The organism is Prevotella amnii CRIS 21A-A, from assembly GCF_000177355.1.
GTDB lineage: Bacteria > Bacteroidota > Bacteroidia > Bacteroidales > Bacteroidaceae > Prevotella > Prevotella amnii.
Map to the genome: position 1 here is coordinate 57,672 of NZ_ADFQ01000003.1, position 57,671 is coordinate 115,342.

General features: G+C 38.8%; 49 protein-coding genes (2 of these 49 cut by a window edge). 15 read left to right on the forward strand and 34 right to left on the reverse strand.

Features of this window, described 5'->3' with window-relative positions:
* The 8 genes from HMPREF9018_RS00275 to HMPREF9018_RS00310 all read left to right on the forward strand — a co-directional run.
* Positions 1–2,507, forward strand: the 3' portion of a protein-coding gene (locus HMPREF9018_RS00275; RefSeq protein WP_039863817.1) for a SusC/RagA family TonB-linked outer membrane protein. The gene continues 748 nt to the left of window position 1, outside the view; the window shows 2,507 of its 3,255 coding nt (coding positions 749–3,255); its start codon lies beyond the left edge, outside the window; it ends in the stop codon at positions 2,505–2,507.
* Between the two features lie 18 nt (positions 2,508–2,525).
* A complete protein-coding gene (locus HMPREF9018_RS00280; protein WP_008446718.1) occupies positions 2,526–3,968 on the forward strand; it encodes a RagB/SusD family nutrient uptake outer membrane protein in 1,443 nt (480 codons plus the stop codon).
* A 13-nt stretch (positions 3,969–3,981) separates the two neighbouring features.
* Positions 3,982–4,701: a DUF4843 domain-containing protein gene (locus tag HMPREF9018_RS00285; RefSeq protein ID WP_008446536.1), complete on the forward strand. Its 720-nt coding sequence runs from the start codon at positions 3,982–3,984 to the stop codon at positions 4,699–4,701.
* 13 nt (positions 4,702–4,714) lie between these two features.
* Positions 4,715–6,157, forward strand: a complete 1,443-nt coding sequence (locus HMPREF9018_RS00290) for a hypothetical protein (RefSeq protein ID WP_008446735.1) — start codon at positions 4,715–4,717, stop codon at positions 6,155–6,157.
* Positions 6,158–6,162: 5 nt separating this feature from the next.
* Complete coding sequence (locus HMPREF9018_RS00295; protein WP_008446457.1) at positions 6,163–8,703, forward strand: zinc-dependent metalloprotease; 2,541 nt, start codon at positions 6,163–6,165, stop codon at positions 8,701–8,703.
* A complete protein-coding gene (locus HMPREF9018_RS11070) occupies positions 8,703–11,240 on the forward strand; it encodes a zinc-dependent metalloprotease (RefSeq protein WP_008446688.1) in 2,538 nt (845 codons plus the stop codon). Before HMPREF9018_RS00295 ends, HMPREF9018_RS11070 begins: the two co-directional genes overlap by 1 nt.
* A 78-nt stretch (positions 11,241–11,318) precedes the next feature.
* Entirely contained in the window at positions 11,319–12,260 is a 942-nt protein-coding gene (gene trxB, locus HMPREF9018_RS00305) for a thioredoxin-disulfide reductase (protein WP_008446479.1), read from the forward strand.
* A 109-nt stretch (positions 12,261–12,369) separates the two neighbouring features.
* Positions 12,370–13,353, forward strand: a complete 984-nt coding sequence (locus HMPREF9018_RS00310) for a bifunctional methionine sulfoxide reductase B/A protein (RefSeq protein ID WP_008446662.1) — start codon at positions 12,370–12,372, stop codon at positions 13,351–13,353.
* A gap of 134 nt (positions 13,354–13,487) precedes the next feature.
* Here HMPREF9018_RS00310 and HMPREF9018_RS11365 read toward each other — a convergent pair whose 3' ends face one another.
* Positions 13,488–13,616, reverse strand: coding sequence for a hypothetical protein (locus HMPREF9018_RS11365; RefSeq protein ID WP_262498003.1), 129 nt, complete (start codon positions 13,614–13,616; stop codon positions 13,488–13,490).
* Positions 13,617–14,420: 804 nt separating this feature from the next.
* Here HMPREF9018_RS11365 and HMPREF9018_RS00315 point away from each other — a divergent pair.
* Entirely contained in the window at positions 14,421–15,455 is a 1,035-nt protein-coding gene (locus tag HMPREF9018_RS00315) for a YeiH family protein (protein ID WP_008446432.1), read from the forward strand.
* Between the two features lie 274 nt (positions 15,456–15,729).
* Here the strand turns inward: HMPREF9018_RS00315 and rodA are convergent, their stop codons facing one another.
* The 16 genes from rodA to HMPREF9018_RS00395 form a co-directional block, all read right to left on the reverse strand.
* Positions 15,730–17,205: a rod shape-determining protein RodA gene (rodA, locus tag HMPREF9018_RS00320; RefSeq protein ID WP_036854286.1), complete on the reverse strand. Its 1,476-nt coding sequence runs from the start codon at positions 17,203–17,205 to the stop codon at positions 15,730–15,732.
* 7 nt (positions 17,206–17,212) lie between these two features.
* Entirely contained in the window at positions 17,213–19,348 is a 2,136-nt protein-coding gene (locus HMPREF9018_RS00325; protein ID WP_008446441.1) for a penicillin-binding transpeptidase domain-containing protein, read from the reverse strand.
* Positions 19,349–19,849 (reverse strand): rod shape-determining protein MreD, encoded by a 501-nt coding sequence (gene mreD, locus HMPREF9018_RS00330; RefSeq protein ID WP_008446710.1) that lies wholly within the window; start codon positions 19,847–19,849, stop codon positions 19,349–19,351.
* 5 nt (positions 19,850–19,854) lie between these two features.
* Positions 19,855–20,742, reverse strand: coding sequence for a rod shape-determining protein MreC (gene mreC / locus HMPREF9018_RS00335; protein ID WP_008446521.1), 888 nt, complete (start codon positions 20,740–20,742; stop codon positions 19,855–19,857).
* A gap of 15 nt (positions 20,743–20,757) precedes the next feature.
* The gene (locus tag HMPREF9018_RS00340) at positions 20,758–21,780 is read right to left on the reverse strand and encodes a rod shape-determining protein (RefSeq protein WP_008446511.1); all 1,023 of its coding nucleotides are present in this window, start codon (positions 21,778–21,780) and stop codon (positions 20,758–20,760) included.
* 40 nt (positions 21,781–21,820) lie between these two features.
* Positions 21,821–22,414: an MGS-like domain protein gene (locus HMPREF9018_RS00345; RefSeq protein WP_008446693.1), complete on the reverse strand. Its 594-nt coding sequence runs from the start codon at positions 22,412–22,414 to the stop codon at positions 21,821–21,823.
* A gap of 96 nt (positions 22,415–22,510) precedes the next feature.
* Positions 22,511–23,761, reverse strand: coding sequence for an MFS transporter (locus HMPREF9018_RS00350; RefSeq protein WP_008446644.1), 1,251 nt, complete (start codon positions 23,759–23,761; stop codon positions 22,511–22,513).
* A 107-nt stretch (positions 23,762–23,868) separates the two neighbouring features.
* A complete protein-coding gene (locus tag HMPREF9018_RS00355; RefSeq protein ID WP_008446560.1) occupies positions 23,869–24,885 on the reverse strand; it encodes a branched-chain amino acid aminotransferase in 1,017 nt (338 codons plus the stop codon).
* 378 nt (positions 24,886–25,263) lie between these two features.
* Complete coding sequence (locus HMPREF9018_RS00360; protein ID WP_008446728.1) at positions 25,264–26,037, reverse strand: hypothetical protein; 774 nt, start codon at positions 26,035–26,037, stop codon at positions 25,264–25,266.
* A gap of 158 nt (positions 26,038–26,195) precedes the next feature.
* Positions 26,196–28,211 carry a fructose-bisphosphatase class III gene (locus tag HMPREF9018_RS00365; protein WP_008446666.1) on the reverse strand — a complete coding sequence of 672 codons (2,016 nt, stop codon included), beginning with the start codon at positions 28,209–28,211 and terminating at the stop codon, positions 26,196–26,198.
* A gap of 25 nt (positions 28,212–28,236) precedes the next feature.
* Positions 28,237–29,394, reverse strand: coding sequence for a glycosyltransferase family protein (locus HMPREF9018_RS00370; protein ID WP_232724619.1), 1,158 nt, complete (start codon positions 29,392–29,394; stop codon positions 28,237–28,239).
* A complete protein-coding gene (locus HMPREF9018_RS00375) occupies positions 29,391–30,563 on the reverse strand; it encodes a glycosyltransferase (protein WP_039863822.1) in 1,173 nt (390 codons plus the stop codon). Before HMPREF9018_RS00375 ends, HMPREF9018_RS00370 begins: the two co-directional genes overlap by 4 nt.
* Before the next feature lie 150 nt (positions 30,564–30,713).
* Positions 30,714–32,045, reverse strand: coding sequence for an aspartate kinase (locus HMPREF9018_RS00380; RefSeq protein WP_008446419.1), 1,332 nt, complete (start codon positions 32,043–32,045; stop codon positions 30,714–30,716).
* A gap of 27 nt (positions 32,046–32,072) precedes the next feature.
* Positions 32,073–32,798, reverse strand: a complete 726-nt coding sequence (locus HMPREF9018_RS00385; protein ID WP_008446474.1) for a cell division ATP-binding protein FtsE — start codon at positions 32,796–32,798, stop codon at positions 32,073–32,075.
* 326 nt (positions 32,799–33,124) lie between these two features.
* Positions 33,125–33,664, reverse strand: a complete 540-nt coding sequence (locus HMPREF9018_RS00390; RefSeq protein WP_008446523.1) for an FHA domain-containing protein — start codon at positions 33,662–33,664, stop codon at positions 33,125–33,127.
* A gap of 30 nt (positions 33,665–33,694) precedes the next feature.
* A complete protein-coding gene (locus tag HMPREF9018_RS00395; protein ID WP_008446615.1) occupies positions 33,695–34,666 on the reverse strand; it encodes an HU domain-containing protein in 972 nt (323 codons plus the stop codon).
* 145 nt (positions 34,667–34,811) lie between these two features.
* Between HMPREF9018_RS00395 and rfbC the strand changes: the two genes are divergently transcribed.
* Together rfbC and HMPREF9018_RS00405 are read left to right on the forward strand one after the other, a co-directional pair.
* The gene (gene rfbC, locus HMPREF9018_RS00400; RefSeq protein ID WP_008446585.1) at positions 34,812–35,366 is read left to right on the forward strand and encodes a dTDP-4-dehydrorhamnose 3,5-epimerase; all 555 of its coding nucleotides are present in this window, start codon (positions 34,812–34,814) and stop codon (positions 35,364–35,366) included.
* 44 nt (positions 35,367–35,410) lie between these two features.
* Positions 35,411–36,196: a DUF4738 domain-containing protein gene (locus HMPREF9018_RS00405; RefSeq protein WP_008446607.1), complete on the forward strand. Its 786-nt coding sequence runs from the start codon at positions 35,411–35,413 to the stop codon at positions 36,194–36,196.
* A gap of 28 nt (positions 36,197–36,224) precedes the next feature.
* Here the strand turns inward: HMPREF9018_RS00405 and mgtE are convergent, their stop codons facing one another.
* Positions 36,225–37,607 (reverse strand): magnesium transporter, encoded by a 1,383-nt coding sequence (gene mgtE, locus HMPREF9018_RS00410; protein WP_008446462.1) that lies wholly within the window; start codon positions 37,605–37,607, stop codon positions 36,225–36,227.
* Positions 37,608–37,929: 322 nt separating this feature from the next.
* Here mgtE and HMPREF9018_RS00415 point away from each other — a divergent pair, with 322 nt between their 5' ends.
* Positions 37,930–39,120 (forward strand): GTP-binding protein, encoded by a 1,191-nt coding sequence (locus tag HMPREF9018_RS00415; protein WP_008446477.1) that lies wholly within the window; start codon positions 37,930–37,932, stop codon positions 39,118–39,120.
* Between the two features lie 109 nt (positions 39,121–39,229).
* Here HMPREF9018_RS00415 and HMPREF9018_RS00420 read toward each other — a convergent pair whose 3' ends face one another.
* A complete protein-coding gene (locus HMPREF9018_RS00420; protein WP_039863825.1) occupies positions 39,230–40,189 on the reverse strand; it encodes a glucosaminidase domain-containing protein in 960 nt (319 codons plus the stop codon).
* 113 nt (positions 40,190–40,302) lie between these two features.
* Here HMPREF9018_RS00420 and HMPREF9018_RS00425 point away from each other — a divergent pair, with 113 nt between their 5' ends.
* Positions 40,303–40,647, forward strand: a complete 345-nt coding sequence (locus HMPREF9018_RS00425; protein WP_008446434.1) for a 2-amino-4-hydroxy-6-hydroxymethyldihydropteridine diphosphokinase — start codon at positions 40,303–40,305, stop codon at positions 40,645–40,647.
* Between the two features lie 69 nt (positions 40,648–40,716).
* Here the strand turns inward: HMPREF9018_RS00425 and rplT are convergent, their stop codons facing one another.
* From rplT to HMPREF9018_RS00490, 14 genes are all read right to left on the reverse strand, one after another.
* Positions 40,717–41,061, reverse strand: a complete 345-nt coding sequence (gene rplT, locus HMPREF9018_RS00430) for a 50S ribosomal protein L20 (protein ID WP_008446596.1) — start codon at positions 41,059–41,061, stop codon at positions 40,717–40,719.
* A gap of 39 nt (positions 41,062–41,100) precedes the next feature.
* Positions 41,101–41,298: a 50S ribosomal protein L35 gene (rpmI, locus tag HMPREF9018_RS00435; RefSeq protein WP_008446461.1), complete on the reverse strand. Its 198-nt coding sequence runs from the start codon at positions 41,296–41,298 to the stop codon at positions 41,101–41,103.
* 117 nt (positions 41,299–41,415) lie between these two features.
* The gene (gene infC / locus HMPREF9018_RS00440) at positions 41,416–42,099 is read right to left on the reverse strand and encodes a translation initiation factor IF-3 (protein WP_008446629.1); all 684 of its coding nucleotides are present in this window, start codon (positions 42,097–42,099) and stop codon (positions 41,416–41,418) included.
* Between the two features lie 284 nt (positions 42,100–42,383).
* Positions 42,384–44,336, reverse strand: a complete 1,953-nt coding sequence (thrS, locus tag HMPREF9018_RS00445) for a threonine--tRNA ligase (RefSeq protein ID WP_008446486.1) — start codon at positions 44,334–44,336, stop codon at positions 42,384–42,386.
* A gap of 150 nt (positions 44,337–44,486) precedes the next feature.
* Positions 44,487–46,736 (reverse strand): hypothetical protein, encoded by a 2,250-nt coding sequence (locus HMPREF9018_RS00450; protein ID WP_008446622.1) that lies wholly within the window; start codon positions 46,734–46,736, stop codon positions 44,487–44,489.
* Positions 46,737–46,793: 57 nt separating this feature from the next.
* The gene (locus tag HMPREF9018_RS10945; protein ID WP_019035765.1) at positions 46,794–46,967 is read right to left on the reverse strand and encodes a hypothetical protein; all 174 of its coding nucleotides are present in this window, start codon (positions 46,965–46,967) and stop codon (positions 46,794–46,796) included.
* A gap of 272 nt (positions 46,968–47,239) precedes the next feature.
* Positions 47,240–48,934, reverse strand: coding sequence for a putative transporter (locus tag HMPREF9018_RS00455; RefSeq protein ID WP_036854190.1), 1,695 nt, complete (start codon positions 48,932–48,934; stop codon positions 47,240–47,242).
* Between the two features lie 81 nt (positions 48,935–49,015).
* Positions 49,016–50,179, reverse strand: a complete 1,164-nt coding sequence (gene mnmA / locus HMPREF9018_RS00460) for a tRNA 2-thiouridine(34) synthase MnmA (RefSeq protein ID WP_008446696.1) — start codon at positions 50,177–50,179, stop codon at positions 49,016–49,018.
* Between the two features lies 1 nt (position 50,180).
* Positions 50,181–51,110, reverse strand: coding sequence for a YitT family protein (locus tag HMPREF9018_RS00465; RefSeq protein ID WP_008446493.1), 930 nt, complete (start codon positions 51,108–51,110; stop codon positions 50,181–50,183).
* A 512-nt stretch (positions 51,111–51,622) separates the two neighbouring features.
* Positions 51,623–52,066 carry a hypothetical protein gene (locus HMPREF9018_RS00470; RefSeq protein WP_039863828.1) on the reverse strand — a complete coding sequence of 148 codons (444 nt, stop codon included), beginning with the start codon at positions 52,064–52,066 and terminating at the stop codon, positions 51,623–51,625.
* Complete coding sequence (locus HMPREF9018_RS00475) at positions 52,041–52,436, reverse strand: hypothetical protein (protein WP_008446459.1); 396 nt, start codon at positions 52,434–52,436, stop codon at positions 52,041–52,043. The genes HMPREF9018_RS00470 and HMPREF9018_RS00475 overlap by 26 nt, the downstream gene beginning before the upstream one ends.
* A 371-nt stretch (positions 52,437–52,807) precedes the next feature.
* Positions 52,808–53,101, reverse strand: a complete 294-nt coding sequence (locus HMPREF9018_RS00480; RefSeq protein WP_008446670.1) for a helix-turn-helix domain-containing protein — start codon at positions 53,099–53,101, stop codon at positions 52,808–52,810.
* A 1-nt stretch (position 53,102) separates the two neighbouring features.
* Positions 53,103–53,447: a type II toxin-antitoxin system RelE/ParE family toxin gene (locus HMPREF9018_RS00485; RefSeq protein ID WP_008446528.1), complete on the reverse strand. Its 345-nt coding sequence runs from the start codon at positions 53,445–53,447 to the stop codon at positions 53,103–53,105.
* 38 nt (positions 53,448–53,485) lie between these two features.
* On the reverse strand, positions 53,486–54,235 hold the full coding sequence (locus tag HMPREF9018_RS00490; RefSeq protein ID WP_316908799.1) for a phosphatase PAP2 family protein: 750 nt from the start codon (positions 54,233–54,235) through the stop codon (positions 53,486–53,488).
* Positions 54,236–54,496: 261 nt separating this feature from the next.
* Between HMPREF9018_RS00490 and HMPREF9018_RS00500 the strand changes: the two genes are divergently transcribed.
* Together HMPREF9018_RS00500 and HMPREF9018_RS00505 are read left to right on the forward strand one after the other, a co-directional pair.
* Positions 54,497–54,688, forward strand: coding sequence for a hypothetical protein (locus tag HMPREF9018_RS00500; protein WP_008446680.1), 192 nt, complete (start codon positions 54,497–54,499; stop codon positions 54,686–54,688).
* A gap of 61 nt (positions 54,689–54,749) precedes the next feature.
* Positions 54,750–57,401 (forward strand): hypothetical protein, encoded by a 2,652-nt coding sequence (locus HMPREF9018_RS00505; protein WP_008446507.1) that lies wholly within the window; start codon positions 54,750–54,752, stop codon positions 57,399–57,401.
* A 132-nt stretch (positions 57,402–57,533) separates the two neighbouring features.
* Here HMPREF9018_RS00505 and HMPREF9018_RS00510 read toward each other — a convergent pair whose 3' ends face one another.
* Positions 57,534–57,671 carry the 3' portion of a class I adenylate-forming enzyme family protein gene (locus HMPREF9018_RS00510; RefSeq protein WP_008446672.1) on the reverse strand. It continues 1,164 nt past the right edge of the window, so 138 of the gene's 1,302 nt are visible here — the last part of the coding sequence; its start codon lies beyond the right edge, outside the window; its stop codon occupies positions 57,534–57,536.

A 57,671-nucleotide genomic window follows, 5' to 3' on the forward strand; every position in this document is an offset into this window, starting at 1 on the left:
CTGCAGGCTCTGACCCTAACAAGCTCGCCGATATTAACATTCGTGGTAGAGCTACCTTCGACGGAACAGCAAACATGCCAGTATTTGTTGTTGATGGGTCGCAGGTTAATGTGCAATATGTTTATGATATGGACGTTAACGATATAGAGAGCGTTACCGTGCTAAAAGATGCTTCTGCATCTGCTCTATATGGTGCTAAAGCCTCTGCAGGAGTTATAGTAATAAAGACTAAAGCTATGACGGGTGGCAGACTAAAGCTAAACTATAATGGTACAGTGCGCCTTTCTACCCCTGACCTTAGCGACTACAACCTTCTTGGGGCAGCCGAAAAGCTTGAGTATGAACGCTTGGCTGGGCTATATAGCAGCACTAACCCTCAGGAGCAATATGCCCTTGAGCAGCAATATGCCGACATCTATCGTAAGGTAAAAGACGGCGTGTACACTAACTGGATAGCTAAGCCTCTACGCAACGCCATAAGTCATCAACATAGCCTAAGCATAGACGGTGGTGATGAGCGCGCCCGTTATAGTTTAGGCGTAAGATACGGCAACGATGCTGGTGTTATGAAGGGTTCTAACCGTGAGCGTTTGTCTACAAATTTCCGCTTATCTTATGGTATAGATGGTAAGTTTTTTATTTCAAACACCTCTACCCTAAGCTCTATAAAGACAAACAATTCTCCTTACGGCGACTTCTCTTACTGGGTAAAACAAAATCCATACGAAAACCCATACGATGAGAATGGCGAATACAGACAGTTGTTACATTATAACCTTGCAAACCCTCTTTATCAAGCATCTTTGGGGAGCTATAGCAAGTCTGACAATCTCGACTTTCTTAACACTACCTCTTTGCAGGTATGGATAAACAAGGTGTTCCGTATAGATGGCGACTTCTCTATACAAACCTCAAAACTTAACTCTCGTAACTTTACATCACCTTTCTCAGCTCTTGAAATAAAAAACAAAGCTGATGTTTCTCGACGTGGTACGTTAAGAGATGGCAACAGCAAGACTGCTAACTATCAAGGTAAGATAATGTTATCTTATAATGCTTACGTTCTGCCTAAGCTCTTCTTAACAGCAATGGGAGGTAGCAGCATAGAGTCGTCTACAGTAGACGGTGCCGATTACACCACTATAGGTTTTTACACCGACAAGCTGGGACACCCCTCTTTTGCTACATCTTACGCTAATAATAAGCCTTCAGGCACAGATATACGATATAATGGTGTAGGCTTCTTCGTAAATGCCAACACGATATACGACAACAGATATTTCCTCGACCTTATATATCGTTATGAAGGGTCATCAAAGTTTGGTAAAAACTCTCGCTTCGCTCCTTTCTGGAGTATTGGTACGGGGTGGAACATTCACAACGAGAAGTTTATGAAAGGCTCTCCTTTCCAGCTATTAAAGCTACGCGCCAGCATGGGATATTTAGGTAACATCTCCTTTGAGCCTTATCAGGCTTTGACTACTTATACCTATGCTAATGGGTATAACTATGTTAAAGGTATAGGTGCGGTGCCTCTTACAATAGGAAACACAAACCTAAAGTGGGAACGTACACTAAGCAATAACATAGGTTTAGACATTACCATGTTTAAAGGACGCTTCGATTTTTCTGCCGACTATTATATAAAAAACACTGACAACCTACTGCTCGACATCACCAAAGCTCCCTCTATAGGTGTTGCTACCTCTCGCGAAAATGTTGGTGAGGTACAAAATACAGGTTTCGAGCTACAGGCTCGCGTCTTACCTATAAAGACAAAAGACTGGCAATGGTCGGTAGGCGTAAACTACTCATACAACAAAAACAAGATAAAAAAGATAAGTAATGCCCTAAAGGCACAAAACGAAAAGAACCAAAAGCAAGGAGGCGTTACCCCTCTTCCTATATATGAAGAAGGACAATCGCTCACAGCTCTAAAGGTAGTACCATCGGCAGGTATCGATCCTTCCACAGGTAACGAGATATACATCAAACGCGATGGCTCTTACACCATGACTTACGACCCCAATGATAAGGTTATTTTTGGCGACACAACACCATTTGGTATAGGTGCTATGACATCGTATCTTACATATAAATCGTTGTCTTTTGGTGCTTCTTTCAGATATTCTTTCGGTGGAGCGGTGTATAACCAAACTCTCGCAAGCAAAGTGGAAGGTGCCGATCCACGTTATAATGCCGATGCACGTGTGTTTAACAGTCGCTGGAAACAGACAGGCGACAATGCTAAATATAAGCGCATCGATGATACCTCTGTACCTATGCAAACATCACGCTTTGTAGAGGTAAACAATTTTCTCACTCTTAGCAGCCTATCCTTAGGTTATGACGTACCTACAACGGTAAGTAAGCGTTTAGGACTTAACCGCCTACGCTTCGAGCTTATTGCCAACGACCTGTTCTATTGGTCTACCGTAAAACGCGAGCGAGGCTTGTCTTACCCTTATGATAGAAGTATAGAATTGTCAGTAAGATTGTCATTGTAAAAACACAAAAAAATAGTTATGAATAAAATATATTTATATATCACCCTACTTATAGCCCTCGTAGGATTATCTTCTTGTAGCGATTTCTTAGATGTTCAGCCCGCAGGACAGTTAGAACAAGAAAAACAGTTTAGCGATATGCGTGGCTTCAGAGACGCTATGTATGGAGCTTATGGCAAATTGGCTACAACAGATTTATATGGAGGCAATCTCTCTTATGCCTTTGTAGACCAAATAGGACAGATGTCGGGCTATGCTGCTTCTTCCGTGCCTGCTTATTTTGCTGGAGCATACGACTATAAAAAGAAAGAAGTAAGAAGTATTATTAATAGTATATGGTTCGGTCAATATCAGGCTATATCATATATAAACAACATCTTAAAACATATTAATACTACTGAGATTACCCACCCCGAGCTATCTATAATGCGCGGAGAATGCTTAGGGCTTAGAGCTTTCTTACACTTCGACCTTGCCCGATTATTTGCCGAAGACTATCTGCAAAGCACTAAGACTTCGCGAGGGCTACCTTACTCTACGTCCTTCGACCTAAATAACCGCAAGCTATATTCGTTACACGACACCTATCAGCTCATACTTAACGACCTTGATGAGGCTGAAAAGCTGCTTGCTAACGACAATGTTGTAAACGTAGAAAAGAATCCTACTAATGATTATATGAAGGGCAGAGCAGTATTCTTTAACAAATATGCCGTAGCTGCTACTAAAGCACGAGTATATTACAGTATGGGAAAATACGACTTAGCTGCTAAATATGCCAAGATAGTAGTAGATAGTAAAGACAATTTTAGCTTAAAAAAACTTACATCTATGGACGGAGTGAAAAGATTTCCTGCTACTAACGAACTTATCTTTGGGCTCTACAACACAAGCCTTTCTAAAGAGATTGCACAAATGTTCCTATCACAAACAGCAAGAGGAACATTCTACGAAGGACGACGCGACCTCGAAAAGCTTTACGAAACCTCGTCCTTTACCGCAACAAGCTCGGATATAAGATACCCCTCTTTCTACAAGCTCAACACTCCCGGAAGCACACAGACATTCTCTTTTATACGATTATTAGAGAGCGAAGCACAAATAGCTACACTTCCTCTTCAGGGATTTACACTTATCCGCCTACCTGAAATGTATTATATACTCAGCGAAAGCCTCTTCGATACTAATAAAGAAGAAGCTATCAGCTATCTTAATAAGGTAAGAGCAAGCAGAGGATTAGACCCTGTAAGTAGCGATAAGACCGTTAATCGTGAGGCTTTTGAAAAAGAAATGCTACATGAACGTATGAGAGAAATGCCCGGAGAAGGACAAATATTCTATGCTTTAAAACATTATAATAAAAGCTTTACTGACTTTACTGGTACCAAGACCATTACACCTTCTACCGAAATTTTTGTATTACCTTGGCCAGAGAATGAAACAGAATTTGGTAACAAATAAAAAAATATAGAATATGAAAATGAAAAAAACATATATTTTTGCTCTTGTTGCAACAGCACTCATCACTGCTTTGAGTGCATGCAGCAATATAGACTATAATGGAGAATACAGCAAAGACGGATATTATAACACAAATAACCAAGTATATTTCTATTATAAAACTGCTGCCGACTCTATTATAAACTATTCCTTTAGTGGTAAACCTGACGACACATTAACACACACCGTTTATGTGCCGGTGAGGTTAGCAGGAAAACTTATAGACAAAGCGCAAACATTCAAGGTTGCTGTTAATGACGCAAGTACGGCTAAAAGCGGAGAACACTATAGCGCATTAGCTCCTGAATATAGTATCCCTGCAGGTGCTATGCAAGCCTATTTACCCATTAAGCTCATAAGAAAAAACCTCTCTGAAGAGAAGAACGACTCTATAAAGCTAATACTAAACCTTATACCTACCAACGACTTAGGTACAAGATTTAGCAAAAGCAACAAGGTTACCATTACCTTCGATAACGTGCTTATGAGACCCGACTATTGGGACGTTTTAGAGCTTTGGGGTATTGGAACATATAGCCGGGCAAAGCATAAAATGCTATTGGGCTTTTATAACGGCGATGTAAAAGGTATATACGATGGGGTTACCAATAACCCACCTGAAGCTCTTTACAAGCTATATGGTTATGTAGTAAAAATAAAAGAATACTTTGACGCGCATCCAGAAAAACAATAAAAACAAAAAACTTATGAAGAAAGCATACTTACTATTGATATTCGCTATAAGTTTGTCGTTATGCTCTTGCATAAACGACAACTCTACCGAAGCCGCTAACTCATCTTCGCTGTTAAGTCTTACTAAACCTTTAGATAAAACTTACAGCCTCAACAGGTGGGAAACACTTACCATAACACCACAAGTAGCACAAACTAATAAGCAAAAAGATATAAGCTATGAGTGGGAAATAAACTATAAGGTGGTATCTAAAGAGAAAGATCTCAAATATGTATGTGCTGACTTTGGAAAATTTCCAGCACGATTAAAAATAACAAACGGTGATGATATACGCTACTACGAATTTAATATCGACGTACAATACTCATACGGACAAGGCGTTTACGCACTGGCACAACACGAAGGAAAAGCCATACTTTCATATATACCAGATGGAGCAGAAGGGAAAACTTTTGCATTAGATGTGCTTAAAAAGAACAATCCTAACACAGACTTTACAGGGACAGCAAATGCTATCGACTACACTGTAGCCTCTGGAGGAAAGCCTCTAATGTACATAGCCGTAGGCAATCCCTCTAAAATATACGAGCTAAACCCTAACCTTATGACAATAGGGTTCTCGATAGCTGCCACTGGCAACGTGTCATGGCTAAAGCGAGACCCACGCGGATACCCTGCCTTAATGTTAGTAAAAGAAGACGATAAGCTAAAAACACTACGCATGCTAAGTCCGTCGGCTACACTCGTACCTTACTCAAGCTACTGGGAAAAGAAAGTTAATGACAACACTCTCAATTTTGCTAATGCTGCAACACTATGGAAGAGTGAAGACCTACGTTACACACATGCCATAGCCTATTATGACAACACTGCAGGACATCTTTTCGTACAGGCATCTCAATATCCTAAATCGCCTGATGAAATACTTAAAGACAAGTTCTCTAAGCAGACGTTAATAGGCATAGGAGGGATTAATCAAGAACGAAAAATAGCCTTAATAACATATAATAAGGATACTCATAAATATGTTTTCTATCATATTTTCCCAGGATTCTTCTCTTCAAAGAAAGAAAAGCAGCAAGAGCCTAATATAATATATCAAAAGGAAATGCCTGCTAACACTGGAATAAACGAAAACTCTATAGTATGCACTACACCTACCAAGAACCTCGTTTACTACTCTTCAGCAAACAAGATATATGGGTACAACGTGCTATCAAATGGGTCTTTCCCTACAGAGCCTCTTTTCTCTGTTGGCGAAGAGTCTGAAAACATCGTAGACCTATACATATCTCCTGATGACAGCAAGCTATATATAGCTACCAACAACACTAAAGGGAGCCTTGTAGGAAGCATTTACTGCTATAACTTAGTAGACAACAAAATGATATGGCAGAAACGAAACATTACAGGGAAAATAGTAAAAATAACCTATCGTAATCCAGAAACGAAATAAAAGAAATGAAACTAACATCATTAAGAACATACACTACAGCAATAATCTTATTGCTGTCGTGTTTATTTATTACCACCGCTAATGCAGATGATAATAAAAAGAAAGAAGAGAAAAAAGAAAAGAAAGAGAAAAAAGAGACAAAATACGATAAACTCTTCAAAAACAAACTGGTAGACAAAGCTACCAGCAAATTTATCACAATATATAAAACAGACGGTAAACTTTACTTTGAACTGCCTCTTAAATATCTGAAAAAAGAGATGCTACTCGGAGGAACCATTTCTTCTGTTACTGACCCTACATACATCACTGTAGGCATGAAAAATTTCAATCCCATTGACTTCTACTTTGAGAAGCAAGACAGTAGCATAGTAATGAAAACTCCTAACACCATAGTATACCAAGATAAAAACACTTCATTACAAATGAAAGAGGCTCTCGCACTAAGCTACCGAGATCCTATTTTTACAGGTTTTAAAATAGAAGCCTACAACAATGACAGCACGGCAGTAGTTTTTGACGTAACTTCGCTATTAGGCAAACCAAATACATTGCTACCTATAATACCTAAGAAAAATGGCGATTTTACTATTAATGGAACGCCTAAATCGGAAATGTCGTACACAAAAGCTATTAAAAGTTTCGACGACAACCTTACCATTACTAATGATTTCAATTATAATATCACTGCCTCCATATTGTCAATACCTCTATCAAGCGATATTCCAAACACTATTGGGGTAACTTACAGCTTAATGCTATTACCAAAAAGCAATATGCGCCCTCGAATAATAGACTCACGCATAGGTGTTGCATCGACAAGGAAAATATTTTTCAAAAATGATATGTCAAAGAGCGATGTCGTCTTTTTAGCACATCGTTGGAAGCTCATACCAAGAAACAAACACGCCTATGCCAAAGGGAAACTATCACTGCCCGAAAAGCCTATACGATTCTATATTGATGATACCTTTCCACAAGCATGGAAAGAACCTATAAAGAAAGGAGTCTTAGCATGGAACAAAGCCTTTGAAAAAGCAGGATTTAAAAATGCTATTGAAGTAGCTGATTTCCCACAAAACGATAAAAATTTTGACCCTGACGACCTCGCTTTCTCATGCATAAGATATGTGCCTAACAAAGCCGAAAACCCCTTTAGTGCCTCATGGGTAAATCCTGCCACAGGAGAAATAATAAATGCATCTGTGTTCATCAATAGCAACATCAAATACTTACTACACAAATGGCGCTTCGTAGAAACAGCCGCCACCGACCCTGAAGCACGCTCAGGAAAACTCTCTGACAAGCTATTCGCTGAAGGGCTCACCATGGTTGTAGCACAAGAAATAGGTAAAACGCTCGGGCTACTTCCTAACCCTGGAGCCTCATCTACTTATTCTGTAGAAAACTTACGCCGAGCTCAATTCACTAAAGTTAATGGGCTTACACCCTCTATCATGGACGACGTACATTACAACTACATCGCACAGCCTACCGACCACAATGCTACATTATGCAGCTACTCACCTGGCATGTACGATTGTCATACCATAGAGTGGGATTATAGATACTTCGACACAGAAAAAATCTCTGCGTCTAAAGAAGCAAAAATATTAGAAGACCTTACAGATAAACGAGTAAAAGACCCAAGATATCGCTATTATCGCGAAAAAACAATATTATGGGACCCTCGTGTACAACCGGGCGCACTTGGAGACGACCCTATAAAAAGAGTAAAACTTGGCATACAAAACCTAAATACCATTCAGAAAAATATACTCTCATGGGTGAAAAACGATGAAGATAGCCGTATAAAAGAAAAATTATACCTAAGCATAGCACAGCAATATTATGCTTTCTTTAAACAAGTAATGAGCTTAGTAGGAGGAATATATCTCAATGATATGAAAGAGTCGTCAGGGGTTCCACGCTACCAAGTAGTACCTAAAAACAAACAAAGAGAAGCTTTGCTTTGGGCTTTAGCAGAAGCATGCCACTTTAAGCACCATGCTAACACTACTTTAGAGAAACGTGGCTTTATAGCCATTAGCTACTACGACCAGCTACTTGAGTTTATTGGTTACGAACTAATGGGAGCTCGTACACGCGTAGCTGTGGCATCTCACATCGATAACAAAGCATATACACAGAAAGAGTTTTTCGATGATCTCTTTAATGGCATCTTTAAAAGCGTATACGTAGGTAAAGCACCATCACAAGAAGAACGTATCTTGCAACAAACCTTCCTTACCTACTCACGATCGGTTATAGCTAAATCTTCTGGAAAAAGCTCTATAGGAAGCAAATCGCTTAAAGACAGCAACGACATTATACCCACAACAGTAGGGTATGGTAACCCAACATCGTCTTTAGCTCCAACTATAACTCCTGCTATGGTAGATAGATCGGACATATACTTTTATAGTAGTCTTCTCAAACTAAAACCTATGTTAGAAAAATGCTTGAAAAAGAACTTACCTAACGATGCTAAAGCACATTATCAAATGCTACTTTTTAAGGTAAATAAAGAATTGGAGGATAAATAATGAGAAAACTTTTTTCATTTACAAATAATATCAAAACATTCTTCTTCTTTCTTATTTTCACTATAGGAACTAATGCTGTTGCAGGAAATTTCAACTTCCTCAAAAAGAAGAAAAAAGATGAAAACAAAACCGTAGAAGTAAAGAAAACACCATACGAACACGCACTAACCGATAAGCTTATAATGGGTAGTAAAGGGACTTTCATATCGCTTTACAAAACTGATGGCAAGCTGCTTATAGACCTACCACGCACATCTATAGGGAAAGATATGCTCATCGGGGCCACGATAACGTCAGTATCTAATCCAAAGTTAGGAGAACTGGGATTTAAAAATTCTAACCTTGTACATATACGCTTCATAGAAAAAGACAGTGCTGTTGTAATGCAAATAGTCAATACTGACCTCTTCTACGACCATAACAATGCACAAGCAGCTAAAAGCTCTACTAAAAATTATAATAATCTCGACTTCTGTACTTTCCCAGTTAAAGGACGTAGCAAAGATAATAAATCGGTACTTTTCGATGCGTCCTCGTTCTTTTTAAAAGAAAATCGTTTCTTCCCAATTATAGAAACATCAACGGGGTCGCTAAAGGTAAGCTCCTCTCTAAAAGAAAATCTATCACGTATAACTGCGCTTAAAACTTTCGATACCAACGCATGTATAAAGATGGAACGTAGCTACCTTGCCACTATCTCTGGATCAAGTAAGGCAAACACCATTTACAACTATCCTGTAAGCATTGGGGTAAACTTTACCATAGCATTACTTCCTGAAACACCTATGACACCACGGCTTGCTGATACAAGGATAGGAGTATTCCAAATAGAAAAAGACGTAGAAGACAATGGAGCCATAGAAAAAGCTTATTTCGTAAAAAGATGGAGAATAGAGCCTAAAGATACTGCGGCTTATTTTGCAGGGAAGCTATCTGAAGCTGTAAAACCTATAGTGTTCTATATAGAAAACACCTTCCCTGATGGTTGGAAAGATGCTATAAAAGCAGGTATATTAAGGTGGAACAAGGCATTTGAAAAGATAGGTTTTAAGAACGTAATGCAAGTGCGCGACTTCCCTAAAGACGACCCAAACTTCGATCCCGACAACTTTAAATACTCATGCATACGCTATCTACCTACAACAGTAGAAAACGCCATGGGGCCTTCTTGGGTAGACCCTCGCACAGGCGAGATAATAAATGCTACAGTATTAGTGTACAACGATGTTATAAACACTATAGACAACTGGCGCTTCGTACAAACAGCACAATGCGATCCGCAAGCTCGAGTAGCACACATGCCTAAGCATATCTTACAAGAATCACTCGAATATGTCATAGCACACGAGATAGGACATACCTTAGGTTTTATGCATAACATGGCTGCATCTAATGCTTTTCCTACCGACTCTCTACGATCGGCAACCTTCACAAATACCTATGGTACTACACCTTCGATAATGGATTACGCCAGATTTAATTACATAGCACAGCCTGAAGATAAAGGAGTAAAGATGACACCACCTAACTTAGGAGTGTACGACTATTATATTGTAGACTGGACTTATAGACTCTTTCCTCACTCTAAGGGATATAAAGACGATGAAAGCAAGCTAAACGCTTTAATAGAGAAACACGCTAAAGACCCTATGTACCGCTACGGACTACAACAGGGAAGCACACGCTACGACCCATCTTCAATTGAAGAAGACCTCAGTAACGATCCTGTTAAAGCTGGCACTTACGGACTGAAAAACCTTAAATTCATCATTGATAATATGGACAAATGGCTTAATAATGATGATGACGGCACACGACGTAACGAGCTTTATCACGAAATACTTAATCAGGCTTACGGCTATATATATAACGTATATGCATATATTCCTGGCATTAAGCTATATCAAACGAGCGAATCGTCTAAACTTCCACGATACACTGTTATACCTAAAGCCAAGCAACGTGCTGCTGCACTCTGGCTTTTAAAGCAAGGTAAAGTGTTCGCTGATATGGGAAATGACAACTTAGAAAAAAAGCTACCATACGCCGGAAACAGACCTTTCAAACTTATGGCACATGATGTACAAGCTCTATCTATGATGGCTGCTTCAAAGCTAAACTTGTCTTTCTATCTCGATTCCACATCATATTCACCTTTAGAATATTTAGAAGATGTATACCAATATGTATTTCAGAAAACTATAAAAGCATCTGAAAAACTCGATCAATACGATATTGATATGCAAAGCATGTTCGTCCGATTACTCAAATCGGGCATAGAACAAGTAAAACAGGTAGCTAATGTTTACAACATACATACAGAAGACTATGCCACTACATCACTAAACTTTGGTAAAGGAAATGGAGAGCCTGAACCTTTATGGGGAGTTACAGTAGGAAGAAACAGCGAGTTTATGCTCTTCTATGCACAAAAGCTGAGAAAACTACTGCAAGAACGAATAAAAACAACCTCTAACACATATATAAAAGCTCACTATATGATGCTACTTCGTAACATCAATTCCTATCTAAAATAAAAAGTAAAATATAAAATAACTTTGATTATTTAATTAATAACCGTACCTTAGTGGGCAAACAAAATAAAAACAAACAATATGGAAAAGATACAAACTTTAATCCTTGGCAGTGGACCTGCAGGATATACAGCAGCAATTTATGCTAGTAGAGCTAATCATAAGCCTGTCCTTTATGAAGGATTACAGCCAGGAGGACAGCTCACCACTACCACAGTGATAGAAAACTTTCCTGGTTTTCATGAAGGCATTGACGCTAATAAGCTAATGGCTGAAATGAAACAACAAGCACAATATTTTGGCACAGAGGTGCGTTCGGGGTCTATAGTAGAAGTAGACCTCAGTAAACGCCCGTTTATAGCTAAAGATGAACGAGGTAAAGAAATAGAAGCACAAACAATAATTATTGCCACTGGTGCATCTGCTAAATATCTTGGTCTACCTGATGAAGAGAAATATCGCGGACAAGGCGTAAGTGCTTGTGCTACTTGCGATGGCTTTTTCTATCGTAAACGCACCGTAGCTGTTGTAGGTGGAGGAGACACCGCTTGCGAAGAAGCCATGTACTTATCTGGATTAGCTAAAAAAGTATACATGATTGTACGCAAAGACTATCTTCGTGCCTCAAACATTATGCGTCGCCGCGTGGAAGAACAAGATAACATAGAGATACTTTATAACACCAACACCGTAGGACTATTTGGACAAGACGGTGTAGAAGGAGCACATCTCGTTCGCTTCAAAGGGCAGACAAATGAAGAAAAATTCGATTTGCCTATAGACGGCTTCTTCCTCGCCATTGGGCATAGCCCTAACACAAGCCTCTTCAAAGGTCAAATAGATATGGACGAACATGGATTTATCCTAACAAAAGGCTTCTCTGCAGCTACATCTATAGATGGAGTATATGCTGCAGGAGATGTAGCCGATCCTATTTATAGGCAGGGGGTTATAGCTGCAGCCACAGGAGCTATGGCAGCTATTGAGGCTGATAAATTTTTACAATCGCTTAAAAACAAATAACCTCTTATTGCTTGTTATGAAATTTTCATTACTCCTTTTCTTAATAAGTTTCACCTTATCAAGTGCATGTCAAAGCACTACTAAGAAAGGTAAAAATATTAATACCGTTATGACTACTGGCACTATTAAGCCTCAGAAGACTACTTTTAGAAAAGCCACCAATGCCGAGCTCAAGGCTCGCCTTACTGCAGAGCAGTATGCTGTTACGCAGAAAGCTGCTACCGAAAAGCCCTTTACCAACAAATACGATAAAGAGTTTCGACCAGGTATCTATGTCGATATTACTACAGGAGAACCTTTATTTCTATCTACAGACAAATATGATTCAGGCTGCGGATGGCCAGCCTTTAGCAAGCCTATAGATAAGAAACTCCTCGTAGAAAATACCGATAAATCGTTTGGAATGACAAGAACTGAGGTGAAAAGCCGAACAGGCAATGCCCACCTTGGGCATGTCTTCGATGATGGACCTATAGAAAAAGGAGGCTTAAGATATTGTATTAACAGTGCATCACTTCGCTTCATACCCATTAAGGATATGAAACGCGAAGGATATGGTGCATACATAAAATTATTAAAACCTATGAAAGAAATATATGTAGCAGGTGGATGCTTCTGGGGAACAGAACATTACTTACAGCTTATAGACGGAGTAGTGGCTACAGAAGTGGGCTATGCCAATGGTAACACTCCTAACCCTACTTACGAAGACGTATGTACCGACCGCTCTGGCTATGCTGAAGCAGTACATATAACATACGACCCTAAGAAAATAAGTTTGGAATTTTTAATAAAACTATTCTTTAAAGCCATAGATCCTACAAGCATCAATAAGCAAGGAAACGACCATGGCACACAATATCGCACAGGAGTATATTATACCGACAATGCGGATAAAGCCATAATAGACAAGGTCTTTAGCTTTGAGGAAAAAGCCATTGGTAAGCCTCTTGCCGTAGAACGATTACCTTTAAAAAACTTCTACAAAGCTGAAGAATATCATCAGGACTATCTTTTGAAAAACCCTAATGGATATTGTCATCTGCCACAAACCTTATTTGAATATGCCAAAAAGGCAAAAGAAAAGAAATAAGAAATAACAAAACTAAAAGAAGAAAAGCACCTATACCCTACTATGTAATATAGGAGCTATATAAAAACGAAATAAAAAAAAGAGGGATCATCATAAGGAATAATAGCCTTTGAGATGATCCCTCTATAATTAAATCAATATGCTGTTATTAACTTGCTTTGCCGCTTTTTATCTATCATCTCACGGCGAGCCTGCCTCATCATCTCTATACGAGCACTAACATTACTTTCACTTTCCTTGTTTGCTGAAATCAACTTACTCATTTCTATTGTCTTTATTATTAAACTTAAAAACATAGTTTTGCTTTCATTGCAAAACTGTTTCCTTTCGGAAATGCTGCAAAGTTACATTTAAAGGATATTATAACTCAAAGTTTGCTCCATAATATTATAGCTGCACACTGTTTTCTTGACTTACGGCAATATCATTGATATGTATCAACAAAGGCATATTTATCTTCTTTTACTTACTATAAACAAGCGGCATTAGAGCTTTTTTTCGTACCTTTGTAGACGTAATATTATCGAGTAATTAATAACCCGTAAGACCAAAGGGGTCTTACACAAAAGAAGAAAGGAAAATTATGATGACTATTTTTGGTATTTTCACCATTGTTGCAGCAACAGTTGCTGAAATTTTAATTGTTTCGAGAAAGATTAATCTCGACTAACAATCCCCCCTATTGATATTTATTTCCAATAGCACATTCACCTCTTTGGCGAATGAATACAAGTTAAGGCGATGCTTATTTAAACAATAAGTATCGTTTTTTTTTGTATAAATAAGCCCTTAAAATGCTATTTAGCTTAAAAACATACCACAGTAACACATATTATATACATATAAAACTGCTATACATAATATTAATGTTAATATGATATGTTAAAACATTTCCATTTTCTAAATAGGCTTTTCTCCATCTTTTCCACCTAAGTTTAGCAATATGGTATTCGTTGTTTATACTTTATCTTAGTACCTTTGCAGGCGACAATTTTTAATTTATGCTGCCTCTCATAGATAGAGATTATATCCGCTCTGATAGTGCAGTTAACGTATAAAAGAAGAAAATGAAAAGATTATCAAAAGAACGGAGCAGCATGCTTCAAGGTGTACTATTTATGGCACTCTTTGCTTGTGCATCATTTTATTTTGGCGATATGAGCTGGGCAAAAGCTATATCCTTCTCACCTATGATCATAGGTATTATCCTTGGTATGATCTATGCTAACACCTTACATTGTAACTTACCTTCTACATGGATACCTGGTATAGTATTCACCTCTAAACGCATACTTCGTTTCGGCATTATACTATATGGCTTTAAGCTTACCTTTCAGGACATCACTGCGGTAGGGTTACCTGCCATAATCATAGATGCCATCATAGTAGTAGTAACCATTTGTGGTGGTATGTTTATAGGTAAATTGCTAAAAATGGATAAGGACATTGCTCTTCTCACCTCTGTAGGCTCTGGTATCTGTGGAGCTGCAGCAGTGTTAGGAGCTGAGTCGGCTATACGCACAAAGCCTTACAAGACTGCAGTAGCTGTGGCAACCGTAGTTATCTTCGGTACGCTATCTATGTTTTTATATCCTATCCTTTATCGTGCTGGAATATGTAATCTGCCTGCTGGCGAAATGGGTATCTTTACAGGTAGCACGGTACACGAAGTAGCTCATGTGGTAGGTGCTGGTAATGCCATGGGTGCAGATGTAGCAAGTAGTGCTATCATAGTAAAGATGATCCGTGTTATGATGCTTGTTCCTGTAGTGCTTGTATTAAGCTGGATGGCAGCAAGAACAAATAAAACAAACAGTGAAGGTGGTAAAGGTAAGGTAAACATTCCTTGGTTTGCAATATTGTTTTTATTAGTAATCTGCTTTAATAGTCTTAACTTATTACCCAAAGGCTTAGTAGAATTTATACAGACCATTGATGTCTTCCTTCTTACCATGGCAATGACGGCTCTTGGTGCCGAGACAAGTATTGACAAATTTAAAAAAGCAGGATTTAAGCCTTTCCTTTTAGCAGCTATCCTTTACTGCTGGCTATTGGTGGGTGGATACTTTTTAGTAAAGTTCATAGTACCCACGCTTATATAATGACATTATAATATAGAGTAATATTTTTTCAAACGGGGCATAATATTTATTTCTATTGAAAAATATCTTTTCCCCTTTTAGATATTAGGCAGACTTTCTCTTAGCTACGCCTTTGCGTGCTTTCATAAAGTCTGCCTTTACTATGTTATTAACACTGTTTTTAGAATATACTAAAAACTATGACTTATATACCACTAAAACATATCAACCCAAGCTCATAAAGATAAGGCGTATAAGGTTATATATCTATAAAAGTTCCTGCGCTTTATATGTGCTATTGTCTTATAAGGTTTCGCCCTGCATCTATACGTAAAAATATAAATAAAAGTATGGTAAAGCCCCATAACGAAGACCCGCCATAGCTAAAGAAAGGCAGAGGAATGCCTATAACGGGAGTTAGTCCGAGTACCATTCCTACATTTATAAATAGGTGAAAAAAGAATATTCCTGCCACACAATATCCATAAATACGCCCAAACTTAAATGTTTGCCGCTCCGCAACATGCATTATACGCAATATAAGGCAGCAAAACAATACCAATACAGATGCCGAACCAAGGAAGCCTTCTTCTTCTCCTACTGTACAAAAGATAAAGTCGGTATCTTGTTCGGGTACAAATTTAAGCTTTGTTTGTGTGCCATTCAGAAATCCTTTACCTCGCAAACCTCCTGACCCTATAGCTATCTCACTTTGATGCACATTATATCCTGCCCCCGCCAAGTCTTCATCTAAGCCCAAAAGCACATTTATACGAACACGCTGATGAGGCTGCATAACATTGTTAAGAACATAATCAGCCGAATAAAAAAACACTATTGACCCTATGGCAAAAAGCGATATATAAAAATAATGTGGGAAACGGGAATTAAGACCATTATAAATAAAATATCCTATAATAAAGGCTGAAAAGATAAGTTGCACCCAAACAACATCGAATGGTATGACGAACTCTGAGAACAACACCGCTATTAAGGTAATAGAAAACATATATATCAACAAACGTTTCGTCTTCTTTTTATCGCCTAAATACACCCATATCATAGAAATAGAAAAGAGTTGTACAAGTAACAACACTACAAACTTACCCACCGAAGTAGGCATATCCCATAACATCACGTTTTCATATTTTATACCTACCACAAAATATATTATCATAGATAGACCTGTGAAGAGAAAAGCACCGGGCATACCTTCACGATAAAACATAAAAAAGAAAGAGAGATACACTAAGGCAGAGCCTGTCTCACGCTGTCCTATGATGCAAAGCATTGGAAGGAAAACAAGTCCGCAAGCTATCATAAGATGTTTCCTGTTACTCATAGTAAAGCCATAGACAGACATAAATTTTGCTATTGCTAATGCCGTAGCAAACTTAGCAAACTCAGCTGGCTGCAGTCGTAATGGTCCTAAGACAAGCCACGATCGTGAGCCTTTTATGCTATGAGGATTAAAGATAGTGGCAAAAAGCAATAACACTAATAGCCCATAGACAATATAAGCAAAGGTGTCAAAGAAGCGATCGTTCATCATAAGAAGAACAAAACCAAGACAAATGGAAGTACCTATCCAAATAACCTGCATTCCAGAACGCGTAGAAAGCGAAAATATTTCGGTATCACCATAAGTGTAGCTCGCACCACACACACTTATCCAGCCAAATATAAGGAGGGCAATATATATACATATTGTCCACCAATCTAAGGAGCGAAGTACTCCGGGCTGTTTGTCGGCAGAATAATTACTTGGCACGATATATTTATTTTTTATATTTTTCTTCATCAGAAGGATTCTTATCCTTCTTGTCGTTATCATTATCTTTTTCGCTCTTTCCTCTACCTATATTATCATCTGTCTCTGGACGAATAATAGGATCGTTAGGGAGCTGTGGCTTATTCTTTTCTTTTTTCTGAGCATCAAGGCGAGCCTTTTCAGCTTTTGCCTGCTGTATCTCTTCTATCATTTTCATTTCATTAATATGTCTGATAGAATCTTTTATTTGTGTAACCCGCTTAATAGAGTCTATACGAAGCGAATCTGCCTTTGTAAGCGGTCGTTTAAAGGAATAAGATATATGTCTCTTTTGTATCTGGTATGCCTTAGCCATATCGCCAGGAGTAAGTTTCCCGTTAAGATATTGCTCTATCATTAATGACCCTATAGGCACACCATAGACAGCTCCAAAACCACCATTTTCCACATATACCGCAATAGCTATTTTAGGTTTCTCCACAGGAGCAAAACCCATAAAGACAGAATGGTCCTTACCACGGTTCTGGGCAGTACCCGTTTTTCCTGCTAAGGAATAACCCGGATGGGGGGCTCCTGCACAAGTACCATCATACACCGAGCGCACCATACCAGCTACTACCCTCTCATAAGCCCTCACACTGCCCATTGTGCGATGATGCTTAATATATTTTTTATCTATCTTCCTACCCTGTATCTTTCTAACTACATGCGGCGTAATAAAGTAACCACGATTAGCTATCGTCGCACCAAGGTTAGCTATCTGAAGAGGGGTAAGATTAACCTCGCCCTGACCGATAGATATTGATATTACCGATAAGGGGTTCCACCTGCCTAAAGCATGGTCGTAAAACTGTGCATTTGGTATCATTCCACGCTTTTCGCCCGGTAAGTCTATTCCCAGCTTATACCCAAAGCCCATTGACACCATATAGTTTCGCCATACCGTCATAGCCTCGTCAAGACTTTTATATCGCCTACGGTTAGAGAGCATGTGATATAAGCCCCAACAAAAATAAGCATTACATGATGTTCCTATTGCTGGTACTAAAGATAAAGGTGAGGCATGAGCATGACAGCCAAGATGAAGACCTTTAAAATAAAAGCCATGATGGCACGCATAACGTGTAGAATCGGAAATGATACCTTCGGTATAAAAGGTTACTGCTTGCCCTGTCTTAAAGGTAGACCCTGGAGGATACTGCCCCATAATGGCACGATTGAGCAAAGGCTTTGCAGGGTCAAGCATTAGCTCATGCTGTGTTTTACCACGCATCTTTCCTATCATCTGGCGCGGATCAAAGGTTGGCGATGACACCATAGCAAGCACCTGTCCCGTCTTAGGCTCTATAGCTACAATAGCTCCTAACTTGCCTTCCATCAAACGTTCTCCAAGCTGCTGAAGAGAAGCATCTAAACCTAACTGTATATCTCTACCGGGCTTAGGCTTTTGATCGAATTTGCCATTCTGATAACGACCTTGTATCTGGCCGTGAGCATCGCGCAATAGTATCTGCACACCCTTCTGACCACGCAAATCTTTTTCATATTCACGCTCTACACCCATCTTTCCTATATAGTCGCCGGGCTGATAATAACTATCTTTCTCTATATCTGCCTGACTTACCTCTGCTACATCGCCCAGCAAATGTGCTCCTATAGGCTGTTGATACTCACGCACACTACGCTTCTGGACATAAAAACCTGGGAAACGATATAAACGCTCTTGAAAAGCACTAAACTCTTTATCTTTTAATTGACCCATAAAGAGCTGTTGAGTAAAGCGCGAATAGCCCGGATTTTTGCTGCGATCCTTAATATCTTTCATACGCTGAATGAAAAAATCCTTTGTGATATTAAGCGATTTACAAAAGTCGAGAGTGTCTATATGTCCTTTCTCTTCGTTCATCACCACCATAACATCGTAAGCAGGCTGATTATAAACGAGCAGCTTACCATTACGGTCTGTTATAATGCCTCGTGAGGGATATTCTATCTTTTTTAGAAAGGCATTAGAGTCGGCACTCTTCCTATAGTCATCACTGGCTATCTGAAGAGTAAAAAGGCGCATTATGAAAGCTACCACAATACCTATAGCTACCGCGCTTAATACTAATCTGCGCTTTTCAAAATCATAATTTTTCATCTACTGCCTTCTTACATTCTCTATTACAAGAATTAACACCGTAGTAAGCAGCGTGCTACTTAATATATATGCTCCCCACGCTAAAAAATTAAAGAAAGAAAACATATCAAGCGAAAAGAATACTACGTTATAAACAAGACTCATAAAGAAAGCAAACAAAGCATAGTTGCCCAGTCCTAACGTATCCATGCCGGGTAGCAACGCTTCAGAGCTTTCACGAGGAAGAAAAGGCATCAAGACAAAAGGCTGAATGGCACTCACCAGGGTAAGCGAAAAGGAAGATATACCCGGAGTATTAGAAAAGATATCTATAAACAACCCCATGAAAAACGACCATAACATCATGCCCCAACGAGGATAATTACGACGAAACTGTATTATAAAGTAAACGTATAATAATGGTGTAGCTATACCAAAGAGGTGAACGTGATTAAGCACAAACACCTGTAAAAGGATTAGTAAAACAAACCAACCTAACTTTTTAAAAAACTCTACATCCATTATCCTTAGTTTGTCTTTTGTGTAGTACCTTGTCTTTCGAGAGGCTTTATAGAGTCTATAGCAGCCTGCATTACCTCTAACCTCTCTTTTATAGAAGCATCATCAAGCACACAGACATCACGCAGGTTACCAAAGTCGGTAGATAGCTTTATAGCTAACCTATAAGATAAGCCATCTTCTGAATTGTATACATGCTTTATCTTACCCACCAAAATGCCAGCAGGGAAAATAGAAGAATAACCACTTGTAACCACTCTGTCGCCAAGATTAAACTTAGCATGGCGTGGCACATCGTCAAGATAAGCTATATCGCTTGCACCACCTCGCCAATGTAAATAACCAAAGTAATTACGACCCTGAATGGAACAACTTATATTCGACTTTGAGTTTAGCACTGGTATCAATACCGAATAATGGCTTCCTGCAAGATATACAACACCTACTACACCATTACCACAAGCCACACCCATATCTTTGTGTACACCATCTGAAGTACCTTTGTTGATAGTAATGAAATTGTCTGTCTTGGTAAGAGAATTGTCTACTACCTTAGCAAGTATCATCTTATACTTTGTAAGGAAACGATACTGCCCACGTTTAAGATAGGCAGTATCTTTTGTTTTATCGTATAGCTTAGCATACAATTCCTTATTCTCCTGCTCAAGCAAGAGGTTACGACGTGTAAGACCTTCGTTTACCTTTGTTAATGTAAAGAAAGAGCTTATCTTTGAGCTTACTTCATACACTGTTCCGCTAATATAATTTGCCGTAGTAAACCATACACTGCCCTGATAATCGTTAAAACGAAACAGTAGTATTAGGCTAAACACCTCTAACACTACAAACAAAAACCAATGCCTATACTTAGCAAGAAACTCTATGAGGTTGTGCATCTATGCTACAATAGCTTATCTCATAAGAAATGAGAAACGATCTACATTCTTTAATGCTATACCTGCTCCCTTTGCCACACTGTGTAAAGGATCTTCAGCTATATGGAAAGGAATATTTATCTTCTCTGTAAGACGACTATCAATGCCACGCAATAAAGCACCACCACCACTTAAATAAATGCCGTTCTTTACTATGTCGGCATAAAGCTCTGGCGGAGTACTTTCTAAAGCAGAAAGCACGGCGTTCTCTATCTTTGCTACCGTCTTATCTAAGCAATGAGCTATCTCCTGATAACATACAGGTACCTCCATAGGCAAGGCAGTAATACGATTAGGACCATGAACAACATAATCCTCAGGAGCCTCTTCGCCAAGATCGGTCAAAGCAGAGCCTACATGCAGCTTTATACGCTCTGCCATACGCTCAGAAACCTTTACATTATGCTGCCTGCTCATATACTCCTGAATGTCTGCTGTCAGCTCATCGCCTGCCACACGGATAGAATTGTTACAAACTATACCACCTAAAGAAATAACAGCTATCTCGGTACTACCACCGCCTATATCTACTATCATGTTACCCTCTGGAGCCTCTACGTCAAGCCCCATACCTAAAGCAGCTGCCATAGGCTCAAAAATCAGATAAACATCACGCCCATCGGCACGCTCGGCAGAATCGCGAACGGCACGAAGCTCCACCTCAGTAGAGCCTGAAGGCACACCTATAACCATACGCAATGATGGCGAAAAGAAACGGTTACCACTATGCACCATCTTTATAAGCCCACGTATCATTTTCTCGCAAGCAGAAAAATCGGCTATAACACCATCACGAAGCGGACGAATGGTACGAATGTTCGGATGCTCCTTTTCATACATCATCTTAGCATCGCCACCCACTGCTATCATCTTATCAGTGCGACGATCAAGAGCTACTACAGATGGCTCATCAACAACTATTTTATCATCACTAATAATGATGGTATTTGCTGTTCCAAGATCCATTGCTATTTCTTGGATAAATGAAAACAATCCCATTAATTTTTTTATTTTATTTTTATATTAATATCGTTTTTTCTTATTTAGCAAACCATTCATGAATGGCTGTGTCATAACTGCTACTAACGGCAAAAGCACGCTCGGCAAAGGTCTTACGATCGTCTAAATCGGTCTGCGCGCCCTTTGTGTTAAGTATCTGCAACAATACCGGATATTCTGCCTTACTGGGCACTATCACAACATCTTTAAAATTCTTAGCACCTGCACGGATTAAAGAAATACCGCCAATATCTATCTTCTCGATAATATCTTGCTCAGAAGCACCACTTAACACCGTTTGCTCAAAAGGGTAAAGATCTACTATCACCAAGTCGATAGCAGGTATTTCATACTCCTTCATTTGGGCAAGGTCGCTCTCATTTTCACGACGAGCCAATATACCTCCAAAAATACGTGGGTGAAGAGTTTTCACCCTACCTCCTAAGATAGAAGGATAAGAGGTTACCTCCTCCACCTTCTGACACTTATAACCTAACCCTTCTATGAAAGAGTGAGTGCCTCCTGTACTAAGAAACTTAACACCTTTTTCGTTCAACTTAGCAAGCACATCTTCAAGGCCATCTTTGTGATAAACCGAAACTAAAGCGGTTTTAATCTCCTTTGTTCCAGACATTATATAAATTCTTTTATGGATTTAATATGCAAAGTTAATAATTCACATGAGGAAACAAGCATTTTTTCATATAAAAAAAAGCAGAACACTAAGATATTATTCTATTTTTACCTTCTTTGCTATTAAGAAAGGAAACAGACACGACACCATTACCAATACAAAAAACACCTTATACCCTAAAGCCTCTGCTAAAGCACCTGCAAAAAGACCTGGAAGCATCATAGACAACGCCATAAAACCCGTACAAAGAGCATAATGGCTCGTCTTATGCTCACCCTGGCTAAAATATAACATAAAGAGCATATAAGCACTAAAACCAAAGCCATAACCCGCATTTTCTATAAACACTGCAAGCGAGATAAGAAAAATACTCTTAGGCATAGCAAAGCCCAGATAAACGTAAGCCAGATTAGGTAAGGTGATAGCAAGTGTCATAGGCCATAACCACTTACGAAGACCATCTCTGCTTGCTGCCAAACCTCCTAAGATGCCACCGCCCAACAAGCCAACCACACCCACTATACCATTTACCAATCCAAAGGATTCTAAAGACAAAGCCAAGCCACCTTTAGATATATCTGCGCGCAAAAACAATGGTCCTATAGGGTTAAGTAATGCCTCTGGAAGGCGAAAAAGTAGCATAAAAGCTATTGCCATTAATATTTGCTTCTTCTTGAAAAAGCTAACAAAAGTGGACACAAACTCGCTAAACAAGTAAGATACTGACAAGCTCTTATGCTCTGCCTTTCTCTCTACATTAGGCAATACTAACTTATGGTAAACACTAAGCCCTATAAAAAGACCTGCCAAACCATAAAACACTAACGACCACGAGAGCTGTACCTTCATATATGCTTGCAAGAAGCCAGCCAATGCTACTAAGCCCCCTTTGCCTATGATGAGGGAAATGCGGTAAAAGGTAGAACGAATACCTACAAAATAAGCCTGCTGCTGCTCTGTAAGCCCAAGCATATAAAAGCCATCAGCACCCACATCGTGTGTAGCACTGGTAAAGGTAAGAAGCCAAAAGAAACATATCGTACCCTGTAACCAATAAGAAGTGTTTATGGTAAAGGCAACGCCTGCAAATGCTGCTCCTAACAACATCTGCATGGCAAGTACCCACCAACGCTTAGTCTTTATAAGATCTAAAAAAGGACTCCATAAAGGTTTTACCACCCAAGGAAGATAAAACCAAGATGTATAAAAAGTAGTTTCCGCATCGCTCAGACCCATCTGCTGATAAAACACTAACGAAACGAGAGTAACAGCAGCATAAGGCAAGCCCTCTGCAAAATATAAAGATGATACCCACGACCAAGGGGTTATTTCCTTATTTGTTTTCAATGGTTATACTATTTTAAATAAATACAGATGATAACATCTTGCTAAAGATATTATTATATCTATATCACCATATAAGACCTTTATCCCTTACTAAGAGTAAAAACTCATTAATCTATAACTACCCTTGTCCAGCCATGCTTATCGGCTACAGTGCCATACTGTATGCCACGAAGTGTCTCGTATAGCTTTGTAGACCAAGCTCCCGGCTTATCACCATAGCTATACACCTTACCCGTTTCTATATCGTCTAAATGGGATATAGGCGAGATGACTGCAGCCGTGCCACAAGCTCCTGCCTCTTCGAAAGTATCGAGCTCCTCTTCCAAGATAGGACGACACTCCACCTTCATACCAAGATCTTCTGCTATCTGCATCAAGCTCTTATTAGTAATAGAGGGAAGGATAGAGCTCGACTTTGGTGTAACGTAAGTATTATTCTTAATACCAAAAAAATTAGCTGCACCACACTCATCGACATATTTCTTCTCCTTAGAATCTAAATAAAACTCAGAAACATAACCCTTCTCGTGAGCCAGCTTATTTGCTTTAAGCGAAGCAGCATAGTTACCACCCACCTTATATTTACCTGTGCCGAGAGGAGCTGCACGGTCGAACCTACGCTCTATAACATACGGATTAGACACAAAGCCTCCCTTAAAATAAGGACCCACTGGGGTTGCAAAAATAAGAAACAAATACTCCTTTGAAGGCTTGACACCTACATTAGCACTTGTACCTATGAGCAAAGGACGAAGATAAAGCGATGCACCACTCTCGTATGGCGGGATATATGCTTGATTAAGCCTAACAACCTTCTCTGCCATCTCTATAAAAAGATCTGTAGGAACCTCAGGCATAACAATACCTCTACACGTTTGCTGCAAACGAGCGGCATTCTCTTCTGCACGAAACAGACGCACTTTACCGTCAGGACAACGATAAGCCTTCAAACCCTCAAAAGCCTCTTGCCCATAATGCAAGCACGTTGCTGCCATATGAAGCTTTAAATATTCATCTGAACTTATTTCTATTTCGCCCCACTTGCCATTGCGATAATAGCAGCGGACATTATAGTCTGTTGGAACATAACCAAATGATAAACCAGACCAATCCAAATTTTTCATAAAAAAATCGCGTTTTAATACCTTTTAAATAGTTTAAGACAAAGTTAAACAAAATACCTATAGTAAGCAACCTTTTAGGACTAAAAGTAAACTTATTTATGTAATATATTTTTTAATTATACAATTTACACACATACCTGCACGCTTTGCTTAAATGTGTGCAAAATGAAAGTTTCATATACCTCACGGCAGAATTAAAACACAAAGAAAAAACTATAAAAAACCCCTTGATAATCGTTACTATTACTAAACATCAACTTTTGCTATAAAAAACATCACCTTTTCACAAGGAAAAGATGATGTTTTACTCACTAAAAGATTACCTTTCGTAACTCTCTACATTATAGAGTGTTACAAGGCTCTTTCAGACCTCCATGCTTAAAGAATGCGAGTAGTTACGCCCAACTTTAAAACTGGATAAAACTTTAACTTATCTACTATATTAGATACCTCTTTAGTATCTTTTGACAAATCGTCAATATTAAGCTCAGAGCCGTTCTGGTAAACCTTTAGCTTGCCCATAAACTGGCAGCCTAATTCAAAGCGAACACCTACTCTGTGCTTTGGTATGGCACGCCCAAAACCTAAACCTAAATAAGGACGGAAGCTATTTACACGCAATTCGCCTTTAACATCGCCATTATTATCAATACTTATCTTGTTTTTCCCAAGCTCTATACCTACCTTGCCTTCTAACTCTGGGTGGCTTGCTATTTGCTCTTTCACCTCGTCGCTATGCCCGGTGAACTCTGCTATAGTAGCACCACCAAAAGAGAAACCTGCTGCAACAAAAAACAAGCTATTTCCACCAAAAGGATAATAATTGGCTTTAAGATCGAAGGTAGTACGCTTAAAATCTATCTTTCCCTCTACCCCTTTGCTAAAGGTATATTTCTTATCATTTACTGAAACAGTATTATCAACATCAAAATTATTACTTATTTTTATACCCGGTATTATGTTTACTCCAAGACTAAGCTCTAAGACGCTCTTATAATTACTTGCTACAGAAAAGCCTATACCCTCTGTACCTGCACTTACCTGCACTCCTACTCTATCAAAAACGCCACGTTTAAAATCCTCGCCTTGAGCCTTTAACCCTGTATAGCATAATAAGCTCATAGCAAAAAATAAAAATAATCTTTTTTTCATAATAATCTTTTTCTTGTAATTTTATAAATATATAATTCCTATTCTCTGCTGCAAAGATACATATTTTTTCTTATATAAAACTTTTTTTATATATTTTTTATCTTCGTAAAAGCAAATCTTCTTATATAAGAACATATATATCCTCACGCAGAATGCGGTTAATATTTCTTAGGCGGATTTCTACGCTCTTTCTCTGCAATGAAGCCTGTACGATAAGCGTACAATAGCTCTTTTAAGGCGTTTATCTGCATACGAAGTTCTGCCCCCTTATCGGTATCAGCTACACGGATACGCCGCTGATTCATTTCCACTATCTGTGTGGTACTCACAATGTCGGTACCTCGCTTAATAGCATCTTCTGCCGAGGTAAAAGGCTCGTGCTGCACTAACTGAAACCCCCTCGAATGGAACACAAGGGTATATCCTGCAATGCCCGTTTCCTTATGATAAGCCTCAGACAATCCTCCGTCTATAACCATGAGTTTACCTCCTGCCTTAATAGGATTTTCGCCTTTTGCTACATGCACAGGCACATGACCGTTTATAATATGTCTGTTTGGCTTAGGCACATCAAATTCGTCTAAGATCTTATCGGCTATTTCCTCTTTATCGCGCATTGTGAAATAAGCTCCTTTAGGCTCTTTATGCGTGGCCTTATCTTCTATAAAATAACGCTCAAAGGTAGCCATCTTTGCCTTATCGAAAAGCGGGCTATCGGCTCCACACCATAGGTACAGAAAAAAGTCGATAGCATATTGTGGGTCTATACCTTCATCGTTTTCTGTCCCTTTCTGAAAAGCGCGACGCACTATAACCCCTATATGATGAAGAAGCTCTCTGCCTTTAGCTTTTAGTCCGGGATAGATCTCTACCTCTTTAAGCTCTCCTTCTTTTGTCAGTGGTATAGAAGCATGATAGAGAAGGTTGTTGTTAATAATGCGATACATACGCCCATGTAATAACAGCTGGCGTATATGTTCTTGCAATCTCTCACTCGTTGTAAAAGACTGCTGCAACTTATCTATAAGAACTTGTTCCTCTGAGGTTAACGCATTCGGATTTTTAGGGTCTATAGTAGGGAAGTGGCATGAGCGCATATCATATACATGCCCCTCTATGGTGATAGTGCCTTTTTTATAATCTATATGCTTTAAAAGTTCTCTATCTTGCATTTTCCATAAGGGGTAACGCTCAAAGAGCTGCGATTCTATCTTAAATTGCAATATACTAATAGCCTTATGCATTTGTGCCAACAACGTTTTATTACGCTCATCTATCTTATCCTCTACAAGGATTTTCGGATAAAATTCCTTACAAGGGTCGTCGCTATATGTGTCCATAGCGAAGGTAGCTAAATGTATTAAGTTAATGCCATACCCATCTTCTATGGTGCTCATGTTAGCATAGCGCAGAGCTATACGTATTACATTACATATACAGGCAGCATTACCTGCTGCTGCCCCCATCCATAAGACATCGTGATTACCCCATGTAATGTCCCAGTTATGATAATTCTTTAATGTATCCATTACAATATGTGCCCCTGGTCCACGGTCGTAAACATCTCCCAATATATGTAGCTGGTCTATTACTAAACGCTGTATAACCTTACAGATAGCAGTAATGAAATCGTCAGCACGCCCCGTAGTAATAATAGTAGAAATAATGGCACTGATATAATCGGTCTTATCCTTATCATCGGAGTTTTCATGAAGCAGTTCCTGTATGATGTAAGCAAAATCTATGGGTAGTGTTTTACGCACTTTAGACCTTGTATACTTACTTGATACATCACGACAAACTTCCACTAAGCGGTATATAGTAATATGATACCAGTCGTTAATATCCTTTTCCTCTTTTTTAACAAGCTCTAATTTCTGCTCTGGGTAATAGATAAGCGTACACAAGTCTTTCTTCTCAGATGTGCGCAAAGTATCTCCAAAAAGCTCATTTACCTTTCTTTTAACATTACCAGAGGCGTTTTTCAATACATGCTGAAAAGCCTCATATTCGCCATGAATATCTGCAAGGAAATGTTCGGTACCCTTAGGCAAATTCATAATAGCCTCTAAATTGATTATCTCTGTTGCAGCATCGGCAATAGTAGGAAAGGTTTGAGAGAGAAGTTGCAAATACTTCTCATCTTTTTGTAAATCGTATAATTTATTTGTCATAATAATCGTTATTATATAATTATATTTATTTTCGCTTATTAAATATTTTATCTATCTGCCTTGTTGTCCTATTATCGAGTGTAGGTAAAGGCATAAATCCTTCTTCAAGCTGGGTAAACTGCTGTAAAACTTTAATCATGCAGCACGTAAACTTATACAGATGTGCTTTTTTAAGTAGTTCTTTTAAGCGGTCCTCATCATAATCGTGATATTTTAAAAGGATATGTAAGTCGCACAAATGCTTTAAGCTCATAGCCCTCTTCTTATAAAGCAGCTTCATATAATAACAAGCTATAACAATGTCTTTTAACATAGTATCACAAGATAAGTCTTCTTCTTTAAAGAGCTTTTTATATAGCTTCTTACTATGTTTGCCTCTATATTCTTCTATGGTTAGTGTGCTTTTTGGCTTTAACAGTGGAAACCTTGTTATGCCTTGCGTATCTATAGCAGGGGCATCTATTTGTAAACGCTGTATGCTATAGTCTATAATATCTCTAACGCCCTCATCATCTGCATAAAGAAAAATACGTTTCCACTGCTCGTTATTAAGACTTCGCAAACTAAGAGTTTGATTAACGGGTAAAGGGTTGTTATAATGCTCTTTATATAACCCTGCTGTCAATAAGCTTTTTACGGCGTCCTTTTCCTGCTCTGACATTGCAAACTGGTACACAGAGTCGATTATTTTCTTATAGAAAACAATAGTCGCTTCTGCCGTCTCCTCCGCTTTTATATCGCTATTTAGTACGCTCGACTTAATGATCCCTATCCTCTTGCTCCAACCTTTTCTTACTATAGCTTCCTTTTCCTGCTCATCATCAATAACAAAAGCATCTATCTTCTTTATTAAAGGAACAAGATATAACCACGATTTTAACAGTTTTGCTTTAGGCTGCTCTTCCTTTCTTTCAAAAGAGTTTAGGCTCCAATAAGAAGATAAGGCAATAGGGATATTTTTCTTTGACGCTATTTTAGCACAACGACAGGTGGTTTTATCCCAACAAGAATGTATATGAACAATGTCAGGGTTTAGCTCTGCTAATATTTTTACAAACTCTGTATAATTCTTTGCCAGAGCTATATCGACATATTCCTTCTCACCTTCTATCAATGTTTTTATACAGTCCGACCTAAGGTCTAACTGTTTCATATTCTCAACGTAATGTAAAACTTTCATCATAGCTTATGTGAGATGAAATCATATTTATTAGCACGGCGATACATAATGATAACTTTTAGCTTGTGCCATACCATTATTATTTCATAAGGAATAACCTTCCACACAGGTATTATTACCCCTAACGACTTACTCCTTTTATTAAATATCACACAGCGCAAGATAATTGTTATAAGAAGTGATAAGAAAACAGCCCCTAAGATTATCTTACTGTTTGTAAGCCAACCTAATATTCCAGCAGCTATAATAGCTATATAATTAAGGTATAATGCCCATTGGTCTATATTAAACCATATCCTATGGCTTATACTTCTTGCTAAATGCTTTCTATCTTCTATATAGAAAAGGTGCTTATCACGATAGCTCTTTTCTGTTGGTGTAGGCTCTGTTAAGGTGCCTTCCTCACTGTTTACAAAAGAAAGGTTGCCTTTTGTAGCAAATTTATTAACCAGAAAATCGAACTCTCCACGAAGATATTTCAAGTTTCCTCTAAAGCCTTCATTCCTCAAAAACATATCTTTCTTAAACAACAAAGCACTATCTTCACAGCGATAAGGTGTAGAAAAAGCATATTCACGTTGGAGATATTGGGCTGTATAAAGCCGTTCAAAACGTAAAAAGTCGGCTGTACTTTCTTCATACTCAGTATTGCCCACCACAAGGTCTGTAGCATCTGTAATGCCTCCTGCAAGCTCCCTTAACCACTCTTCAGACATAGGCTTACAAGAAACATCTACCATAGCTATCCAGTTATACTTTGCTGCCTTAACACCTAAGGTGATAGCAAGTTTTTTCCTGCTCATATAGCGTGAAGAATTAGGGACAAAAGTAATATAAAGATTTTCACAAGCAAACTGCTTTAAAACATCTTCAGTCTCTTTATCTTTCTCTTGTATAACAACGACAACTTGAAATTTGCTCGGATAATCCTGATTAAGATACAAAGGAAGATTACGTAATAGCACCTCTGCATTATCCGTAGGGGTAAGTAAAACAGATATAGGGGGTAAAAGCTCTTTAGCTTCTAAAGCTAAGCCCTTAGCCTTATTCTCGTCTTTAGATAACCTTTTATTACTAACTTTCCTAAAAAATGGGTTTATAAAAGGTGTCAGCAAGGCTAAAAAAAGAACAACCACAGACACTATAATAGTTAGAATATCTACATTCAACATCTTTTATAAAATATCGTTCAAATAACCAAACTCTTATATATACTTAATGACAAGCAAAGGTAAACTTTATTTACACTAACTCTTTCATTATCTTAACACATATTCTTTCTACCACATCAACATCAGCCACAAAGCCCCTGCCTTATCATTTTAGCTTATGCTTGAGGAATAAAACAACTCGTCTGAAAGAGATTGTAAAGCCTTCTTCTTATCTTCCTCCTTAATAAGGAAAGATATATTATAATTGCTTCCGCCATAACTTATCATTCTTACAGGAATGTTTTTTAAAGCTGCTGTGGCTAAAGCCTTAAAGCTAAGATTATTACAATTAAGATCGCCTACCACGCAAACTATACACATATCATAATCTAAAGTAACAGTGCCATACTTCTTCAGCTCATCTACTATTTCCGACAGATGAGCATTATTCTCTATTGTCATAGACAAGCCCACTTCACTGGTAGCTAACATATCTATAGGAGTTTGATAGCTTTCAAAGATTTCGAACACTTTACGTAAAAAGCCTGATGCTCCTAACATTCTGCTCGACTTTATCTTAATGGCTATGATATTATCTTTTGCAGCAATGGCTTTTATCTTATCCTTTACCAAAGTGTTATTAATAATAGTTCCTTCAGCCTCTGGCTCCATAGTGTTTTTTAAACGAACAGGGATATTTGCCTGCTTAGCTGGCTGTATACAAGTGGGGTGTAAGATCTTAGCACCAAAGTAAGCAAGCTCTGAGGCTTCCTCAAAATATAGCTGGCGCACAGCATCTGTATGTTCTACCACTCGAGGATCGTTATTATGCATACCGTCTATATCTGTCCATATCTGCACCTCGTCGGCATAAATAGCTGCTCCCACAAGCGATGCAGTATAGTCAGACCCTCCACGTTGTAGATTATCTATTTCGTTATACGCATTCTTACACACAAAGCCCTGTGTTATATAAATCTGCTGACCTTTATGCTTTTCTAATATAGATGTCAGATGTTCCCTGATAAAATGAATGTCAGGCTCATCGTTCTTATCTGTACGCATAAAGTCTAAAGCATTTAAAAGTGTAGCTTCTATGCCCTGCTCCTTAAGATAGTTTACCACCATATTGGTAGAAAGATATTCTCCTTGTGCTACAATAGCCTTTTGCTCAAAAGAGGTAAACAAGTCTTTTGTAAAAGATCGTATATAGTTAAACTCATCTATGATAAGCTCTTTAGTCTTCGATTTATACTTTTCTGTGGAATAAAGCTCATCAAGATGTTCTATATATTTTCTTTCTAAGCTGTTAATAATTTCATTTGCTGCCTCTGGATTTTTCTTATATAAATAGTCAGCTATCTCTATAAGAGTATTTGTAGTACCACTCATGGCAGAAAGCACTACAAAAGTAGGTTCACCAGATTTAGTTATTAAAGTGGCTACATTTTTCATTCTCTCAGGTGTTCCCACTGAGGTACCACCAAACTTCATTACCTTCATACGCTTCTTCTATTTATACTCGTTCTACTATAAAGGTTTCCCTTCTATTGGTTCCATATCTACATCTGCCTCTACCTTTGCTTTATCTTCTCTTATAAAAGCCCCATCTACACATCTGTATGTAATGCCTGGGAAACGTTCTATAAGCTGAATATTATGAGTAGACATGATTACAGTGGTATTATTCTTACAAGTATCTCGCAAAAGCTGCACTATGTTTTTTGCTGTTTCCGGATCTAAATTGCCTGTAGGCTCATCGGCAATAATTATTTTAGGATTGTTTAAAAGTGCTCTTGCTATGGCTATACGCTGCTGCTCACCACCAGACAGCTCACTGGGCATCTTGTTCTTCTTATCTAACATACCCACTTGAGCAAGCACCTCTTCTATTCGCCTATTTATCTTATCCTTATCTACCCAGCCTGTAGCACCTAAGACAAACCTAAGATTCTTTGCTACTGTACGATCATGGAGCAACTGGAAATCCTGAAAGATTATGCCCATCTGCTTTCTTAATGCCGGTATATGGCTGCGCTTTATATCGGCTATGTCCACACCTAAGACAAATGACTTTTCTACATCTTCATGCCCAAGGTCAAGCTCGCAATATATTGTCTTTAGCAAAGAACTTTTACCTGAGCCTACCTTACCTATAATATAAATAAACTCACCTTCGTTTACTTGTAAATCTACATCTTTAAGGATAAGATGCTCATCTTGATATATATTAACCTTACGATAATCTACTAACATTGCTATCTTTTGTTTCTTTTAAACACAAATATATTCTTTTTGTTATTACCTATATGATTTGCTATTATTAAAAAATTTAGGTATCACATTAAAAGTTCTATATCTGCAAAGATAATAAAAATACTTTTGATGTTCATATCTTTACTTAAAATAATGATGTTTTAAGTATAAATAAAAAAATGCCTTACCTTACCTTTAAGCTAATAAAACTATATAAAAAGAAAAGTACCAAGCTCAAAGATTACAAAAACTATTGTAAAATAAAATACCTTTCTTTAATGCTAAACATGCTGAATAACACCCACAAAAACACTATAAGCAAACACTTACTCTGCTTGTCTTTCGGGAGATTGTAATATAACGCTTGTAGCACCAATGGTAAACAGAGTCCCATACTCTATGACGCGCTTCTCTCTATCGCCAAGAATATCATTACCAACAAAAGTCCCTGTATAAGAAGGACCATCTTGAAGAACATACTTTAAAGCACCCTGCTTTGTGCGAGATATTGTTATACTGCAATGGGTTAAGTCTACACTTGGGTCTACAGTTTCTATCGGACAATTAATATCGTTACCCTTTTGATAACGTCCTAAAATATTTTTACCCATGTGTAAAGGAATTATCTGCTTATAATGAAAATCATTTTCTATGACAAGAAGAGAGCCACACTCGCTAATATCCTCATCTACACTTGGCTTTTGGGCTTCTTCCTTTTGAGTTTTACGCAGCTTAGATATTCCTATACGAATGCCAAACTCCTTTCCACATTCAGGACATTGGAACACAAGCCGCTGACCTGATGTGTATTTTCTTTCATCAAAAGTAATAAAATTGTCGCACTTAGGACACCTTACACGCTTCATAAATATATCTATACGTTATAAAGACTCGTTTTACTTGCCTACCTCTATAACCCAAGCCTCCTTAAAAAACTCATTATCCTTTAAGCTATTAAGCTGCTTAAAAGCCTCTTGCTCTGAAACAAAATTACCATACAGCACCTTAACGCTTCCCTTGCCTTCATACACCTTAGCACCTTTAAAACCTGCCTCATTAATATCTTTCACAAAGGCTACAGCATTACGCTCTGTTATATGGCTTGCTAAAACCAAAGACCAATAATGATTCTTGATTTGCTTTTTAGCAGTAGCACGCACTAAAGGCTTAGATTCTACCACTTGCTCTGGCTTGCTTTGATCAAACAAACTATAAAGAACACCACTCTTTACGGGCTCCTCTGTTATCCTTAACTTATTGTGTAAAGGAAACATAGACATCATAACAACTCCACAAAACACTGCTGCCACGCCAACATTACGCACAGCCTTCAGGCTAACACTTATACGCTTATCCTTAGGATTTTTACAATCCATATAGATAATCTTACTTTTCTTAGACGAAACAACAGCCGTAACTGGCTTATCTTTTACCTGAGACACAGACTTTTCTCTAAGCATAAAGTTATAACCATCTAAAGCATAGTAGAGCGGAGTGAGTATACCACTCTCCAAAGGCTCAAACTCTATCTTATTATTACCTGTCAAGCGCAACTTGCCAAGATCATTTAGCTCTATAACACCATCGGCTTCTAAAGCACTATACATTGCTTGCACCTCTTCTTCTATCTGGCACATAGCCTCAGGAAAGGATATATCATACGCCTCTACAAAGGATTGTGCTAAAAGAGAATCGTTTACCTTTAGCTGTGGATTAAAACCAAGCGTCCTATAAGGAGGCAGGAACAAGCCCTCTTGCTCATCATACCGGGCTGTGATATGATGAGCTACAAAGCCTCCAAGACCCGGAACAATAACACAATCGTTCTCGAGCAAGAGTATTTCTATATGACGTTCTATTCTACTCACGTTTGCAAATTTATATAATTTATTCCAAAAAAACGAACCACTTGTGCTAAATTCTTAAAGAAAAGAATTAATTCTTTCCTATGTATGTGTTTTATAACTATTTATATTTATCTTTGTAGAGAAACTAAAAAACAGATATATAAAAATGGATTTCAAGCAAAGTAATATTAAAGGAGTTTGGCTCATTAAACCAAAAATATTTAAAGATGACAGAGGATATTTCTTCGAATCGTTTCGCCAAGACGAATTTGATAAAAACATAGGACATCATGTAGAGTTTATACAAGACAATGAGTCGAAATCAAGTTATGGCGTGCTTAGAGGATTACATTATCAGAAAGGTGAGTTTTCGCAAGCTAAACTGGTGCGCATCATAACAGGTAAGGTTATAGATGTAGCTGTAGACCTACGCCGATCTTCTACCACTTACGGAAAGTATGTAGCCGTAGAGCTGTCTGAAGAGAACAAATGTCAGCTCTTTATTCCACGCGGCTTTGCTCATGGCTTCCTCGTATTATCAAAAGAAGCTATCTTCTCATATAAAGTAGATAACATCTATGCACCACAAAGCGAAGCAAGCATAAAGTGGAACGATAAGACTATAGGCATAGAATGGCCCATTGACACTAAGGATATAGTATTATCAGAAAAAGATCTTAATAATGCTTTAAGTCTTGAAGAAGCTTATAGCTTTGAATAAAACTATTTACAAGCAAAAATATTCTTCATACTATTAAAACAACTATGCACAAAACTTTTATTTTAATCTTTGCTATTATACTTATATCTTTAGCGGCTTGCAAGAGAAATTCGTCATCTTTTAAAGAGCAAGACTTACAAGCCAAACGATTATTACAAGGTATATGGGTAGACGATGAGGGGACTGCCCCCATGATAATGGTGCTTGGCGATAGTATTTTCTATCCAGACTCTGCCAGCATGCCTGTGAAATTTTGGATAGCAAAAGACAGCCTTTACCTACAAGGAAAACACCTGAACTCATACAAGATAAATAAGCAAACGCCAAATTTATTTACTTTCCTTAATCAAAACGGCGATGAGCTTTCTATGGTAAAAAGCAACGATAAGTCTTTTAAAAAAGCCTTCTCGTACCATGTCTACGCAATGAACACCTTTGAAGAGGAAAACATTGACACCACTGCCAACACTGACCAAGGCTATTATCGTAGCTTAATACACACAGAAACAACTACCGACAAAGTTATAAAATCGACATATAACGAAGAGGGCATTGAGGTAGATAATCTCTATTTAGATAATGTAGCTTCTCTGGTTATAAAAAGTAAAAACACTCCTATATATGTACACGACTTTCACAAAGCAGAGTTTGCTGCCTTTATACCTAAAAACTTTATAGACGATTGCATATTACGAAAATTTTATTTCACACATTCTGATAAACGCGCGCTTTATTATGAAGCCGTAATAGGTGTGCCAGATGCTTATACCACATACGTTATAGAGGTACGTATAACACCAGACGGCACCGTAACAAAGCACCTTAAATGACATAGAAAAGATAAAAGCAACTCTCTTCTTACAACAGCTTGCCTGTTAAGAAAACTGCAGCTACTGAAAAATAAATAACAAGCCCCGTAACATCTACTAACGTTGCTACAAACGGAGCAGAAGCTGTTGCAGGATCTAAGCCTATACGCTTAAGCACAAAAGGTATCATAGAGCCGGACAAAGTACCCCACAACACTATAAAAACAAGCGAAAACGCCACGCTTATACCTACCCAAACCCAATAAGGACCATAATCGTAAAAACCCGTAAACTGCCATACCAAGATACGTATAAAGCCTATTGCACCAAGAATAGCACCAAGCATAAGCCCTGATAGTATCTCTTTACGCATAACATACCACCAGCTTTTAAGCTTTAAATCGCCTAAGGCAAGCGAACGGATTATCAAGCTCGCTGCCTGAGAGCCAGAGTTACCACCACTAGAGATTATCAATGGCACGAAAAGAGCTAACACCACAGCCTTTGATATCTCATTATCGTAATATCCCATAGCCGATGCTGTAAGCATCTCACTAAAGAAAAGAATTACAAGCCAGCCTGCTCTTTTCTTTACAAGCTTTAAAAGAGATGTCTTTTTATAAGATAAGTCAAGCCCTTCTATACCACCAAACTTTTGGAAATCTTCAGTATTCTCACGCTCCTGAACATCAAACACGTCATCAACAGTAATTATACCAAGCAATATTCCAGTAGAATCGGTTACAGGTAATGCCGTACGACCATACTTTGCAAACGACTGTGCAGCATGCTCTTGATCATCAAAAACACTAAGAGAAATGGCATGATGCTTTGCCAAGCTATGCATAGGAATGTTAGGATCGGCAAGAAGAAGCTCCTTGATGCGTAGATCGCTTACCAGCTTCCAGTTGTCATCAACAATATAAATAACATCTAACGTTTCAGAATCTTGCCCAAACTTACGAATATGCTGTAATGCTTCTTCTACGGTAAAGTTTGGCTTTACTGCAACAAAGTCCGTCGTCATCAATCGTCCCACACTGTCTTTAGGATAACCTAAAAGCTGATTAGCTATATTACGCTCCTTGTTTGATAATAGCTGGATCAACTTTTGACTTACCTCGCCAGGCAATTCCTCAAACAATGCTGTACGATCATCAGGGTCAAGGTCGTTAAGCAAGCCTGTAAGTAGCTTAACATTATCAGCCAAAGAATTGATAATATCCTCTTGTTCCTTTATACCAAGATACTTAAAAACATTCTTTGCCTGCTTATGACCTAATAAACGAAAAATGATAATCTGCTCTCTACGATCTATAACAGAGATAAGCTCTGCGATATGAAATGGCTCAAGGTGAAGCAGTTCACGTTTAAGCTCCTGCCAGCTCTTCTCCTTTATGAGTAGCTGCACTATGTTTTTTATTTCTCCCATTATATGAGTCTCCTACAAAAATGTTATAGGACACTCCTAAAGCACGCATCCTATAAAATTAATTTTCTATTCTTTTTACTGCAATTAGGGTACGGGTCTTCTTCCATAATATGTTCTTTGATGTTTACTTCTTGCAAAAGTAATAATAATAATCTAAATTCTTTACAACAACTTTGTTAAAAAACAAGCAATAAAAAACAATTATCTTTTTCTCCTAAAAAAAGTATATTTATATTAGTTCATTTACTTATATCTGGCACAAAATTTGTACCTTTACACATAACAGGAATTATATAATAAATAAATATTATTTCAATAAAACATGAAAAGAAAGGAAACTCCTGTCCTACTGCTTACTGGTTACCTTGGAAGTGGAAAGACAACGCTCGTAAACAGAATACTCTCCAATGAGAGAGGTATAAAGTTTGCCGTTATTGTTAACGACATTGGTGAAGTGAATATAGATGCCAACCTCATAGAAAAAGGTGGTATAGTAGACGAAAAAGACGATTCTCTCGTGGCTCTTCAGAATGGTTGCATCTGCTGCACACTAAAGATGGATCTTGTAAAGCAGCTTAACGATATAGTATCACAACATAAATTCGACTACATTGTCATAGAGGCAAGCGGCATTTGTGAGCCTGCTCCTATTGCTCAAACCATAAGCGTATATCCGCAAATGTACCCTGACATGGCAAAGGAAGGCATTGCCAAAATAGATTCTATCGTTACTGTAGTGGACGCTAAGCGTATGTGCGATGAGTTTTCATCAGGTAATGACCTTATGAAAAAGAATCTTGAAGAAGACGATATCGAAAACTTGCTAATACAACAAATAGAATTTTGTAACACCGTGTTACTAAATAAAGTAGACGAAGTAAACGAAACAGAGCTTCTAAAAGTAAAGAACATCATTCATGCACTGCAACCTAAAATAAACATCATAGAATGTAATTATGGCGATGTAGACCTTTCTAATATTATAAATACTAAGGCTTTCGACTTTAACAAAGTAGCTACCTCACCCTCATGGATAGCTGCCATAGAAGGAGAAGACGACCACGATGAGCATAAAGAAGAAGATCATCATCATCATCACCACCATCATCATGGATTAGAAAATGAGGAAAGTGGCGAGGCACTGGAATATAACATACAAACCTTTCTTTACTATGCACGACCAGCATTCGACATTAATCTCTTCGACGACTTTGTAGCTCGCAAGTGGCCTAAAGAAATTATACGATGCAAAGGGCTTTGCTATTTCGACTCAGAACCAGACATTTGCTACGTTTTCGAGCAAGCAGGTAAGCAAGTAAACCTGCGCAATGCTGGGCAGTGGTATGCCACAATGCCACCTATGCAGCAAAAAGAGCTCCTTAAAAACAACCCCAAAATAGCTAAAGACTGGCAAGAGCCTTATGGCGACCGTATGCAAAAGCTCGTCTTTATTGGGCAAAATCTTAACGAAGAAGCTATACGCAAAGAGTTAGATATGTGTCTTAAGAAATAAAAATAAAGCTCCCTCCTAAGCTGTAATATACGCTGTAAGAGGGAGCTTTTTTTACCTTTTAATATAAGATAAACATTAGTTTGCTTATAACATATTATCCTTTAACACGTTAATATAACCGCACCTTATCGCCTATACGTAAGCCTTCTTCTGCCAAAGCCTTATTTTTCTTAATCAAACTCTTTAGGCGAATACCATACTTTTGTGATATATCATACAAGCTCTCTGAAGAATGAACCGTATAAAGGAAACCCTTAAAATTCTTTGGAGCCTTCTTCTTTTTCTTCATAAGCCAAATAAACTCACCCACCCGCAACGCATCTCTCATGCCGCGCTCATTATACCGTGCCAACTTATGCTGACTTATGTTAAACTCCTTAGACAACGACTTAAACGTATCTGACGGACGGACAATAACATAATAATTGTCATTATATTTATAGAGTATATGCGCGCCACCGCCGTTTGCCGTCTTCTCCTTACCACACAATGGCACTGTACCCGGATTATAAAGGTCTATACCACCACGCCTTACCATAAAATGATCATAGTCAGTAGCTCTGTCATACTGATTAAGCCCATAAAGCTCTATAATGCTAATAAGCTGTTTGGCATAAGAAGGATTAGTGGCATAGCCTGCACGCTTCAATCCATAAGCCCAACCACGATAATCGGTACGATCTAAGCCAAACAAGCTGTTATAACGAGGGCGAGTCTTTAAAAAAAGACAATGATCCTCATAGCTATCCCATACCGTATCGTATGCCCTAAAACACTCACTACGAGCATCATCGTCATGATAAACAGTCCTGCCTAACCACCCATGACATTTAATGCCAAAATGATTATTACTACGCTGAGCCAAATCGCTCAAGCCTGCACTGCTCTCTAATATGCCTTGAGCTAAAGAAATACTTGCAGGAACACCATGCTCTAACATTCCTGCTATTGCTATATCCTTATACTTGTTAATATATGTTTGGTAAGCCTGATTCCATTTTAACTGCTGAGAATATGCTGATAAACAGATAAAACTATACAAAAAAGCTATTAACAATAATCTCTTCATCTAATATAAATATTATTATCACTACAAAATTACAAGAAAAATAATACAATCTTATCAATATTTTTCTTAAAAACTCACAAACATATAAAAACTTATGCTTATCTTTGTCATATATGAAGGTAAAAATATCATTAGGATCTAACTTTAATCAGACAGAAAATATATTTAAGGCGCAAGACCACCTTACTATGTTATTTCCTGACATCTCTTTCTCACAACCCATCTGGACCCGCCCCATAGGGGTAAAGTCTGATAAATATCTCAACTGTATAGGCGAGTTTCATTACGATCTGTCCAAAGAAAAACTTATCGCTACACTAAAGAATATAGAACGCCTCATGGGCGATAACCACTCTAAAGACAAAACAAATAAGATTATAATAGATATAGATCTTAACACCTATGGTAAAGAACAGCTAAAACCTATTATATGGCTTAATAAGAAATACCACATATAATGCAAAAAGGTTGCAAACACTTTCGTTTGCAACCTTACATTTACTTTTCTAACGTTTTATAAGCCTTGCTTATTTTACCTTATCAACAATAGCTTTAAAAGCATCTTGATTGTTAATAGCTAAGTCGGCAAGTACCTTACGATTTATTTCAATACCGCTCTTATGAAGAGCACCCATTAACTGGCTGTAGCTCATATCGTAAAGACGAGCAGCAGCGTTAATACGCTGAATCCATAACGCACGGAAATTACGTTTCTTATTACGGCGATCACGATAAGCATAAGTCAAACCTTTTTCATAGGTATTCTTAGCTACCGTCCAAACGTTCTTGCGAGCACCATAGTAACCTTTGGTTTTCTTAAGAATCTTAGTTCTCTTTGCCTTAGAGGCAACATGATTAACTGATCTTGGCATAGTTTTTCTTTCCTTTTAAATGTTTGTTTGACTAAATGATTAACGAAGATTGAGCAAGTCGCGCACCTGCTTCAAGTTTGTCTTGTCTACTATTGTAGTACCAAGAAGGTTTCTCTTCTGCTTCTTTGTTTTCTTAGTCAAAATATGACTATGGAAAGCATGACGACGCTTAATCTTTCCTGAACCGGTGAGCGTGAATCGCTTCTTAGCACCGGAATTTGTCTTTTGCTTTGGCATTTTTTTTAAATTTTAAAAATTAATATTTATTCTTCTATGGTAACGTATATACCAAGACGTTACGCATAGGCGGCCTACCTCTTCTACGCACCACGCGCTTTAAAGCATACTGGCCTTTTACTCTTCTACATTAAGTTTTTTAAGGGCATCGACACCGTTCTTAGCATTAGCAAACAAGCCTCCGTGAGACACATTCTCACCCTGCTTTTCTGCCATAGCAAGCTTTGCCTCTGCACCTGCTGTCTCACGATCGCGCTTTTGCTGGCTCTTTTTCACTACGCCTGCCTTCTTTGGAGTTAGATATAAAAACATCTTCTTACCCTCGAGCTTAGGCAGCTGCTCCACCTTTGCTAACTCTTCCAAGTCGTTGGCAAAACGTAGTAACAACACCTCGCCTTGCTCTTTAAAAAGAATGGAACGTCCACGGAAAAAAACATACGCACGCACCTTATTGCCTTCTTTTAAGAATCCTTGTGCATGCTTGAGCTTAAACAAGTAATCGTGCTCATCGGTCTGAGGACCAAAACGAATCTCTTTTATATCCTGCTTTACCTGCTTCTGCTTCATCTCTTTCTGATGCTTCTTCTGCTGATAAAGGAACTTAGCATAGTCGATGATACGACAAACTGGTGGCTGGGCATTTGGAGATATCTCTACAAGGTCTACACCTTCTTCTTGAGCTAATTCTAAAGCCTTACGAGTAGGCATTACTTCTGCACCTGCATCACTAACAACACGCACCTCTCTAACGCGAATCTGCTCATTCACGCGGTACTGCATTTTTATTTTGTCATTCTTCATTCAACTATTTTAAATTGTTTATTTCGTTTTGAACGGCTGCAAAGTTACCTACTTTCAACGAATTACCCAAATTTTTTTTATCTAAAATTGCCCTTTCCACATCTAAAGCAGCTCAAAAACTCATCTTTTCCTCGTCTTATAAGCCCTTTTTGCGGCACTATCACCCCACACTTTCTTTCCCACCTTACATTAAAAAGAGGGTAAAAGCCCTGCTTACCTGCCTTTACCCTCTCTCCTTATATATAATAAGCCAGCCTTCTTGCCAGCCTAAACGCTACCATACCTTAGCCGTTAATATCCTTTAGCTGCTCAGCAACCTCTGCCTTTACACGCTCTATAAACGCCTTAACAGGCATTGTAGACTGCTCGCCGCCGCCTTGCTTACGCATAGCTACAAGCCCTTCGGCAGCCTCTTTCTCGCCCACTACCACCATATAAGGAATGCGTTTTAGCTCGTTGTCGCGTATCTTACGACCCACTTTCTCGTTTCTATCATCTATAAGCGCACGAACGTCAGAAGCATCGAGCTGCTGCTTTACCTTACGTGCATAGTCGTTATACTTCTCTGAAACAGGAAGTATAGCTACCTGATCTGGGGTAAGCCACAAAGGGAAATGCCCAGCGGTATGCTCTATAAGCACTGCGGTAAAACGTTCTAACGAGCCGAAGGGGGCTCGGTGTATCATGACAGGGGTTTTCTTTGTATTATCCTCTGCAGTATATTCCAAATGAAAACGTTGTGGAAGATTGTAATCTACCTGAATAGTACCAAGCTGCCAACGACGCCCAATGGCATCTTTCACCATAAAGTCGAGCTTAGGACCATAGAAAGCTGCCTCGCCAAGCTCTACCGTAGCCTTTAAGCCCTTCTCTTTGCAGGCTTGCTTAATGGCTTGCTCGCTCTCATTCCATACCTCATCATCGCCTATATACTTATCTTTATCCTCTGGATCGCGTAAAGATATCTGTGCCTCATAGTTTTCAAAGCCAAAGGTTTTAAACACCTTTAAGATAATATCTATGTTGTTTTCAAACTCTGCCTTAACCTGATCGGGGCGTACAAAGATGTGAGCATCGTCTTGAGTAAAGTTGCGCACACGTGTAAGGCCATGTAGCTCGCCGCTCTTCTCATACCTGAACACTGTACCAAACTCTGCTATACGCAGTGGTAAGTCTTTATAAGAACGTGGTTTATAAGCATATACCTCACAGTGGTGAGGGCAGTTCATAGGTTTTAACATATATTCCTCGTCCTCTTCAGGGGTCTGGATAGGCTGAAAAGCATCTTTACCATAGTGAGCATAATGCCCTGAGGTGATATATAGGTTTTTGCTACCTATACCCGGAGTGATAACCTCTTGATAATTATAAGGCTTTAACAGCTTACGAAGCATGTCTTGCAAGCGCAAGCGGAGCTGCGTGCCCTTAGGTAACCATATTGGCAAGCCCTTTCCCACACGATCTGAAAACATAAAAAGCTCCATCTCCTTACCTATCTTACGATGATCGCGCTTCTTAGCCTCTTCCAACATGAGAAGATATTCGTCTAACATCTTCTTCTTAGGGAAGGTAATGCCATAGATACGTGTTAGCTGAGCGTTCTTAGCATCGCCACGCCAAAAAGCTCCGGCAACGCTTGTTAGCTTTACTGCCTTGATAAGCCCTGTAGAAACTAAGTGAGGACCACGACAAAGGTCAGTAAAATTGCCTTGAGAATAGGTAGAGATAGTACCATCTTCCAAGTCTTTTTCTATATGTTCTACCTTATATTCCTGCCCATCGGCTTTAAACTCTTTTATAGCCTCAGCCTTAGATACCTCACGGCGAATGATAGGACTGTTTTTCTTTGCCAGCTCCATCATCTTTGCCTCTATCTTTGGAAAGTCGTTCTCTGATATTGGTGTGCCGTCGGCAGTCTGAACGTCATAGAAGAAACCATTTTCTAAAGCAGGACCAAAGCCGAACTGTATGCCCGGATAAAGCTCTTTTAATGCCTCTGCCAAGAGGTGAGCAGAAGAATGCCAGAAGCTATGCTTACCCTCTTCATCTTCAAAGCGATAAAGAGCTATGATAGCATCTTCGTTAATAGGCCTGTTAAGCTCTGTTGTTACACCATTTACACCGCAAGATACAACGTTGCGAGCGAGAGCCGGTGATATGCTCTCGGCTATTTGATAACCAGTAACGCCCTGCTCGTATTCACGTACAGAGCCGTCGGGGAATGTGATTTTAACCATACTACAAATTAGTTTTATAAATCAAAGTTAGCGCAAAGTTACTAATATAATAGGTAAAAAAGCAATTATTACCTAACATTTATCATATAAGAAAAGCACCTACAAGGATTTTTCTCCTTATAGGTGCCTTTATGCCTCGTATCTTTAGCCTTAGTAGCTATCGCCATAACCGGCGGGCTTACCGTTCTTTTGATAATCGGGTATAGGATACTTGTCGCCCGTAGCTTTCTTAGTACCCTCTTCATTAAACTTGTTACCGTAGTCCTTACCCTTCTCGTTACACATCATAGCTTTTGTGATAGGGAAGATTAACGCTCGTGGTATACCAAATACCTTACGCTGAAAAGTGCCACCATTCCATATACTAAACACTTTTGCCCTGTTTTGTAACCCACCTTCATAAAGACCTAACGTGTAATAAGAGCCCGAGTCTCCAGTACCCGACTTACCAGTTCCCTTAATCTGTCCCTGTGCAGGCACTTTGCGCACAATGTTATACTGCTCGCCATTCTTCCACCACGCCTCCTTAGAAATATCTTCTACCGTAAGCGGAGCATCGCCTATCCAGCGGCTTGTAACTATCATCTGGCAGTCTGTTTCCTGAAGGTTTTGCTTGCCGGGTTTAAGGTTTTTCATCTCATACCTATAGGCGCACCTTAGCCTGTTACCATATACAGAGTTCTTTTCAAAGCGTATGGCATATATAAAATTTGTACCTCTTGGGTTATAATAATAGCTTGTAAAGCCTTTTATGTTTCTTTCCGATGTCTTTCCTCTTAAATGCTGATATGCATTGTTATCAGACATATCCCTGTTATCGCATAAAAACAGGCGGTTAGCATCATCTGTATATAATGGTGCATAGAGCGTTACCCACTCTTCGTACCCATAGTCAGGGTCGCTAAAAGAGCCATTATTATCAGTCCACCACACTAAGTCTTCAGGTCTGTTTTTGGGGTTAGGGAAAAGAATAGTCATCTCATCGAATGTAGGCAGACGATAGCCCTCAGGATAGAAGTCGGCTTTCTGTGCTTCTTCGTAAGAGAAGAAACGTTCCCAACCTTTTGTGAAAAATGGAGTCCAACGGCTCGCTGTAGTCTTGTCTACCCTGTCGTCTTCCCACCATGTTTGCTTAGCCTTTAAGGCATGAGGTGCCATGCGGTTAAGCATGTTTAAGAACTGAAAGTGTGGATATGGTTCAGGCTTGGCCATAACACCCGTTATGCGTCTTAGCTTTCCCTCGTCATTAACATACGAATACCTGCTCGTGAAAGGACCCTTACCGCCTATCTGCTTAATGATATATCCACCGTTAAGAGCACCTATATCGGTCTCCACTCCTCCCGTCTTATGTGCTGGCATACCCCAGAGATACCAACGATAGAAAGTACCTAACTTGCGATGCGGATTCTCATCATACTTATCTACCTTTAAGCCATTACTAACATCTAAGATAATGCCATACTTGTCAAGGTTTATATTGCCATCAAAATCTTTCTTTAAGAACTTTTCGTTCCTCGGAGGATTATACTGCCACCTCTTGCTAAGAATGTCGTTATCAAACTTACCTCCACCAGCTTTTTGTATGAAAAACACGCCTTCAGGCTCTAAGGCTGTGGTGTTAAAATAAAACTTCTCATCTGTAGACACGTTCCTGTCTACCTTTATTTCCACTTTCAGAAGTACTCCAAGTGGCTTAAAACGAAACTTTAATAAAGGAGTCTTCCTCTGTCCTATCTCTACCTTTTGATAATCGGAAGCTATAGGAAAATCTTTTATATTATCTTCTACGCTCTCACCTTTCAGGTCGGCTTTCATAAAGCTTATAACCTCTTTTCTTTCCTTTCCGGCAATCTGCCCTTGAGCATTATACTTGTTAAGCTCTATATTCTTAACCGTGCCACCACTAAAGCCGCACACCTTCCATTTGTCGCCTGTAAGAGTGTTGTGTGCGCCTCCCTTTAGCCATGTTACATTAACATTTCTTGAGCGTGCACCCAGTAAAGTTATCTTTTTTGTTTTGTCGTCTACCTTTATTTTCCACTCCAGCTCAAAGCGTCCTAACACAGCATTTTCGCCTTGATCGTTAGTAAGATAACACGTTGCCTTAAAAATATTGGTATTTGCTATCTGACCATTTATATCTAAATTGACCGCTCTTGTCTTTACGCTATGCTGAGAACGCATCTCGCTAACCATAGTTGCCAAATTAGCAGCGTCCTGCTCTGTAAGAAAAGAAGGATCTACCTCCATGCTTAGCGTTGTTACCTTGGCATGCTCTTCTGCCTTATTGCCTTTTATATCATTGTCAGGTACAAGAGGTATCTCTGTACACCCCGAAAGAAATATTACTAAAAGGCTAAAGATAACAAAACCTTTAAAAATGTTAGTCTTATTCATATATACTATTATTTTTTTAGTTACTGTATTTTTTCATCTGTATAACCTGTTCCTTTTTTACTCATCATACTCATCTACGGGTACCTCACCCCCATCTTCCAAATTGTCCATAGTAGCTTCTGTAGAAAATTTCATCATGACAGGCTCTTCCTCCATCAAAATAACTTCGCATACAGGCTTTTCGTATACTTCCTTTTTTTCCTCCATATCCATAATTATAGTATTAAACATATATATATAATATTAAAACAAAGCGGTGATAAGAAATGTCTTTACAAAAACGTTATCACATCTAAAATGTTTTTGTAAAATAAATTTTATCAAAACTTTTAGTGGTGCAAAGATAGTAAGATTTTTGTGAAAAGAAATTATAAATCGGTTTTTTTTTTACACAGGTTTTCTTTCAAAGTGTAACGAGCCTTAATCCGTTACACTACATTCAATAAAAAAGCAAGGCAACATCTGCCTTGCTTAACATTTCTTTTACTATTTCTTATAAAGAGCTATCCACCACAAAAGAACAGCACTATGAGCTGTGCGGTAAGAATGCGAAGGAACATTGTTAGCGGATAAACCGTAGAATAGCCTATAGCGGGAGCCTCGCCCACACAAACAGAGTTAGCATAAGCCAAAGCGGGAGGGTCAGTATAAGAACCGGCTATCATGCCCATAATGGTGAAATAATTGAACTTATACCTCTTTCTTGCTATAAACCCTATCAGCAATATAGGAATGACGGTTATTAAAAAGCCCGTATATACATACTTTAACCCATCGCCCTGCACTACAGTATCCCAAAAGCCATGACCTGCCTTTATGCCCACCGAGGCAAGGAAAAGAGCCAAGCCAAACTCGCGTAGCATCATATTAGCCGATGTAGTAGTGTAGGTAATAAGGTGCATACGATGACCAAACCTGCCTATAAGAATGGCTATTATAAGCGGACCACCTGCCAAACCCAGCTTTAAAGGCACAGGCATGTTAGGTATAGCTATAGGCAGACTACCAAAGAGAATGCCCACAAGTATGCCTATGAAGATAGTGGCAAAGTTGGGGTGATTAAGGAGCTTCTCAGAATTGCCCATCATCTCTGACACGCGAGCTACATTCTCCTCGCTACCCACTACGGTAAGTCTGTCGCCAATGTTAAAGATATGGCTGCTCGAGGCAAAAAGCTCCATGCCCTGACGGGTAATGCGCGTAATATTAACACCATAGACAGCGTTAAAAGGTATGTTACCCAGCATCTTGCCGTTTATAGACTCTCGCGTGATAACCACCTGCTTACTTATCAGGCGTTGCTTCTGCTCCTCCTCACGCCAGTTAGCCTCTATAGCCGGACCTATAAAAGCCTGAATGGCAGGAGCATCAGCCTCAGCACACACTACAAGTATCTCGTCGTCCATCTCAAGGTTAGTATTACGTGTAGGCACACTTACTACGCCCTTATGCATGAGGCGGGTACAGACAATATCTCTATTTAAAAACTCTGTTATCTCTTGCAGCGTCCTGCCTGCTATATAAGCATTAGACACCTTTAAGCACATCATGTGAGGCTTATCGTCAGGACTCTCCTGCTCAAGCTCCTTTATCTTTAAGTTTTCTTCATCTATGTTTACACGACAAATAAAGCGTATAGCCAGCGTAGCACCTATAATGCCCATAACGCCAAGCGGATAAGCACAGGCATAACCGGAAGCTATATCAAAGCTCTGACCAGAAGAGAAAACACTGCTCAAAGCCTCCTTTGCTGCTCCAAGACCCGGAGTGTTAGTAACAGCACCGTAAAGAGTGCCCACCATCATAGGGAGGTTATCAGGATTTTTAGTATCGAAGAAGATGTAATAACAGCCGAACATCACCACGATATTAAGCAAGATAATGGCAGCTGCCAAAGCGTTTAGCTTTATGCCACCCTTACCAAAACTCTCGAAAAAGCCCGGACCTACCTGCATACCTATCATAAAGACAAAGAGGATAAGACCAAAGTCTTGCAAAAAACTAAGTATCCCTATAGGACCCGTAAAACCAATATGCCCAGCAAAAATGCCTACAAAAAGCACAAAGGTAACACCTAAGGAAATGCCGCCTATCTTGATCTTACCTAAGTAAATACCCGCGGCGATAACAATAGAATAGAGCAACACCACGTGCGCTATGCTATCCGTCGTTGTAAATAAATTGATTAGCCAGTCCATAATTATATTTTATAAGTGGTGCAAAGATACGATATTTAAAAATAATAACAAGAATAAATATTTTCTTTTTTTTTACCTTTTTTAAACAGTTATCTCGCCGCTACCATAACAGCGGTCGTGCTGTTCGTCGTAAATAACGCAAAACTGCCCCGGAGCCACACCATGTATCTTCTGCTGAGAGTGTATAACACCGCTGCCACCCTCTGCCAAAGCCTCCTTGGTAGAGCCCACTTCTAAAAAGCCTTTATGATACTCTGGGGTATGGCGTATCTTAAAGGTTATAGGTATAAGCCTTGTATGGCTTTCTATAGAAAGGTCTTCCTGCAAACCTACACCGTCCTTACCCTCAAAAAGCTCTAACCCCTCAGGGGTAAGCCAGTGTAGCCCTAAGACCTTAAAAGAGCGTTTATAAGCCAGCTCAGGGTCGTAACCATGGCTAACATAAAGAACATTCCTTTCTACGTCCTTACTCACTACAAACCACGGACCTCCTCCAAGCCCCAAGCCCTTGCGCTGACCTATGGTATGAAACCACAAGCCCTTATGCTCGCCTATCTTCTTACCCGTTTCCTTCTCTATAATATCGCCCTTGCTTTCGCCAAGATAACGGCGAACATACTCATTATAATCTATATTACCCAAAAAGCAGATGCCTTGCGAATCCTTACGCGCAGCGTTTATAAGATGCTCACGTTCGGCGATACGGCGCACCTCGTCCTTAGCATAATGGCCTATCGGGAAGATAGCCTTTTGTAGCTGCCAAGGGTATATCTGAGAAAGGAAATCGGTCTGATCCTTTACAGCATCAGGAGAGGTACATAGCCATTTCTTACCATCTATCCACTTCGTTTGAGCATAATGACCAGTGGCTATAAGGTCGTACTCATGACCTTTCTTCTTATAAAAAGCACCAAACTTGATGAGCCTGTTACACATAACATCAGGGTTTGGCGTAAGCCCCACCCTTACCTTATCCATAGTATACTTGGTAACCTCGCCCCAATACTCCTTATGACAGTCTACCACCTCGAGCTTACAGCCAAACCGCTTGGCTACGGCGGTAGCCATCTCGAGGTCCTCCTCTGAAGTGCAATCCCACTGATCAGCCTCCTTAGGACCTATCTTAATATAGTAACAGTCCGGGTGTAAGCCTATACGGGCAAGCTCCCATACCACTACCGAGCTATCTACACCCCCCGATAGCAACACGGCTATCTTCTTATGTTTTATCTCTTCTATGTCCATTTTAGTCTATATCCTTTATTATCTCAATGCCTGAAGGCTCATGCTGCTTCTTATGCTTCTTAGTCTTCATTCTCTCAAAACCCATACCATAAACGGCGTTTACGGCAGCCTGAGAGACAAAAGCCTTATCGTCTATCTCGTCTATAACACGATATACCGAGCGAGCCTGCGACCTGCTTGCCACCACAAACAGCATGCCCACCTTATCGCGCGTATAAAAACCACGAGCCTCTATTACCGTACAGCCACGCACCACCCTTTGACCTATGGCCTTGCCTATCTCCTGCCAATGAGAAGAAACAATAAAAAACTGCACCGAACCACGACGACCGTTTATAACATAGTCTACCGTGAAGCTCATCACAAACAACACTATATAACCATAGATAACATGCTCCCAATTGTGCAAGATAAGGTAGCTACACGTTATTATAAGCAAATCGCAACCTAAAATAACCCTGCCCAGCGATATGTCGTGAAACTTTCTTACCATGGCTGCCACCACATCAGACCCTCCCGAACTGGCATTATACAGCAAAGCCACACCCGTACCAAAGCCTAAGAACACACCTCCTATGACACAAGCCAAAAAAGGCTCGTCTAAGAAAAGATTAGCATGAGCTAACACACTTTGAAAAAAAGACGTCATTATAGTAAACACCACCACAGCATAAATAGTGCGCACACTAAACTGCCAGCCCAGCACATACAAGGCAGCAAGCAAAAGACAAGCATTTAACGAAAAGTATATATACTGCACCGGAATATCAAAACCCCAAAAAACTATGGCTGATATACCTGCTATACCACCTATAGGTATCTTGTGAGGAAGCAAAAAAGCACACCAACCAAAGCTACCTATACACATAGAAAGCGCAATAATTACATAATCTGACAGATCTCTGATGATTCCCGTTTTCTTGTTAGCCATTTCTTTATATTTTAAATACTATTATTCAATAATAAAACTATGTTACTATTTCTATAGTACAAAGTTAGGCATTTATTTATAGAAAGATACATTCTTTTGGACTTTAAGTTTATCATTTACTTTATATTCCTTATCTTTATTCTACTGATATTAATCACTGTATACTTAGAAATAAAATCTCTTTTCTAGAATGCTTACAAAAGAGATTTTATTTCTTTTAGTTATTATTATTTTAAATTAATTTACAAATACTTCTCAAGAATTACTTCGCCGCCTTATTAAACTAACCAAAGCTATAAAATTTGGAATATAAATAAAAAGAAAAAGAAATCCTAAGAATAAAATATTTGAGAGAGAGAATTGTCTTGCATCATATATCAACACTCCAAATAGCACTGTCAAAATTAGAAAGAAACTAGCAAAACAAACACACTCAAACAAAGTAGCTGTACCTTTGGTGTTTAACCAAGATCTTCGCGTCAATACTATTGATTTTATTATTTTAGATATAATCATTTTCCCATACATTTTTTATAATTATCTGTTGCACTATATTCACAATTTGCATATTGGTAAATAGATACAGCTACACCTATTGCTGTAACTGGAGTAGGACCACCCAAACAAGAAACTCCAGTACTTATTAAATAGTCTCTAAGGCATGTTCGTGAATTGTAAATATCCTCACATACTTGCTTTCTACTTTTTTTGTGCTTATCCCCACGTAAATCTATACTTCTTGTAGCCACACTTTTACTCCTCATTGTGATTTCATAATTAACAACAGGTAGCATATTTAATAAAAGACTTTTTTCTAGTGCGGTCAAATTTTTATTTGAAATAATATCGGATGCTGAACAACTTTTCCTGAGTAAAAATTGCTGAAAAATTATATTAAACTCTTTTGAATATACCTCACTTAAAACCTTTTTAGAATATTCTATATTGCCCAACATTTTTTTGCAGAGTAACTCCTTCTATTTTTTTATTCTTTAGCTCTTTTGCAAAGAGTTTAGAGTAGTTTTGCACAAAATTTTCATCAGCGCTATCTAACCTTAAATAGATAAGATTATCTTCTACAGAGTTTATCCCTGCCACAGAGTTTGATCGCGTTGATGTTTTTTTATGTAGCAGCTTACTTATTTCATAGTTTTGCAAAGCATAATAATTAGATAAATCTTGCTCAAACTGAACTTCAGAAGCATTTAATTCTTTTCTATATGTTAAATTCTCATCGTCTGAACAACAAGAAAAGATAAAACAAGAGATGATTAACAAACATACCGCCTTTTTAGAAAAAAAACGAATAGACTTAAAAGATTTCATAAAAACCTCCTTTTTAAAGAGTTAATAATAAAGATTGTTTAAAAGCAGAAAAATAGACTTTCTGACTATTTTGGACAAAAATACACATAAAAAACAAAATACTCAAACATTTCGATGTTTTTTTTCCTCGCCGAGAGATGCAGACAACCTCTCGGCGAGGGCTACTCTTTTATTGCACTTCGTTTTGGAACTTGTAAAACACAAACCACACATAACACAACTATACATAAGGCTTGAAAAAGAAAAATAGATTATTTTTATTGCATTTTTAATTTATTTTTCCATTAAAAATAAATTAAAAATGCTTTTTCCCGACGTTCTTTCTCCCCACAGAAGCACCTATGCTTTTAAGGTAAAAGTAATAGAAAAGATTAGAAAGTTACCTCAATATTAAGTTTTCCGCCCAAGCCTCGTTCCACAATATCGAATAAAGTTTTCAATGTTATGTTTTCCCCATCATTTTCTACTTTCGATATAAAAGCACGTCTTTTATTTACTCGTTCGGCTAACTGTGCCTGAGTAAGTCGCTGTGTTTCTCGTGCCTCTTTTATCTTAAGCCCAATACGCAATGATGCCAATTCATTTTCTAACTCATTACGCTTAGCAGTACCTATAGAACCATAATACTTGGTTTTAATCTCATCTAAAGTTTGTATATTTTTCATCTTATTTTTCACCTTTTTCTTTATAATACTCATCTTTTAATCTTTCTGCTTTCTGAATCTCTGTTCTTGGTGTTTTTTGCGTTTTCTTTTGAAATCCACTTAACAAAACTACCAACTTGTTACCGTCAAAAAAACAAAAAATCCTAAAAATATTATTAGACAATTGAGCCCTTATTTCAAACAAACCATTTGTACCTTCTATATGTTTCAAATAAATTTTGGGTATTCGCTGTATTTGCTCTATAATATCTAATACCTTAATAATTTTCGTCCGCACTTTCTCTGTCTGCGCCTCAAAAAAGGTATCAAAACCGTCTTTATATGTTACAACTTCCCTATACTTCATACTACAAAGGTAATTTATAAATTACATCTACACAAATATTAGTAACCTATTTTAGCCTTTTTGCTATTCTTTTTGCTGTTTTTATCCTTTAAGATGAGGTCGCTTAAGAAATAGCCTAACTCTACAGATACTATGCCTATGCCTGCTCCCACTAAGACATCGCTCACCCAATGCCTGTTGTTAAGCACCCGGCACACACCCGTTGCAGCTGCTAAAGAATATCCTGCCACGCTATACCAATAGCTTTTAGTTGCGCCATACTCCTTATGCAGTATGGTAGCTGCCATAAAGGCTGTGGCAGTATGCCCGGAGGGGAAAGAGTTTGGCGAGGTATCGTCGGGGCGCATCTCTCTAACGGTATATTTTATACCATTTACCAAAGCTGCCATAATAAGAGCAGACGACACATTGCTCACAGCAAGACGCTTAAAAGAACTCTTACCCTGCACGCCCGAAAGGTTTAAGCCCCATGTGGCAAGCAAGGGGGCGTACTGTATGTAGTCGTCTACAGTGGTTTTAAAAGAAGGGAAACTCCTGTTACGCATCTCCCGAAAGTTGCGCTTATAGCTCTTTACACAAAGCCCTGTACCCACTAAACCCAAGCCAGCGTAAGAAGAACTATTAAAAAGGCTATTCACACCCTTTTGAGCCTCCACCTTAAAAGCCTGCTCACCACTTTTCACAAACGTGCTATCCGCACCCTCTACACATAAAGGCAGAAGAGAGAAAAGCACTACTATAAGAAAACTATGCCTACACTTCATAGCCTGCAAAGATACGCTTTTCATGCCAAAAAGCAAAGGCTGACGCCAAGAAAAAGTGGCAAAAAGGGGTGCAAAAATTTTCGTAAAGAAAGTTTTTTTTTTTTACAAAAGTTAAAATGTTCTCTCTTCTACCCTTTATTGCATAATTTTGCAATCGTTTTAAGCGGTACACACTTATAAAAGATATCTGTGCAGACATAGTTTTTTTATAAGAGAAAGCTACGAGAAGAAAACACACAGGTGAAAGGAAAGATATTTTTTTTAGACACATAAAAAAAGAGGATAATGAGAAAAAAAGAAGAAAAGAAGCTGCCATACTGTAAGCCCATGGCTTACCTTATGACCATGCCAGGCTATATGCCACTAATGGCAGGAAGCATTCAGGGAGACATCACAGGTACTACAAACGGTGGCGACATTAGCGGAGAAGTCACTACCGATGACGACAATCTTATAGGTCAGGAAATCGACGATTAAAAGCTGCCGTCTTTGCCACACATAGATATATAATATAAGTAAAGTAAATAAAAAGAAAACAATGAATAAGACTGCAAAAAAAGTAGCATTTAGCTTTGTTTTATGTTCAGCTCTGCTATATTCGAGCTGTGCCGACTATCTAACAGAGAAAAGCTCTTCAGCTTCTACTGTAAGCAGTGAGCAACAATCAGGTATAGATATACAGACCTCACAGGCTTATATATCTGCAAGTGCCTCCTTAGAGGGTATGCCCATAACGGAAGATGCCCAAGGTGAAGGAGCTTCCCCCACTACAAGAGCCTTCCCTATGATGGGAGGAGATAAAGACGGGCATTTCTATCCACAGCTATCTGACAAAGACAATCAGATAAAGGTGCGCATCTTCTTGGTGAAATATGATTCAAATCATAGAAGTGCCCCTGGATCAGAATTCTACATGAAGACGGACAAAGACCTATGCTTGGCTACCGGCGAGATAACCTGCAACAAGGTAGCTAATGCCAGCGGCACGGGTATAACGCTAAGAACACAAAACTCTAACCTTACCAACCTTACATGGCTTAACGATAAGGTGGATATAAAAGGGGGAAAAGAGGAGTGGTTTATCTGTGGCGTTATAGGGGGTAGACAAGACGAAAGCCTTAACCCTAAAAACATAAACAAGATAATAGCAGGTAGACACTTTGATAACGAAGCTGCTAAGCAAAAGTTTATAAGGCACATAAAGAACATGTATTACTTTAGCATATTCTTTGACCCTGCTGCACCTAACTCGCAGCATAACAAATACTCTTCTGACGGCAAGCTAATGGCTGATGTGCCTTTCTCTACTGGTTGGATTAAGCTATCTAACATAACGGGTAAAAACAAAGTAGAGATACGCAATTGGCACTTTAAGCCTTTAGGCGTACTGCTAAAGTTTAAGATACGCCGCAACGAAAAGCTTGTAAAGCCAGAGGGGCACAACTATACCTTTGCCAGCTCTCAGATTTCGGGTAACGGCTTCTTCACAATGTGTCCTTTAGAAGACATTGCCGACCGCACACAGGGGGACAACACCTTTGGCTTAGACTGCCGTCTGCGCTTAAACTCAAACGGCTCTGCGCACAGCATAAGTAAGCAGTGGTACTGGAACTATGAGGAGGATCACCGCCCATGGTTTAACGACCCTAACCCTGACCATAAGAGAGGTGGCTTCTACGAATGGCACTACACCTATAACTCAAGCAAGATGCGAGACCGGAGATTTAGCAACCCTAAGTACGATGAGTTCTTTGTATGGGGAATGCCTATCAACGACCAGTATAAAGGCATTTTACGCCACCAGTCTATGATAACAGCAGAGCATGGCGGCTTTATGCTTGGCAGAAAGATGACAGTAAAAGGAAAGGTGCGTTATGCAGATGAATGGTTAGTAGACACGAGAAGTAAGAATGCAGAGACATCGGAGTGTATCACTGGAGTATCCTTAGAAAAGGGCGACGGCATAGGATATAAGACTATAGAGCTTGGTGTGGTGCGCCCTAACTTCAGAGAAGTGGAAACACAGGACGGCAAAAAGCTGCCTAAATACCCTTGGCCTAACCCTTTGGAGCGATTAGCAAGGACTAACACCATCTTATACGCTGACCAGCCAAAGTTTGATGATAGCTTCATTACAGGAAATGATCTTTGGTATGCAAAATATAAATGGGACGGATATACAGAAAAGAAAGTTAATGGGAAAACATATAATATGACATGGAAAGGTAAAGAATTTAAACAACACTTTATCCTTAACAAAGACTATGTTCCACAGGGCTTTCATGTGCCTAACACCGAAGAGTGGGGTGTTGCCTTCTATAATATATTAAAAGACATTCCTAACCGTGAAATAAACTTAAACCCATGGCTTTTTAATGGAGATAACTCTTTAAAAGATGCCCCTAACCCTTATTTTGAGATATTTTCACCCAGAAAAGATAATATGGATGAAACCATCTGTATAAAATCAAGCGTTGGTCATAAACAATCAGATTATTGGAAGGATTTGCCTATTTGGGCTTCTTACTTTATGAAAGATGATCATAAGGGCGAGATATACGCCATTAGGTTTGAGCCGCTCTTTACAGAAGACAATTATCTTAAAATAGACGAGAAAGATTGCAAAAATAGCCGAGAAATTGGGCGCCGCTACCGCTGCGTATATAGATATAGGTTTGTAGATTTAGGGAAGCAGCCTGAAAACGAATACACCCACGATGGGCAAGGGGCACGCATCATCATACAAAGCAGGTGGATAGGTAATGCCGATGTAAACATAAAAGACATTATGAGCGACGAATGGTGGGGCGACTGCTCTGATAGCAACCCTTTATATAATGTAGACTGCTACCGTGTTATAGCTATGTATGGTAACAAAGCCAATGTAGAAGGTGCTCCTACCTGCAACTATTATACAAGAGTGCAGGCTAATTATTCTTATATAAAAACGGGTTATGACCCATATGGTTCAGACATAACTTTCGCTTCACGAAAGATGTCGTATAAAGGCTTTGCTGTAGATTATAATGCTAATAATGTGTATTACTACCCTGTCCGCTTAATAGCCAGCCGCGAGACTAACGAGTTCTCTCCGCAAGCTCCAAGAAACAGAAAGGAGTTTAAGAAAGACGGTAAAGATGTAGAGTTAGACTTTATTAGGCGTCCGTACAATCCTAATCCTAAGAAGTAAGGATATAAAGAAAAGATATTTATAAACACTAAAAAAAGCGTGGGGCTATGCCAATAGGTTTGTTACTATGAGCATAGCCCCACGCTTTAATTACATATTATAAAGTGGAAATAAAAAGGAAGCTAATGCTTTCTATCTATAAAGCTTCCTATCTATCTTGCCATTAAATGTGCGATGTATCTTTGATGCCTCTTCATATAATAGCGGCACTTTATAGGCTTCGAGCCTCGACTTTAAAAACTTGATAAGCTCTTTTTGCTCATAGCCCTC

Bases quoted from the DNA above. Each gene is read 5' to 3' on its own strand.
- HMPREF9018_RS00280 (WP_008446718.1), top strand. From the start codon at position 2,526: ATGAATAAAATATATTTATATATCACCCTACTTATAGCCCTCGTAGGA.
- HMPREF9018_RS00285 (WP_008446536.1), top strand. From the start codon at position 3,982: ATGAAAATGAAAAAAACATATATTTTTGCTCTTGTTGCAACAGCACTC.
- HMPREF9018_RS00290 (WP_008446735.1), top strand. From the start codon at position 4,715: ATGAAGAAAGCATACTTACTATTGATATTCGCTATAAGTTTGTCGTTA.
- HMPREF9018_RS00295 (WP_008446457.1), top strand. From the start codon at position 6,163: ATGAAACTAACATCATTAAGAACATACACTACAGCAATAATCTTATTG.
- HMPREF9018_RS11070 (WP_008446688.1), top strand. From the start codon at position 8,703: ATGAGAAAACTTTTTTCATTTACAAATAATATCAAAACATTCTTCTTC.
- trxB (WP_008446479.1), top strand. From the start codon at position 11,319: ATGGAAAAGATACAAACTTTAATCCTTGGCAGTGGACCTGCAGGATAT.
- HMPREF9018_RS00310 (WP_008446662.1), top strand. From the start codon at position 12,370: ATGACTACTGGCACTATTAAGCCTCAGAAGACTACTTTTAGAAAAGCC.
- HMPREF9018_RS11365 (WP_262498003.1), bottom strand. From the start codon at position 13,616: ATGAGTAAGTTGATTTCAGCAAACAAGGAAAGTGAAAGTAATGTTAGT.
- HMPREF9018_RS00315 (WP_008446432.1), top strand. From the start codon at position 14,421: ATGAAAAGATTATCAAAAGAACGGAGCAGCATGCTTCAAGGTGTACTA.
- HMPREF9018_RS00325 (WP_008446441.1), bottom strand. From the start codon at position 19,348: ATGAAAAATTATGATTTTGAAAAGCGCAGATTAGTATTAAGCGCGGTA.
- mreD (WP_008446710.1), bottom strand. From the start codon at position 19,849: ATGGATGTAGAGTTTTTTAAAAAGTTAGGTTGGTTTGTTTTACTAATC.
- mreC (WP_008446521.1), bottom strand. From the start codon at position 20,742: ATGCACAACCTCATAGAGTTTCTTGCTAAGTATAGGCATTGGTTTTTG.
- HMPREF9018_RS00340 (WP_008446511.1), bottom strand. From the start codon at position 21,780: ATGGGATTGTTTTCATTTATCCAAGAAATAGCAATGGATCTTGGAACA.
- HMPREF9018_RS00345 (WP_008446693.1), bottom strand. From the start codon at position 22,414: ATGTCTGGAACAAAGGAGATTAAAACCGCTTTAGTTTCGGTTTATCAC.
- HMPREF9018_RS00355 (WP_008446560.1), bottom strand. From the start codon at position 24,885: ATGAAAAATTTGGATTGGTCTGGTTTATCATTTGGTTATGTTCCAACA.
- HMPREF9018_RS00360 (WP_008446728.1), bottom strand. From the start codon at position 26,037: ATGAAAAAAAGATTATTTTTATTTTTTGCTATGAGCTTATTATGCTAT.
- HMPREF9018_RS00365 (WP_008446666.1), bottom strand. From the start codon at position 28,211: ATGACAAATAAATTATACGATTTACAAAAAGATGAGAAGTATTTGCAA.
- HMPREF9018_RS00370 (WP_232724619.1), bottom strand. From the start codon at position 29,394: ATGATGAAAGTTTTACATTACGTTGAGAATATGAAACAGTTAGACCTT.
- HMPREF9018_RS00375 (WP_039863822.1), bottom strand. From the start codon at position 30,563: ATGTTGAATGTAGATATTCTAACTATTATAGTGTCTGTGGTTGTTCTT.
- HMPREF9018_RS00380 (WP_008446419.1), bottom strand. From the start codon at position 32,045: ATGAAGGTAATGAAGTTTGGTGGTACCTCAGTGGGAACACCTGAGAGA.
- HMPREF9018_RS00385 (WP_008446474.1), bottom strand. From the start codon at position 32,798: ATGTTAGTAGATTATCGTAAGGTTAATATATATCAAGATGAGCATCTT.
- HMPREF9018_RS00390 (WP_008446523.1), bottom strand. From the start codon at position 33,664: ATGAAGCGTGTAAGGTGTCCTAAGTGCGACAATTTTATTACTTTTGAT.
- rfbC (WP_008446585.1), top strand. From the start codon at position 34,812: ATGGATTTCAAGCAAAGTAATATTAAAGGAGTTTGGCTCATTAAACCA.
- HMPREF9018_RS00405 (WP_008446607.1), top strand. From the start codon at position 35,411: ATGCACAAAACTTTTATTTTAATCTTTGCTATTATACTTATATCTTTA.
- mgtE (WP_008446462.1), bottom strand. From the start codon at position 37,607: ATGGGAGAAATAAAAAACATAGTGCAGCTACTCATAAAGGAGAAGAGC.
- HMPREF9018_RS00415 (WP_008446477.1), top strand. From the start codon at position 37,930: ATGAAAAGAAAGGAAACTCCTGTCCTACTGCTTACTGGTTACCTTGGA.
- HMPREF9018_RS00420 (WP_039863825.1), bottom strand. From the start codon at position 40,189: ATGAAGAGATTATTGTTAATAGCTTTTTTGTATAGTTTTATCTGTTTA.
- HMPREF9018_RS00425 (WP_008446434.1), top strand. From the start codon at position 40,303: ATGAAGGTAAAAATATCATTAGGATCTAACTTTAATCAGACAGAAAAT.
- rplT (WP_008446596.1), bottom strand. From the start codon at position 41,061: ATGCCAAGATCAGTTAATCATGTTGCCTCTAAGGCAAAGAGAACTAAG.
- rpmI (WP_008446461.1), bottom strand. From the start codon at position 41,298: ATGCCAAAGCAAAAGACAAATTCCGGTGCTAAGAAGCGATTCACGCTC.
- infC (WP_008446629.1), bottom strand. From the start codon at position 42,099: ATGAAGAATGACAAAATAAAAATGCAGTACCGCGTGAATGAGCAGATT.
- thrS (WP_008446486.1), bottom strand. From the start codon at position 44,336: ATGGTTAAAATCACATTCCCCGACGGCTCTGTACGTGAATACGAGCAG.
- HMPREF9018_RS00450 (WP_008446622.1), bottom strand. From the start codon at position 46,736: ATGAATAAGACTAACATTTTTAAAGGTTTTGTTATCTTTAGCCTTTTA.
- HMPREF9018_RS10945 (WP_019035765.1), bottom strand. From the start codon at position 46,967: ATGTTTAATACTATAATTATGGATATGGAGGAAAAAAAGGAAGTATAC.
- HMPREF9018_RS00455 (WP_036854190.1), bottom strand. From the start codon at position 48,934: ATGGACTGGCTAATCAATTTATTTACAACGACGGATAGCATAGCGCAC.
- mnmA (WP_008446696.1), bottom strand. From the start codon at position 50,179: ATGGACATAGAAGAGATAAAACATAAGAAGATAGCCGTGTTGCTATCG.
- HMPREF9018_RS00465 (WP_008446493.1), bottom strand. From the start codon at position 51,110: ATGGCTAACAAGAAAACGGGAATCATCAGAGATCTGTCAGATTATGTA.
- HMPREF9018_RS00470 (WP_039863828.1), bottom strand. From the start codon at position 52,066: ATGTTGGGCAATATAGAATATTCTAAAAAGGTTTTAAGTGAGGTATAT.
- HMPREF9018_RS00475 (WP_008446459.1), bottom strand. From the start codon at position 52,436: ATGAAATCTTTTAAGTCTATTCGTTTTTTTTCTAAAAAGGCGGTATGT.
- HMPREF9018_RS00480 (WP_008446670.1), bottom strand. From the start codon at position 53,101: ATGAAAAATATACAAACTTTAGATGAGATTAAAACCAAGTATTATGGT.
- HMPREF9018_RS00485 (WP_008446528.1), bottom strand. From the start codon at position 53,447: ATGAAGTATAGGGAAGTTGTAACATATAAAGACGGTTTTGATACCTTT.
- HMPREF9018_RS00490 (WP_316908799.1), bottom strand. From the start codon at position 54,235: ATGAAAAGCGTATCTTTGCAGGCTATGAAGTGTAGGCATAGTTTTCTT.
- HMPREF9018_RS00500 (WP_008446680.1), top strand. From the start codon at position 54,497: ATGAGAAAAAAAGAAGAAAAGAAGCTGCCATACTGTAAGCCCATGGCT.
- HMPREF9018_RS00505 (WP_008446507.1), top strand. From the start codon at position 54,750: ATGAATAAGACTGCAAAAAAAGTAGCATTTAGCTTTGTTTTATGTTCA.